49 protein-coding genes are annotated in these 52100 nt (G+C 58.4%); 24 read left to right on the top strand and 25 right to left on the bottom strand.

What is annotated here, in order from left to right; genetic code table 11:
• Nucleotides 1–236: 236 nt before the first annotated feature.
• From fabG to VNZ60_RS06905, 6 genes are all read right to left on the bottom strand, one after another.
• On the bottom strand, nucleotides 237–1007 hold the full coding sequence (gene fabG / locus VNZ60_RS06930; RefSeq protein ID WP_325657692.1) for a 3-oxoacyl-ACP reductase FabG: 771 nt from the start codon (nucleotides 1005–1007) through the stop codon (nucleotides 237–239).
• Nucleotides 1004–1936 (bottom strand): ACP S-malonyltransferase, encoded by a 933-nt coding sequence (gene fabD / locus VNZ60_RS06925; RefSeq protein ID WP_325657691.1) that lies wholly within the window; start codon nucleotides 1934–1936, stop codon nucleotides 1004–1006. Before fabD ends, fabG begins: the two co-directional genes overlap by 4 nt.
• Before the next feature lie 192 nt (nucleotides 1937–2128).
• Entirely contained in the window at nucleotides 2129–3115 is a 987-nt protein-coding gene (locus VNZ60_RS06920; RefSeq protein ID WP_325657690.1) for a beta-ketoacyl-ACP synthase III, read from the bottom strand.
• On the bottom strand, nucleotides 3112–4227 hold the full coding sequence (gene plsX, locus VNZ60_RS06915) for a phosphate acyltransferase PlsX (RefSeq protein ID WP_325657689.1): 1116 nt from the start codon (nucleotides 4225–4227) through the stop codon (nucleotides 3112–3114). The genes VNZ60_RS06920 and plsX overlap by 4 nt, the downstream gene beginning before the upstream one ends.
• A 152-nt stretch (nucleotides 4228–4379) precedes the next feature.
• On the bottom strand, nucleotides 4380–4562 hold the full coding sequence (gene rpmF / locus VNZ60_RS06910) for a 50S ribosomal protein L32 (protein ID WP_014006864.1): 183 nt from the start codon (nucleotides 4560–4562) through the stop codon (nucleotides 4380–4382).
• 244 nt (nucleotides 4563–4806) lie between these two features.
• On the bottom strand, nucleotides 4807–5307 hold the full coding sequence (locus VNZ60_RS06905; protein WP_325657688.1) for a YceD family protein: 501 nt from the start codon (nucleotides 5305–5307) through the stop codon (nucleotides 4807–4809).
• 125 nt (nucleotides 5308–5432) lie between these two features.
• Between VNZ60_RS06905 and VNZ60_RS06900 the strand changes: the two genes are divergently transcribed.
• Both VNZ60_RS06900 and VNZ60_RS06895 read left to right on the top strand, forming a co-directional pair.
• Nucleotides 5433–6074, top strand: a complete 642-nt coding sequence (locus VNZ60_RS06900; protein WP_325657687.1) for a Maf-like protein — start codon at nucleotides 5433–5435, stop codon at nucleotides 6072–6074.
• A gap of 6 nt (nucleotides 6075–6080) precedes the next feature.
• Nucleotides 6081–6833 (top strand): SAM-dependent methyltransferase, encoded by a 753-nt coding sequence (locus tag VNZ60_RS06895; RefSeq protein WP_325657686.1) that lies wholly within the window; start codon nucleotides 6081–6083, stop codon nucleotides 6831–6833.
• 419 nt (nucleotides 6834–7252) lie between these two features.
• On the opposite strand, the gene VNZ60_RS06890 is transcribed toward VNZ60_RS06895, so the two are convergent.
• The 5 genes from VNZ60_RS06890 to VNZ60_RS06870 form a co-directional block, all read right to left on the bottom strand.
• Nucleotides 7253–8236 (bottom strand): S49 family peptidase, encoded by a 984-nt coding sequence (locus VNZ60_RS06890; protein ID WP_414648788.1) that lies wholly within the window; start codon nucleotides 8234–8236, stop codon nucleotides 7253–7255.
• A gap of 57 nt (nucleotides 8237–8293) precedes the next feature.
• Nucleotides 8294–8665 carry a Rieske (2Fe-2S) protein gene (locus tag VNZ60_RS06885; protein WP_325657694.1) on the bottom strand — a complete coding sequence of 124 codons (372 nt, stop codon included), beginning with the start codon at nucleotides 8663–8665 and terminating at the stop codon, nucleotides 8294–8296.
• A gap of 29 nt (nucleotides 8666–8694) precedes the next feature.
• On the bottom strand, nucleotides 8695–9354 hold the full coding sequence (locus tag VNZ60_RS06880) for an HAD-IIIA family hydrolase (RefSeq protein ID WP_325657684.1): 660 nt from the start codon (nucleotides 9352–9354) through the stop codon (nucleotides 8695–8697).
• Between the two features lie 92 nt (nucleotides 9355–9446).
• Complete coding sequence (locus tag VNZ60_RS06875) at nucleotides 9447–10547, bottom strand: RluA family pseudouridine synthase (RefSeq protein WP_325657683.1); 1101 nt, start codon at nucleotides 10545–10547, stop codon at nucleotides 9447–9449.
• A 66-nt stretch (nucleotides 10548–10613) separates the two neighbouring features.
• Complete coding sequence (locus VNZ60_RS06870) at nucleotides 10614–10967, bottom strand: hypothetical protein (RefSeq protein WP_325657682.1); 354 nt, start codon at nucleotides 10965–10967, stop codon at nucleotides 10614–10616.
• 181 nt (nucleotides 10968–11148) lie between these two features.
• Between VNZ60_RS06870 and VNZ60_RS06865 the strand changes: the two genes are divergently transcribed.
• The 5 genes from VNZ60_RS06865 to VNZ60_RS06845 all read left to right on the top strand — a co-directional run bounded on the left by VNZ60_RS06865 (nucleotide 11149) and on the right by VNZ60_RS06845 (nucleotide 18053).
• The gene (locus VNZ60_RS06865) at nucleotides 11149–14259 is read left to right on the top strand and encodes an Rne/Rng family ribonuclease (RefSeq protein WP_325657681.1); all 3111 of its coding nucleotides are present in this window, start codon (nucleotides 11149–11151) and stop codon (nucleotides 14257–14259) included.
• Between the two features lie 235 nt (nucleotides 14260–14494).
• A complete protein-coding gene (moaA, locus tag VNZ60_RS06860; RefSeq protein WP_325657680.1) occupies nucleotides 14495–15619 on the top strand; it encodes a GTP 3',8-cyclase MoaA in 1125 nt (374 codons plus the stop codon).
• A 23-nt stretch (nucleotides 15620–15642) separates the two neighbouring features.
• Entirely contained in the window at nucleotides 15643–16251 is a 609-nt protein-coding gene (gene mobA / locus VNZ60_RS06855) for a molybdenum cofactor guanylyltransferase MobA (protein WP_325657679.1), read from the top strand.
• Nucleotides 16252–16255: 4 nt separating this feature from the next.
• On the top strand, nucleotides 16256–17572 hold the full coding sequence (gene moeA, locus VNZ60_RS06850; RefSeq protein ID WP_325657678.1) for a molybdopterin molybdotransferase MoeA: 1317 nt from the start codon (nucleotides 16256–16258) through the stop codon (nucleotides 17570–17572).
• Nucleotides 17573–17651: 79 nt separating this feature from the next.
• Complete coding sequence (locus tag VNZ60_RS06845) at nucleotides 17652–18053, top strand: GNAT family N-acetyltransferase (RefSeq protein WP_325657677.1); 402 nt, start codon at nucleotides 17652–17654, stop codon at nucleotides 18051–18053.
• A gap of 19 nt (nucleotides 18054–18072) precedes the next feature.
• Here VNZ60_RS06845 and VNZ60_RS06840 read toward each other — a convergent pair whose 3' ends face one another.
• Nucleotides 18073–18492, bottom strand: coding sequence for a DUF1810 domain-containing protein (locus tag VNZ60_RS06840; RefSeq protein WP_325657676.1), 420 nt, complete (start codon nucleotides 18490–18492; stop codon nucleotides 18073–18075).
• Nucleotides 18493–18521: 29 nt separating this feature from the next.
• On the opposite strand from VNZ60_RS06840, the gene VNZ60_RS06835 reads away from it, so the two are divergent.
• A complete protein-coding gene (locus VNZ60_RS06835; RefSeq protein WP_325657675.1) occupies nucleotides 18522–18917 on the top strand; it encodes a VOC family protein in 396 nt (131 codons plus the stop codon).
• A gap of 46 nt (nucleotides 18918–18963) precedes the next feature.
• Here the strand turns inward: VNZ60_RS06835 and VNZ60_RS06830 are convergent, their stop codons facing one another.
• A complete protein-coding gene (locus VNZ60_RS06830; RefSeq protein WP_325657674.1) occupies nucleotides 18964–19227 on the bottom strand; it encodes a hypothetical protein in 264 nt (87 codons plus the stop codon).
• 467 nt (nucleotides 19228–19694) lie between these two features.
• On the opposite strand from VNZ60_RS06830, the gene VNZ60_RS06825 reads away from it, so the two are divergent.
• The 6 genes from VNZ60_RS06825 (at nucleotide 19695) to VNZ60_RS06800 (ending at nucleotide 27541) form a co-directional block, all read left to right on the top strand.
• Entirely contained in the window at nucleotides 19695–21941 is a 2247-nt protein-coding gene (locus VNZ60_RS06825; RefSeq protein WP_414648789.1) for a TonB-dependent hemoglobin/transferrin/lactoferrin family receptor, read from the top strand.
• A gap of 51 nt (nucleotides 21942–21992) precedes the next feature.
• Nucleotides 21993–23087 (top strand): hemin-degrading factor, encoded by a 1095-nt coding sequence (locus tag VNZ60_RS06820; protein WP_325657672.1) that lies wholly within the window; start codon nucleotides 21993–21995, stop codon nucleotides 23085–23087.
• Entirely contained in the window at nucleotides 23084–23998 is a 915-nt protein-coding gene (locus tag VNZ60_RS06815) for a heme/hemin ABC transporter substrate-binding protein (protein WP_325657671.1), read from the top strand. The genes VNZ60_RS06820 and VNZ60_RS06815 overlap by 4 nt, the downstream gene beginning before the upstream one ends.
• Nucleotides 23999–24016: 18 nt before the next feature.
• On the top strand, nucleotides 24017–25135 hold the full coding sequence (locus VNZ60_RS06810) for a FecCD family ABC transporter permease (protein ID WP_325657670.1): 1119 nt from the start codon (nucleotides 24017–24019) through the stop codon (nucleotides 25133–25135).
• A gap of 24 nt (nucleotides 25136–25159) precedes the next feature.
• Nucleotides 25160–25981, top strand: coding sequence for an ATP-binding cassette domain-containing protein (locus VNZ60_RS06805; protein ID WP_325657669.1), 822 nt, complete (start codon nucleotides 25160–25162; stop codon nucleotides 25979–25981).
• 153 nt (nucleotides 25982–26134) lie between these two features.
• A complete protein-coding gene (locus tag VNZ60_RS06800; protein ID WP_325657668.1) occupies nucleotides 26135–27541 on the top strand; it encodes an MFS transporter in 1407 nt (468 codons plus the stop codon).
• 19 nt (nucleotides 27542–27560) lie between these two features.
• Here the strand turns inward: VNZ60_RS06800 and VNZ60_RS06795 are convergent, their stop codons facing one another.
• The 8 genes from VNZ60_RS06795 to VNZ60_RS06760 form a co-directional block, all read right to left on the bottom strand.
• Nucleotides 27561–29033: a DNA recombination protein RmuC gene (locus VNZ60_RS06795; RefSeq protein WP_325657667.1), complete on the bottom strand. Its 1473-nt coding sequence runs from the start codon at nucleotides 29031–29033 to the stop codon at nucleotides 27561–27563.
• Nucleotides 29034–29063: 30 nt separating this feature from the next.
• Nucleotides 29064–29501 carry a group II truncated hemoglobin gene (locus tag VNZ60_RS06790; protein ID WP_325657666.1) on the bottom strand — a complete coding sequence of 146 codons (438 nt, stop codon included), beginning with the start codon at nucleotides 29499–29501 and terminating at the stop codon, nucleotides 29064–29066.
• Between the two features lie 59 nt (nucleotides 29502–29560).
• Entirely contained in the window at nucleotides 29561–32062 is a 2502-nt protein-coding gene (locus tag VNZ60_RS06785; RefSeq protein ID WP_325657693.1) for an ABC transporter permease, read from the bottom strand.
• Nucleotides 32062–32646: a DUF4126 domain-containing protein gene (locus tag VNZ60_RS06780; RefSeq protein WP_325657665.1), complete on the bottom strand. Its 585-nt coding sequence runs from the start codon at nucleotides 32644–32646 to the stop codon at nucleotides 32062–32064. The genes VNZ60_RS06785 and VNZ60_RS06780 overlap by 1 nt, the downstream gene beginning before the upstream one ends.
• 192 nt (nucleotides 32647–32838) lie before the next feature.
• Entirely contained in the window at nucleotides 32839–33930 is a 1092-nt protein-coding gene (aroC, locus tag VNZ60_RS06775; protein WP_325657664.1) for a chorismate synthase, read from the bottom strand.
• A 149-nt stretch (nucleotides 33931–34079) separates the two neighbouring features.
• Nucleotides 34080–35150, bottom strand: coding sequence for a nucleoside hydrolase (locus VNZ60_RS06770; protein WP_325657663.1), 1071 nt, complete (start codon nucleotides 35148–35150; stop codon nucleotides 34080–34082).
• Nucleotides 35151–35220: 70 nt separating this feature from the next.
• A complete protein-coding gene (locus tag VNZ60_RS06765; protein WP_325657662.1) occupies nucleotides 35221–37107 on the bottom strand; it encodes an MFS transporter in 1887 nt (628 codons plus the stop codon).
• 157 nt (nucleotides 37108–37264) lie between these two features.
• On the bottom strand, nucleotides 37265–37711 hold the full coding sequence (locus VNZ60_RS06760) for a CBS domain-containing protein (protein WP_211468187.1): 447 nt from the start codon (nucleotides 37709–37711) through the stop codon (nucleotides 37265–37267).
• 139 nt (nucleotides 37712–37850) lie between these two features.
• On the opposite strand from VNZ60_RS06760, the gene VNZ60_RS06755 reads away from it, so the two are divergent.
• The 3 genes from VNZ60_RS06755 to VNZ60_RS06745 are packed head-to-tail and all read left to right on the top strand — an operon-like array spanning nucleotide 37851 to nucleotide 40417.
• Nucleotides 37851–39173 carry an O-acetylhomoserine aminocarboxypropyltransferase gene (locus VNZ60_RS06755; protein WP_325657661.1) on the top strand — a complete coding sequence of 441 codons (1323 nt, stop codon included), beginning with the start codon at nucleotides 37851–37853 and terminating at the stop codon, nucleotides 39171–39173.
• Between the two features lies 1 nt (nucleotide 39174).
• On the top strand, nucleotides 39175–40041 hold the full coding sequence (locus tag VNZ60_RS06750; protein WP_325657660.1) for an alpha/beta fold hydrolase: 867 nt from the start codon (nucleotides 39175–39177) through the stop codon (nucleotides 40039–40041).
• Between the two features lie 58 nt (nucleotides 40042–40099).
• Nucleotides 40100–40417 (top strand): Mpo1-like protein, encoded by a 318-nt coding sequence (locus VNZ60_RS06745; RefSeq protein ID WP_325657659.1) that lies wholly within the window; start codon nucleotides 40100–40102, stop codon nucleotides 40415–40417.
• 289 nt (nucleotides 40418–40706) lie between these two features.
• Here VNZ60_RS06745 and VNZ60_RS06740 read toward each other — a convergent pair whose 3' ends face one another.
• Nucleotides 40707–42017: a YihY family inner membrane protein gene (locus tag VNZ60_RS06740; protein ID WP_325657658.1), complete on the bottom strand. Its 1311-nt coding sequence runs from the start codon at nucleotides 42015–42017 to the stop codon at nucleotides 40707–40709.
• A 99-nt stretch (nucleotides 42018–42116) separates the two neighbouring features.
• Here VNZ60_RS06740 and wrbA point away from each other — a divergent pair, with 99 nt between their 5' ends.
• From wrbA to VNZ60_RS06725, 3 genes are all read left to right on the top strand, one after another.
• Nucleotides 42117–42767, top strand: a complete 651-nt coding sequence (wrbA, locus tag VNZ60_RS06735; RefSeq protein WP_325657657.1) for an NAD(P)H:quinone oxidoreductase — start codon at nucleotides 42117–42119, stop codon at nucleotides 42765–42767.
• A complete protein-coding gene (locus VNZ60_RS06730) occupies nucleotides 42764–43210 on the top strand; it encodes a DUF2069 domain-containing protein (RefSeq protein ID WP_325657656.1) in 447 nt (148 codons plus the stop codon). The genes wrbA and VNZ60_RS06730 overlap by 4 nt, the downstream gene beginning before the upstream one ends.
• Before the next feature lie 422 nt (nucleotides 43211–43632).
• Nucleotides 43633–45045, top strand: a complete 1413-nt coding sequence (locus VNZ60_RS06725; protein ID WP_325657655.1) for an FAD-binding oxidoreductase — start codon at nucleotides 43633–43635, stop codon at nucleotides 45043–45045.
• Between the two features lie 30 nt (nucleotides 45046–45075).
• Here the strand turns inward: VNZ60_RS06725 and VNZ60_RS06720 are convergent, their stop codons facing one another.
• Nucleotides 45076–45693, bottom strand: coding sequence for a LysE family translocator (locus tag VNZ60_RS06720; RefSeq protein ID WP_325657654.1), 618 nt, complete (start codon nucleotides 45691–45693; stop codon nucleotides 45076–45078).
• Nucleotides 45694–45864: 171 nt separating this feature from the next.
• Between VNZ60_RS06720 and VNZ60_RS06715 the strand changes: the two genes are divergently transcribed.
• The 3 genes from VNZ60_RS06715 (at nucleotide 45865) to VNZ60_RS06705 (ending at nucleotide 49365) form a co-directional block, all read left to right on the top strand.
• Entirely contained in the window at nucleotides 45865–46314 is a 450-nt protein-coding gene (locus VNZ60_RS06715) for an Lrp/AsnC family transcriptional regulator (protein ID WP_325657653.1), read from the top strand.
• A 144-nt stretch (nucleotides 46315–46458) separates the two neighbouring features.
• Nucleotides 46459–48009, top strand: coding sequence for a DUF1800 domain-containing protein (locus VNZ60_RS06710; RefSeq protein WP_325657652.1), 1551 nt, complete (start codon nucleotides 46459–46461; stop codon nucleotides 48007–48009).
• A gap of 15 nt (nucleotides 48010–48024) precedes the next feature.
• Nucleotides 48025–49365 carry a DUF1501 domain-containing protein gene (locus VNZ60_RS06705; protein WP_325657651.1) on the top strand — a complete coding sequence of 447 codons (1341 nt, stop codon included), beginning with the start codon at nucleotides 48025–48027 and terminating at the stop codon, nucleotides 49363–49365.
• A gap of 25 nt (nucleotides 49366–49390) precedes the next feature.
• On the opposite strand, the gene VNZ60_RS06700 is transcribed toward VNZ60_RS06705, so the two are convergent.
• Both VNZ60_RS06700 and VNZ60_RS06695 read right to left on the bottom strand, forming a co-directional pair.
• Entirely contained in the window at nucleotides 49391–50197 is an 807-nt protein-coding gene (locus VNZ60_RS06700; protein ID WP_325657650.1) for a LytR/AlgR family response regulator transcription factor, read from the bottom strand.
• Between the two features lie 40 nt (nucleotides 50198–50237).
• The gene (locus VNZ60_RS06695) at nucleotides 50238–51356 is read right to left on the bottom strand and encodes a sensor histidine kinase (RefSeq protein ID WP_325657649.1); all 1119 of its coding nucleotides are present in this window, start codon (nucleotides 51354–51356) and stop codon (nucleotides 50238–50240) included.
• Nucleotides 51357–51461: 105 nt separating this feature from the next.
• Between VNZ60_RS06695 and VNZ60_RS06690 the strand changes: the two genes are divergently transcribed.
• Nucleotides 51462–52100, top strand: a 639-nt coding sequence (locus tag VNZ60_RS06690) for a lyase family protein (protein ID WP_325657648.1), incomplete at its 3' end; no start/stop codon positions are given.

Here is a 52100-nt window from a genome sequence, read left to right as displayed (position 1 = left end):
GCGACGCCCAGTTGCTCAGCGACGATTTTTTTAACGCGTTGTTCGATATCGGACATGTGATGCCTCCATTAGGTTACAGAAAGTGCGCGCATTTTAGCAGGTTTGCGCATTGAAAATTTACTTTCGACATTAGTCTTTAATATTCAATAAAATTATGTCAAAAGCATCTAAATCGGTGTTACTTACATTTAACTCTGAAATAAGCCTAAAACTGCGGACTTGCTTCAGCTCACGGCTCAACTCATATACATGCCGCCATTTACGTGCAAAGTGCTGCCCGTAATATAGCCGGCTTGCGACGACGCCAGGAACACTACCGCCGCCGCCACGTCTTCGGCAGCACCCAGCCGCCCGAGCGGGATCTGCTGCAGCAACGAAGCATGCTGCTGCTCGCTCAGAGCCTTGGTCATATCGGTATCGATAAAACCCGGCGCAACGCAGTTAACCGTAATGTTGCGGCTGCCGATCTCACGCGCCAACGCACGACTCATGCCAGCCACGCCAGCCTTGGCGGCAGCATAATTCATTTGCCCCGGATTGCCGGCCGAACCGACTACCGAAGTGATATTGATGATACGACCATGCTTGGCCTTCATCATGCCACGCAAGACTGCGCGCGACAAACGCGCCACGGCGGTCAGATTGGTCGCGATGACGGCGTCCCATTCCTCATCCTTCATGCGCATGGCCAGTTGATCCTGGGTGATGCCTGCATTATTGACAAGAATCGACAAGCCGCCGAATTCCTTCTGCGCCAGTTCAACCGCCGCCGCGCAGCCGGCAGCATCATTCACATTCAGCACGATACCGCGACCGTTGCCTGGCTGGCTAGCCTCCATGTATTCGGTAATCGCCGCCGCACCTGCCTCGGAGGTCGCGGTGCCGATGACTTTGGCGCCGCGCTGGAGCAATTGCAACGCAATGGCCCGGCCGATGCCGCGCGATGCGCCGGTGACAAGAGCCACCTGGCCGGTTAAATTCTGTACATCTGTATTTTGTAAAGTCACTTGAATGTCTCCAACATTTTATCCAGCGACACCTGATCGACAATCATGTCGCTGATCAAGCTGTCGTTAATACGCTTGGTCAAACCAGCAAGAACCTTGCCCGGACCGCATTCAACCACATGAGTGACACCTTCGACAGCAATTTTCTGCACGGTTTCCACCCAGCGCACCGGACTGGCCGCTTGCCGCACCAATGCATTCTTGATGGCTTCCGGATCATTGACGATGGCAACGTCGACGTTATTGATCAGCGCAATCTGCGGCGCCGCGAAAGTCAGGTCTTGCATGTATTCACGCAAACGGTCCGATGCCGGTTTTAACAACGAAGAATGAAATGGGGCCGATACCGGCAATGGCAAGGCACGTTTCGCACCTTTTTCTTTAGCCGCGATACAAGCGCGCTCGATCGCCGCCTTATGGCCTGCAATCACTACCTGCGCCGGCGCGTTGAAATTTACCGCCTCAACGATTTCGCCCTGAGCCGCTGCCAGACAAACTGCACGCACATCCTCATCCGACAAACCGAGAATGACGGCCATGCCGCCCTGCCCGACCGGCACCGCTTGCTGCATGGCTTGTGCACGGAAACGCACCAAAGGCACTGCGTCCTTGAATGCAATCACGCCTGCGGCGACCAAAGCGGAATATTCGCCCAGACTGTGGCCAGCCACCAAAGCCGGCGCTTTGCCGCCAGCCGCCAGCCAGGCCCGATAACAAGCAACTGCTGCGGTCAACATGACCGGCTGCGTATTGGTAGTCAGATCCAACTCTTCTTTCGGCCCCTCGGCAATCAGCTTGCCCAGATCAAACTGCAACGCTTCTGAAGCTTCTGCAACCGTATCCCTTACCACCGGGTTATCGGCAAAACCGCTCAACATGCCAATGGCTTGCGAGCCCTGGCCTGGAAAAACAAATGCGAATTTATTCATGCCTTACCTACCGCTTATTAATTGAGGATTTGAGATTTATCGAAGGCTCGGAAAACCTCTAAAGACCGTAGCCTCAGCTACGCTGACTTGCGTCAATTGTCTGTTCGAGAAGCCCAGTTGTACGACAGTACAGTGAGCATCGCAGAGCAGAGATTGGCGGGCGCAGTGGTCTTTAGAGGTTTCCGCTTTCCTTTACATGCGCGCTAAAATTGCGCCCCATGTGAAACCGCCGCCGACACCTTCCATCATGACATTCTGGCCGGGCTTGACACGACCGTCGCGCACAGCCTGATCCAGTGCCAGCGGAATCGATGCCGCCGAGGTATTGCCATGCTGATCCACCGTCACCACCATGCGCTCGTTATCCAGGCCTAGCTTACGCGCAGTACTTTGCATGATGCGGATATTGGCCTGATGTGGAATCAGCCAGTCAATTTCGGATGCGCTCATGCCGGCGATCTGCAAGGTTTCGTTGGCGACTTTTTCCAATACCGACACCGCCAGCTTAAACACTGCCTGGCCGTCCATATACAGGAAGGCGCTGCCCTCAACCACTCCGGCATTCATCTTACCTGGAACGCATAGTATGTCTTTATAGCGGCCATCGGCATGCAACTTGGTAGCAAGAATGCCAGGCTCGGCAGAGGCACTCATGACGACTGCACCGGCGCCATCGCCGAACAGCACACAAGTGGTGCGATCTTCAAAATTCAGGATTCGTGAAAAAACTTCGGTGCCGATTACCAGAACGTTTTTGTGCGCGCCGGATTTGATAAAACTATCGGCAATTGACACTGCGTATACAAAACCGCTGCACACTGCCTGCACATCAAAAGCGGCGCCGCCGTTGGCAATACCAAGCTTTTGCTGCACTACGCAGGCTGTGCTCGGAAAACCGCCGAAATAGTCCGGGGTTGAAGTGGCGACGATCACGAGATCGATATCGTCGGCCTGCATGCGCGCCATATCCAGCGCCTGCTTGGCTGCTGCTACGGCGAGATCGCTGGATTGCACATCCGCTTCAGCGTAGTGACGCGCCGCGATGCCGCTACGGGAAAAAATCCATTCATGCGATGTCTCAATGCCCTTTTCGGCGAGTTGCGCAGTGAGCTCTTGATTGCTTACCCGTTTCGGCGGCAAATAGCTGCCGGTACCGACAATTTTGCTAAAAGTAGTCATGCTGTCTTTTGTTGGGTTGATTCAGTAATAACGATTTCGCCAGACGCGCCATCCACACCCGTTTCGGCGGGCTTGGATGCTATCTCCGGGTGCGGCATCAGCTCCGCAATCGTGGTTGCAATACGAGACAATACATCATATTTGGCGGCATCGAACGCCCGCTGTATAGCCCATTCGTAGCCATAAGCGTCGGCCCCGCCATGGCTCTTGAACACCAGTCCGCGTAAGCCCAGCAGGCTGGCGCCGTTATAGCGCGAGGGATTCAGGCGGCGCGAGATGGCCTTGATCGCGCCACGGGCAATGACCGCGCCAAGCATATTCAAAATGCCGCTTTTGAATTCTGTCGTCAATACTGTCTTGACGAAACGCCCCAGGCCCTCGGAAGCCTTGAGCGTGACATTACCGACAAAACCGTCGCAAACGACGATGTCGGTAGTGCCCTCGAAGATATCGTTGCCTTCGACATTGCCGTAGAAATTCAGGATACCCTTTTCGTGATCCGCACGCAGCAATTCCGCTGTCTGCTTGACCACCTCATTGCCTTTGATATCTTCTTCGCCGACATTCAGCAAACCGATCGTCGGCCTCGGCTTGCCTTCCATGGCCGACACCAGCGCCGACCCCATCAAGGCAAACTGATGCAGGTGCAACGGTTCGCAATCGACGTTGGCGCCCAGATCGAGCATATAAGTGGGGCCGTCTTTTTGATTGGGGAGAATGGTGCAGATCGCAGGACGGTCAACGCCATGCAAGGTCTTGAGCAAGTAGCGGGAAACCGCCATCAAGGCGCCGGTATTACCCGCCGAGACGCACGCCTGCACCTGCTGGTCTTTGACCAGACGCAAGGCGACGCGCATTGAGGAATCTTTTTTACGGCGCAATGCAGTTTCGATGGAGTCATCCATCGTCACCACTTCGGATGCATGCTGCACCGATAAGCGCGGGTGGGAGGTTGCCTTGTGCTTTTTCAGTTGCGCTCGAATTTCTTCTTCAAGACCAACCAGTACCAATTCGGCCTCAGGCTCGCGATTAGCAAATGAAATAGCAGCAGGAACGGTAACCGATGGGCCATGATCACCACCCATACAGTCGATAGAAATTTTGATTGTCATTGTTTTGATTCAGTGCCTACTCTAAGCCATATTATGAGGCAGATTGGGCGCGATTCAAAATGACGCGAGGAATTATTCCACATACAAAAACGGCGCTTCTGAGAGAAACTCATCGCGCCGCCTTCAACCTGCATCGCAAGAACAAGTAAGTATTACTCGTCGTTCTTGGTCTTCAACACTTTACGGCCACGGTAAAAGCCATTTGGGCTGATGTGGTGACGCAAATGTGTTTCACCAGTCGTTGGCTCGATAGCCAGCGGAGGTGCAACCAGAAAATCGTGGGCACGGTGCATGCCGCGCTTGGATGGGGTCTTTTTATTTTGTTGAACTGCCATGATAACTCCTGCTTTCTTAAGATCTTAAAGTTTAACATATCCAACCCTCAGAACAGGGAAAGGCTGGATATTCCTGCCGCGTTTGTGCGCGGATTTTACTACCTATTGCCACACCTTAGTCACACGGAATCACATTCATGTGAAAATCAGCGCGACAAATTTACCGCAATTCTGTATCTAATCAGTTGGGGACAGAGTAATTCGCCACGTTTCAGTAACTTCCAAGCTCTTCCCGCAATGAGTTTTATTGTTGCTTCAAATTCTTTAGCATCGCGAATGGCGATTCTTTTTTGCTGCTTTTCAGCCCATCCAATGCAGATTGGTCCGGGCAAACCGGATGCCTGGGCGACAACGGCAAGGCCAGTAAAGCCTCATCCTCAACCAGTTCAAGGATACTCAGTGTTTTAGTGCCAACGATGACATCAATTTCGTCATTATCAAGAAGTGCATCGATTTCATCAGCACTTTCCTCATCTTTTGCCAATACCAGCGCGGATTCCGCGTCAATATCGAAGGCAAACGGCGTCAAACAGCGCTGACACATGATCTTGATCGAGCCGGTTACCGACATCGTCAGCTGGGGATGCCCCAAGTGATCAACGCCACCAACCAGAACCCAATGCAGAGCGCCGGAGCGGTCTGCCGACTCATCGGCCAGGCGACTCAGGTCAGCCACGGCGATTTCGCCTTCACGGCGCTCTTTATGGCGCGCATACTCAAACGCGTCGATTACAAAAGCACTCATAGTCAAGCCGAACCCGGAAAACCTGCGATAATAACAGCCTTTTCCCTTATTCGTCAAAGTGTTAGCGTGTTTTCCGCACTTTCCCCACATTTTATTGTTAGGCAATCGTTCAACTGACGAAAACCATGGCTTCTTTACAACAGACGATTTCCCCCACAGCTCCTTCACCCCTACCGCGCCTGATCCTTGGCTCCAGCTCCAGATACCGCAAAGAATTGCTGTCCCGGCTACAGATCCCATTTGAGGTGATCGTGCCAGATATCGACGAAACTCCGCATCCAGGCGAAAGCCCGCAAACCACTGCATTGCGCCTGGCTTTGGAAAAAGCACGCGCAGTAGCGCTGACTGCGCCAAATGCGCTGGTGATCGGCTCGGATCAGGTGGCCACATTGGATGGCGAGCAGATCGGCAAGCCCGGCAATCATGAAAATGCCCTGGCGCAGCTGCAGAAAATGCGGGGCCGCCGCGTCATTTTCCATACCGCCCTTTGCCTGTGGGATAGCAGGCAGAGCCAGGTCGAACAAGCGGTCCAGATAGAAAACGTCCAGACCTTTGTCACCTTTCGTGACCTGCCCGATGCCGAACTGGATGCCTATTTGCGGATTGAACAGCCTTATGATTGCGCCGGCAGCGCAAAAAATGAAGGGCTGGGCATCGCCATCCTGGAAAAAATCGAGAGTACCGACCCCACCGCCCTGACCGGTTTGCCATTAATCGCGCTGACCGGTATGCTGCGCCGCGCCGCCCTACCATTCTTCATAAAATAAACCGACATGCCAGGCATCCTGTATTTAATCCCCAACACCCTAGGCCAAAGCGAGGCCGGTTCGGCACAGCCGCTGGCGGCCGTCATCCCATTCGAGGTGCAGGCGCTCACCGCCCGGCTGGATTACTTCATTGCAGAAAATGCAAAGACCACGCGCGCCTTTTTAAAATTGATCGCTGCCGCCCAGCCACTAGCCAAACCGTTACAAGAAATTCAAATCGCAGAACTCAATGTCAACACTGCCAGCACCGCCCTGCCAGCCTTGCTGGCGCCGATTCTGGCCGGTCAGGACGCCGGCCTGATCTCTGAGGCGGGCGTGCCGGCGGTTGCAGACCCCGGCGCCAATCTGGTACGGCTGGCCCATGCGCACGGGATTCAAGTGCGGCCACTGGTCGGACCGTCATCACTGCTGCTGGCCGTCATGAGCAGCGGCCTTAACGGCCAAAGTTTTGCTTTTAACGGCTATCTGCCCACCGATGCCGAACAACGCAGCAAACGTATCAAGGCATTGGAATTGCGTTCGCGCCAGGAGCAGCAGACGCAACTATTCATTGAAACACCATATCGCAACGGCACGTTTCTGGAAGCGCTGGCCAGCAGCTGTCAAGCCAATACGCTGATTTGCGTCGCCACCGATCTGACCCTGCCATCCGAGACCATCAGGACCCAGACCGCAGCCAAGTGGAAGACGGCTCTGGCGGCTGGCAAACATCCCGACTTTCACAAAAAGCCAACCGTGTTCCTATTCCTGGCGCAATAACTTTTTTACATCGGACACAAAACGCAAAACGGCGACGGTGTTGCGCCGTCGCCGAATTTGCCTGTCCCGAAAGACATTATGTTGAGAAGTCGAAAACTTCTCGGTGCCGCATCATCGATGCGGGGGGTTGTCCAGTAGCCAATGCACAACTCCAAAACAAGGGGTTGTATTGCAATGGAGTGATTTTTTGCTACTGAAACAATTGCATCTGGGTGATCAACGATTTTGCTATGTCTATAATCGCCTCCTCTGTTCGCTATTCCTCGAGTACCTTTAATATACGACAGGATCGCGAAGATACAAGGCAAATTAAAGTATTACGATATGCCGGTTTCTTGCCGGCTTCTTGCTGGTTTCCACTTTGGCATTTACTTCAGAGCCCGCATGCCGTGTGCTGCGCGCGGACTCATGAATAAAATTCAACGCAAACTTGGCTTCACTTCATTCGCCAGCGATTGCACCACACCAGCCCCCATCGCTACACCGAATTTTTTCAGCACGCGCTCAGGCAAACCTTCGCTCTTGGTGTAATCGACAATGTCTTCCTGCTTCAAGACATCGCGCGCAACGCTGTCTACCGTTCCATAACCATCTGCCAAGCCCATCTCGACCGCCTTGGAACCACTCCAGAACAGGCCTGAGAAAGTTTCCGGTGTTTCCTTCAGGCGTGCGCCGCGACCTTTACGCACAACATCGATAAACTGCTGATGGATTTCCGCCAGCATGGTTTGCGCATAACCTTTCTGGGTAGCGCTCATCGGACTGAACGGATCAAGGAAGCCCTTGTTGTCGCCGGCGGTCAGCAGGCGCCGCTCAACGCCTACCTTATCCATCAAGCCGGTGAAGCCGAAACCATCCATCAGCACACCGATGGAGCCAACGATGCTGGCTCTATTGACATAGATTTTATCGGCCGCGGCAGCGATGTAATAACCGCCCGATGCGCACATCTCGTCGACCACTACGTACAGCGGCTTGTTCGGATATTCCTTGCGCAGGCGCGTGATTTCATCGTTGATGATGCCGGCTTGCACCGGGCTGCCGCCGGGGCTGTTGATGCGCAATATCACGCCGACCGAATCGTCTGCGGCAAAGGCGTTATCAAGCGCCGGCACCACTACGGCGGCCGAACCATTACCTTCCGATTCGATCGCGCCATTGATCTTGACCAACGCAGTATGCGCGCCGACGGTTTGCGTGTCCGAGCCTTCGTAATTCACACCTAACCAAAACGCGAAGCCAATCACAGCAAGGGTCGCCAGCTTAAAGAAAATCCCCCACCGGCGCCGCGCACGCTGTTCGCGCAATGAGGCGAACGCCAGCTTCTCCAGTAACTCACGCTCCCAACCTTCTTTTTTAACGGGCATGGCGGTTTCCACATTATCAAATTCGTTATTGCTCATGGTGCTCACTCACTTCGTTTATCCGAAATCGTTATTGAATACGCCAGCGGCACTATCTCAAGCAACTGCCGGGCGCACGTACTCATCAGGGATCCAGAACACCTGATCATTGCTTTCTTCAACCAAAATCTTGTGCAAGCGCCCACCGCGGCATGGACCACCGGCGCAGTTCCCGGTTTCCGGCTCATACACCGCGCCGTGCGTAGCACACATCAGATACAAACCGCTGGACTCGAAAAACTCGCCTTCATTCCAATCCAGCTCCAGTGAAATATGTGCGCAACGGTTCAGGTAAGCGTGAACAATATTGTGGTGGCGTATGGCGAATGCAACCGCATCCTCACCCCAGGCAGTAACCGCAAAACGCACGCCTTTGCCGCGCTCTGCCAGCGCAGAAGAAGCACAGATGGGAATTCGGATTTTATTCATCGCGTCATTCACGGCGGCGTGGTCCGGGATCAGGCATTTTCGTTAAGCCAGGCATGCAGTTGCACGGTCGAGGTCGCATTGAACAGCGGCTTCAGTGCGTTCAGTTCGTGGGCCGGATGCGCGCCATACTGAACCGCGATACCCGCTGCGCCGGCATTGATCGCCATCTGCAGATCATGCGTGGTGTCGCCGATCATCACCGTGCGCTTCAGGTCCTGTCCCAACTCTCGCGTCAACTCCTGCAGCATGGCCGGATGCGGCTTGGAGAATGTTTCGTCGGCACAGCGGGTAGCGTCAAATGCCGACAGCAACTTGGTCTCGTGCAAGGCGCGATTCAGTCCGACCCGGCTCTTGCCGGTGGCAATCGCCAGGAAATAACCTTGTTGCGACAAGTCTGCCAGCATTTCACGCACGCCGTCGAACAAGGTCAGATCCTGGTCTTGCGCCAGATAGTGATAACGATAGCGCTCCACCACCCGCGGATACTGGCTAGGCTCCAGGCCCGGCATCGCCACCTGCATCGCTTCCGCCAAACCAAGCCCGATCACATGCGAGGCGGCCTTGTTGTCCGGAATCGCCAGCCCCAGATCCCTGGCGGCGGCTTGAATACATTTCACAATGATGGCGGTGCTGTCCATCAAGGTGCCATCCCAATCAAATACGATTAAGTCAAAATTCTTTCGCGCCATATTGCCTGGCAATACCTTGCCAGCTCCTGTTGTTGGGTTTGGCCTGCCGCTCGGGAAATCGGCAAACCGATAAACAAATACTAACTGATATTTTAATCACCCTCAGCTTCAGTCGTTGCTGCGGGGATATTTTTTGGCAGGCTCTTCAGGAATTTTTCACACTCCGGCGGTAACGGCGCCTTAAGGGTCACCGGCTTGCCCGTTTCTGGATGAGCGAAGGTAATTTGATAAGCATGCAAAAACATCCGCTTCAACGCGATACGCTGGCCGTCAGCTTTTTGCAAAGCCCGATTCAAGGCGAAGTCGCCATATTTGTCGTCGCCGGCAATCGCAAATCCGCTGGAAGACAGATGAACCCGGATCTGATGGGTACGGCCGGTTTTCAGCTCAGCTTCGAGCAAAGCGTAATCGCCGTAACGACGGATCAGGTTGAAAATCGTGTGTGACGCCTGGCCGTCAGCCTGCACCCGCACGCGGCGCTCACCGTCGGCCGCCGTATATTTATGTAATGGCAGCTTGACATGCTGACGCTCGTTTTGCCAGTCGCCGTGCACCAGCACCAGGTAACGCTTGTCGGTATCGCCGTCACGCATCTGTTCATGCAGATTGGTCAGCGCAGAGCGCTTCTTCGCCAGCAACAAGATGCCGGAGGTATCGCGATCCAGCCTATGCACCAGTTCCAGGAATTTGGCTTGTGGACGGGCAGCCCGGAGTTGCTCGATAACACCATAGCTGACACCGGAGCCGCCATGCACGGCAACCCCAGCCGGCTTATCGATTACCAGCAGATGATTATCTTCCAACAATATTTTAAATTCCGCCCCCGGCACCACTTGCACTTGCTTTTCAGCAATCCGAATCGGCGGCACCCGGATCACGTCCCCCTCCACCAAACGGTAAGTCTGATCGATACGGCCTTTATTGACCCTGACCTCACCGGAGCGCAGCACGCGATAAATATGGCTTTTGGGCACTCCCTTGCAAATACGCAATAAAAAATTGTCGATGCGTTGACCGGCGTCCTCTTCCGCAATAGTCAACAGTTGGACGGCAAGAGGCGGCGGTGGCGGAGATACCGGCGCCTCTTGCTCCACGGCTACATTGAGTAGGGCCTTATGCTTGGGCGCGGCCTGTGTCCGTGCCTTGGGACGAGTCTCAGCTCGTCCTCCAGAAAATCTCGCTAAGTCCTTCATTTTGAATATATAATTGTTCCGCAATTGTTAAAAAACAGTTGCTGGTGTAAGAATAAAAAGACCATTCTACACAGGGGCGTCCCCATCAGCCTCGCCAATTTGCAAATTTGATGGGAAATGTGTACGCATCACCCCTGCGCGAATCAAGGTCGCACCGTTGTTGTCATCGGATAACGCGCACGGATGCTGAACAAGAATGTCTGGATGATTAGGATAAAGTCCGGTGAGCCCGATGCGATCAAAACGATCGCGACGAGCTTGCTGGTTGATGTAGTGTTTTAAATTTGTCGCATATTTACTGAAACCAATGCTTTCTTTGGCTCTATCAAGCTGCTCACCGCCAGGCGTCGTGCTCGCGTTCCGCGAACCGCAAGACGCTGTACCGGTGCACGCTGATAGTATTCTGTAGAACGACAGCACTATATCCGCGCCTGTGCTCAGCGCCCTACTCTGTAGATTAGGCGCTGACACACCAAGGCACCCCTCCCCCCTGACACTCCGTTCTCGCGTACATCCTTGTACTTTTTGTCGCTGACAGAAATGCTGAAGAACAGCAATCTTTAAGCGCCATTGCATTGACCCAAGGGTCACGGAGCGAAAAATGAAACGCATGTTGTTTAATGCCACGCAGCAAGAAGAACTGCGCGTGGCTATTGTTGACGGGCAAAAGCTCATTGACATCGATATCGAAACCACCGGACGCGAACAACGCAAGTCCAACATTTACAAAGGTGTGATTACCCGTATCGAACCGTCGCTGGAAGCCTGCTTCGTCAACTACGGTGAAGAGCGTCATGGCTTTTTGCCGTTCAAGGAAGTTGCCCGCACTTACTTTAAAGAAGGTGTAGATGTCCGTAGCGCATCGATCAAGGATGCACTGCGCGAAGGCCAGGAAATCATGGTGCAGGTCGAAAAGGAAGAGCGCGGCAATAAAGGCGCGGCCCTGACCTCCTTCGTTTCACTGGCTGGCCGCTATCTGGTCCTGATGCCGAACAACCCACGCGGTGGTGGCGTCTCGCGCCGGGTCGAAGGCGAAGATCGCCAGGAACTGCGCGAAACCATGGACAAGCTGGACCTGCCGAACGGCATGTCAGTAATTGCCCGTACCGCCGGCATCGGCCGCAACGTTGACGAATTGCAATGGGATTTGAACTACCTGATGCAACTCTGGCGCGCTATCGAAGGCGCTGGCCAGACCGGCAACGGCGCTTTCCTGATTTACCAGGAATCATCCCTGGTGATCCGCGCGATCCGCGATTATTTCCAGCCGGATATCGGCGAAATCCTGATCGACACCGACGAAATCCACGACCAGGCCCAGCAGTTCATGGCCCATGTCATGCCCGACATGGTGCATCGCGTAAAACGTTACCGCGACGATGTACCGCTGTTCTCCCGCTTCCAGATCGAACACCAGATCGAAACCGCGTATTCGCGCACCGTGCCGCTGCCATCCGGCGGCGCCATCGTGATCGACCATACCGAAGCGCTGGTCTCGGTTGACGTCAACTCCGCGCGTTCAACCCGCGGCGGCGATATCGAAACCACCGCCTTCAACACCAATCAGGAAGCCGCCGAAGAAGTCGCCCGTCAATTGCGCTTGCGCGATCTGGGTGGCTTGATCGTGATCGACTTCATCGATATGGAGAATTCGAAGAACCAGCGCGAAGTCGAAACCCGCCTGAAAGATGCACTGCGCTATGACCGCGCGCGCGTCCAGATGGGCAAGATCTCGCGCTTCGGCCTGATGGAATTGTCGCGCCAGCGTCTGCGTCCGTCGCTGTCCGAAGGCAGCCATGTGACATGCCCGCGTTGCAACGGCACCGGCCATATCCGCGATACCGAATCGTCCGCCCTGCAAGTCCTGCGCATCATCCAGGAAGAGGCGATGAAAGAAAATTCGGCAGCGATCCACGTCCAGGCGCCAGTCGACGTCGCTGCTTTCCTGCTCAACGAAAAGCGTGGCGAGATCCTGAAGATCGAAACCCGTCACCGGGTCGGCATCATCCTGATCCCGAACAAGCATCTGGAAACTCCGCACTACAAACTGGAACGCCTGAAGCACGACGATCCGCGCCTGGAAGAAACCCAGGCCAGCTATGCCATGGCAGAGCAAGCCGATACCGACATCGGTTACAGCAAAACCCAAAAAGAAGAAGGCAAGCCGCGTCAGGAAGCCGTGGTCAAAGGCATCACACCAGACCAGCCGGCGCCTATCGTCGAGCGCAAACCAGTCGAGGCACGTCCGACAGCAGTTGCTGCCACCGGCCCGGCAGAAGCAGGTTTCCTCAGCAAGATCTTCGGTTTCTTCTTCAGCAAACCAGTTGCTCCAGCGGCCACCCCTGCCGCCACGGCAGAAGCCAAGGGCCCGCAACAACGCGGCGACCGTGGCGATCGCAACAACCGTGGCCAGCGCGGCCGTAATCGCGGTGGCCGCAATCGCGATGGCAGCGCCCAGGAAGGACGCGAAGACAGCGCCAAGAAACCGCTGGTTGAAGCCGTAGAAGCAAAAACCCAGCAAGCGCGTCCGCCACGTCCTCCACGCGAGCCTAAAGAGCAGAGAGAACCACGCGACACCGCCGAAAACAAATCGGAAAACCGCAATGAAGGCCGGCGCGAACGCAGCGAACGCCCGCCACGTCCGCCACGCGAAGAGCGCAAGGAAAATCTGAGCGAAGTCAAAGTTGACGAAACCTTGCTCACGGGTGGCGTAGTAGCTGCTGCCGGTGTTGCTGTAGCCAGCGTGACTGAAACCGCAGAAGCAACGCAAATCGATAGCGGACGGGTTGAAATCAAAGCCGGCGAAGACGAAGAACCGCGTCGCCGTCGTCGTCGCGGTGGCCGTAACCGCAATCGTCGCGACCGTGATAGCGCCGAAGGCACGACCGAAGGCACAAGTGACGAGATCGAAACTGGCGAAGTAGCAGACGTGGCGGCAGTCGGCAGCGATGCAGTTGCTCCTGCAGTAACTCCCGTAGCAACGCCAGTCAGCGCTCCGGTTCAAGTGGAACCAGCTACCCCCGTCAGCAATAGCCTGCCGATGATGGCTTCGACAGTTGCAGTGGAGCAAGAAGCCGCCGCTCCGGCAGTTGAAGCGACGCCAGCGCCGACCGTTCTGTCGAACGCAATCGCAGCACCGTTGGCGCCACAGCAAGTTGCACCGCAACCTGAAGCCGCTCCGGCTGCAGTTGAAGTGACGCCTGCATCAGCTCCAGCGCCAGTTATTGCAGCGCCGGTTGTTACAGCCCCGGTTGTAACCGAGCCTGAACCAGTCGCCATCCCGGCAACAGCCGCACCGGCTCAACTGGTACTGCCTGAAGTGGCCGCAATCGCTAGCAGCCAACCGGTCGCAGAGCCGCAAATCGAAACAGCAACGCCGGTGGCTGTTGTTTCGGTTGCACCTGTAACTACTCCGGTGGTTGAGCAGGCAGCCGCAGTTGTACACGCGCCGGCACCGGCTCCTGCAGCAGAGGCGCCGGCCGTCATCAAGACAGCCGTGCCAAGCGCGTCGCCTAAGGTAGAAGATCTGCAAAGCGTACTCGCTGCAGCAGGTTTGACCCTGGCGGCGACCGACCCAAGCAAACTGCGCGCTGCACAAGAAGCAACGGCAAACATCGTCGCGGCGCCACGTGTACCGCGCGAACGCAAGCCTTTGCCAGCGCAATCCAGCGAACCGCTGGTGCAGGTCGAAACCCAGCACTCGCAATCGTAAGCTGATCGGCTGCCACTACGTGGCGTAGTAATCAGGAGCAATACAACAAAGGGAGTCCCAGACTCCCTTTGTCACGTCTGACGCCGGCGATATGTTCAAAATTGCGAGAACTGCCGCGCTTGCTGGGTAAGCAGCAGACTTCTTGAGCTAAAAAATGACGCTCATGGTATCTTCTAGAAGTCGTTACCTCATACATATAGATGCAAGGCATTGCACATTTTTCCAGACTCACATCATGACTAAAAAAGTCATCCCGCTGATCGATAGCCGCAGTTTTTTGCCGCCATCGTTGCCGCCGACCTTGCCCTCCATCCTCGAAACGCCGACCGGCCTGATCGCCGATGAACTGGGGCGGCCGCTGCACGACTTGCGCATCTCAGTCACAGACCGCTGCAATTTCCGTTGCATCTACTGCATGCCGCGCGCGGTGTTCGACAAGGACTATGCGTTTTTGCCGCACACCGCTTTGCTGTCGTTTGAGGAAATTACCCGCCTGGCCAGTTTATTCGTCGCCCACGGCGTCCATAAAATCCGCCTGACCGGTGGCGAGCCTTTGCTGCGCAAGCACATCGAAAAGCTGATCGCCATGCTGAGCGCGCTGAAGACGCCGGATGGCCAGGAGCTCGACCTGACCCTGACCACCAACGGTTCGCTGCTAGCGAAAAAAGCTCAGGCGCTGAAAGATGCCGGCCTGAAACGCGTCACCGTCTCGCTCGATGCACTCGACGAAAACATTTTCCAACGCATGAACGACGCCGATTTCCCGGTTGCCGATGTCTTGCATGGAATGGAAGTCGCGCATCAGGTCGGACTCGGTCCAATCAAGGTCAACATGGTAGTCAAGCGCGGCGTCAACGATCAGGAAATCCTGCCAATGGCGCGCCATTTCAAGAACACGCCGTATATCCTGCGCTTTATCGAATACATGGATGTCGGCGCCTCCAACGGCTGGAAGATGGATGAAGTGGTGCCCTCCGCCGAAGTCGCACAACGAATTCAAACAGAATTGCCGATGCAGCCGCTGGCGGCCAACTACCTGGGCGAAACCGCGCAGCGCTGGCGCTATGCCGACGGCGTTGGCGAAATCGGCCTGATCTCCAGCGTCACCCAGGCCTTTTGTCATGACTGTTCACGCGCCCGCCTGTCGACCGAAGGCAAGCTATACACCTGCCTGTTCGCCAGCGCCGGCCACGATCTGCGCGCCCTGCTGCGCAGCGAATGCAGCGACCGCGAAATTTCCAGCGTGATTGGCCAGCTATGGCGCGCACGCAATGATCGTTACTCCGAACTGCGTACGCAAAATACCGAAGGTCTGACGCCGACCAGGAAGAAAGTGGAAATGTCCTACATAGGCGGCTGATAAAATTGCAGACAAGCCACGCCATGCAAACCCATCCCGCTCCCACTGCACTAAATATCACCGGTCTGATACTGGCAGGCGGCCGCGGCACACGCATGGGCGGCGTCGACAAAGGTCTGCTCTTGCTCGACGACCGACCGATGGTGGCGCATGTCATCGCGCGCCTGGCGCCGCAGGTCAACAGCTTGATCATCAACGCCAACCGTAATCAGGAGAGCTACGCGGCGTTCGGGCATCCGGTCTGGTCCGATCTGCAGCCAGACTTTGCCGGCCCGCTAGCCGGCTTGCAGGCCGGCCTGCACCACTGCAGCAACCCCTACCTGGTCACGGCACCCTGCGATTCACCCTATCTACCGCACGATCTGGTGCAACACCTGGCGCAAGCCTTGGTCAGCGCAGACACCGACCTGGCGGTGGCCAGCACTAGCGAAGACCACTATCAGACAATCCAGCCGCAACCGGTATTCATGCTACTGAAAATCAGTTTGTTGACTGACCTCAATGACTACCTGCAAGGTGGCGGACGTAAGATGGAGACATGGTATCGCCGCCTGAATTATTGCGAAACCTTGTTTACCGATGCCGGCGCCTTCCGTAACATCAATACCCAAGAACAGCTGCAACAACAATAACGCAATGAGCGCAATGACCAATTCGAATGCCCGTCCAGCCAAGCCATCTTTGTCCGCACTGACCAGTTGCATGTCGGACTACGATCCGCAAGCGATGCCGGTCAAGCAGGCGCAGGCCATCATTCGCGCTTGCATCACGCCAGTCGGCGCCATCGAAAAAGTGGCGTTGCGCAGCGCCCTCGATCGGGTGCTGGCCAGCGACATCATCTCGCCGATCGACGTCCCGGCGCATGACAACTCGGCCATGGATGGTTATGCCTTCAATTCCGCCGACCTGCGCCACGATGCCGACACCGCGCTGACCGTGGTCGGCACTGCCCACGCCGGCCGCGCCTATCAGGGAACACTGAGCAGCGGCCAGGCGATACGGATCATGACCGGCGCCCTGATGCCGGACGGCGCCGACACCGTGATCCCGCAGGAATTCGTGAGCATCCCGCCCGGCAGTCCGGCCATCACCATCCCGGCAGCAGCCGTCAAACCCGGCGCCAATTGCCGCCTGGCCGGCGAAGATTTGCAAGCCGGCACAGCAGCCATCAGCCAAGGCCGCATCCTGCGCCCTGCCGATCTCGGTTTGCTAGCCTCGCTGGGCATCGCTGAGATCCCGGTAAGACGCCGGCTGCGCGTAGCATTTTTCTCGACCGGCGATGAACTGCGTTCGGTCGGCGAAGTGCTGGACCCTGGCTGCGTCTACGACTCCAATCGCTACACCCTATACGGCATGCTGCAACGGCTGGGCTGCGACATCATCGACATGGGCGTGGTTGGCGACGATCCGCAGGCGCTGGAAAGCGCTTTCCGCAGCGCCTGCGAAAATGCCGACGCCATCATCACCTCCGGCGGCGTCTCGGTCGGCGACGCCGATCATACTAAGCAAATGATGGCGCAATTAGGCGACGTCGCCTTCTGGAAGATCGGTATGCGCCCGGGCCGCCCGCTGGCGTTCGGCAGCATCGCGTCGGGCGGCAAGCAAGCCCTGTTCTTCGGCCTGCCCGGCAATCCGGTGGCGGTCATGGTGTCGTTTTATTTTTTTGCGCGCGACGCTCTGCTGCAAATGATGGGCGCACAAGTCGCACCGTTGCCGCTGATGCGCGCCACCGCAGCGGTCGCCATCCGTAAGCGGCCGGGGCGCACCGAATATCAGCGCGGCATTCTCGGCATGAGCGATGGTCAATGGAGCGTACGCCCGACCGCAGCACAAGGCTCGGGCATTTTGCGTTCGATGGCGGAAGCCAATTGCATGATCGTGCTGGCGCATGAGCAGGGCGATGTGGCCAGCGGCGATGCGGTTGAAATTATCCTGTTTGACGGCCTGATCTAAACCTGCGATGCCAGCTACCAGTATCAGCGACTTTGTTTTTCGCCCGGCCAGTCACGACGATAGCGCCGCCATCAGCGCCTTGGTCCGATTGCATGCGCATGCATTCACAGTCAACGCAGATGGCAGCGGCGCCGAGCAATTCTTCGCGTCCGTCTCTGCCGAAGCTGAAGCCGGTTACATCGCGGATTCGCGCTACCGCTACATCGCCGCACTTGCAGGCGATGTGCTGGCAGGCTTCATTGCCATCCGTGATCGCAGCCACATCTTCCATCTGTTCGTAGCGCCCGAGTTCCAGCGTCAAGGTTTGGCTGCCCGCCTATGGCAAGCAGCATTAGCAGCTGCTCCAGATCTCGAATTTTTTACAGTGAATTCTTCCCCATTCGCATTGCCTGTGTACGAACGCTTCGGCTTTGTCAAAACCGGCCCGCGAGTTGAAATGCATGGCATATGCTTTGTGCCTATGCGTCTAGCTCTCACCTAGCGCGTATCGAATTGGATGTTCACAAACGAGAAAGCGTGGACACGTCAAACGCTCCATCAAAATATTTTCGCAAACACTCGTTGAAGATCTGATTGTCGATCCCGGCCTGGGCAAACAAGGTCATCGATGACTGAAATTTCAGATAGTCCGGAAAACCGAAAATCTCTTCTATCGAGCGCCCGTCCACAGCAGCAACCAGCTGGCAGCACTCTCGCAGCCGCGGCCCAAGCAGCGGATGCTGCAGATACGCCCGGGCTTCCGCCAGCGAGGAAATGGCGTACTTGCGCGCCATGGCGCTGTGGCCGAGTCCCTCAATCTGAGGGAAAATGAACCACATCCAATGACTGCGCTTGCGGCCCTTGCTCAGTTCTTCGCGTACGATATCGAAGGCCGATTGCTGAGCGGCCACGAAGCGTTGCAGATTGTATTGATCGTTCACGTCTCCCCCCATATCGAAAAGGAAAACCCATGATTTCGCATGTCTTTGTCGGCGTCACCGACTTTCAGCACGCATTCGGTTTTTATTCCGCTGTCATGGAAAAACTGGGTCTCCAACTCAAATTCTGCGATGCCGGCAAACCGTGGGCGGCATGGATGGCAAGCGGCAAGGCACGCCCTCTGTTCATCATCGGCGCACCCTACAATGGTGAAACTGCTGCCGCCGGCAACGGCCAGATGATCGCTCTGCTCGCCCCTGCCAGGACTGCCGTCGACAATGCCTATGCTACCGCTTTAAGCAACGGCGGGTTGTGCGAAGGGCCGCCTGGCTTGCGCCTGGAATATCATCCCGATTATTACGGCGCCTATTTCCGCGACGCCGACGGCAACAAGATCTGCGTTTGTTGTCACGATGCGGCGGCTTAGAGCCCGGCTCGGCGAAACTGCAAAAAAACAAGGATAGACGCTGGCGTCAGAAGGTCGAGCACTGAAATAAGCCCGGATGGCCAAAACAAGTCGTCGTCATCGGATAACGTTCGGTATTGTCTTTTGTGTCCAGGCGCAGCACGCAATTGCGCCACTGGTCTGAATCACTTTTATACCCGAGCTTCTGACAGGCAGGGCCATAAACCCGCATCATCTGGTCGACATCGCGCTGCGCCTGTGCGGCACGTTCGGCATCCGTCGCGCAACCGGCCAGCATGGCGATCGCAGCCAAAAACATGAGCGTACGCATAATAAGCTCCTTCCTTTCTGTTCCGTTCAGCGAACTTCGGTGAACCCCGGTTTTCTATTTGTTGCAAGCAAATACATAAGCAGTCAACGTCGCTCGCGCACCATTGCTGTACTCCCACAGTATAGGCAAGAGCTTGTTACTTCACTATTTCCCAGCATGCTTAGTTGCTACCAGATGTAACTAGCGAACGGCTGGTTCCGGCTGGCAAGTGCACTCCAGGATCAGCTTGAAAAATCTCACTGCTGCTTTTACATTGAAGAATGCAGATAAAGCTTATTCATTTCACCATTGTAAATAATAATAATTCTCATTTATAATAAGCCCTCGGTGGCACCTCAACATCACCCCGCGATCACAAAGCATCCCACCTTTCCAGCCAGCCGCCTGTTCCGCGTCGCCAGCCAATAAGTAGTTTTTATTGACCTTGGAGTACGCTTTTGTACAACTTATATTCGATCCGCTTTTCGCTGCCGGGATTTCCCGCGGCCGCGAACTTTGCCATTTCCGCCACCTTCGCCACTTTCGCCGCAGCCTCGATGCCAGTCTTTGCGCAGGCCAACGGCAGCCAGACGCAATTGGCCAGCAGCAGCTACACCGCTAACCGCACATTCGATGAAATATCGGTGACCGCCACCCGCAGCGAGACCGCAGTGGCGCAGACGCCAAGCAGCATCTCTGTCATCAATGCCGAGACTATCGAAGAGCAGCAGCCGAGAGACGTCAAGGATTTGCTGCGTTACGAGCCCGGCGTAACCGTGCGGCGCGGCCCCTACCGCCCGTCGTCAGCAGCTACCGCCGGCGGCCGCGGCGGCAACGAGGGCATCAATATCCGCGGGCTGGAAGGCAACCGCATCTTGCTGATGGAAGACGGCATCCGCCTGCCCGGCGCGTTTTCGTTCGGACCGCTGGAGGCGGGCCGCGGCGACTATGTGCAGATGGATATGTACAAGCGGGTGGAAATCCTGCGCGGGCCGGCGTCGGCCATGTATGGCAGCGATGGCCTGACCGGCGCAGTCAACTTCATCACCAAAGATCCCTCCGATTTCCTGAAAATTTTCAACAAGCCGACTTATTTCTCGATCAAGCCAACTTACGACTCCACCGACGGCAGCACCTCGACCACCGCCGTCGCTGCCTTTGGCGGCGAGCGTTTCGAGGGCTTGCTGATTGCCAACAAGCGCGATGGCCATGAGGTCGACACCAAGGGCACGCGGAATATCCTCGGCCCCAACCGCGACACCGCCAATCCGCAAAACGTGCATGGCAATGCACTGCTCGGCAAGCTGCTGTTCAAGGCCAGCACACAAGACACTTTCACCGCCGCCATCGACCATCAGGAACAGAAAACCGACTCCAACGTGCTGTCAGCCGTCACCGCCAGTACGCTGGCGCTGCGCGCTAACGACAAACTGGAACGCAATCGCTACAGCCTGGCCTACAACTTCAAGGACGGCAGTAATCCATACTTCCAGAACGCCCATGCGCAGATCTACTACCAGGACGCCAAAAATCACCAGTTCTCTTTTGAAGACCGGTTCCCGGCAGTCGGCCGCAGCCGCGACAACACTTACCAGGAGCACACCTATGGCGGCTCAGCGCAGGCGGAAAGCGGCTTTGCCACTGGCGGCATGCAACACAAGCTGATCTACGGCTTCGACCTCAGCACGGCGCGCATCAGCGGCCTGCGCAACGGCACCATTCCCGGTACCGGCGAATCGCCGTTCCCTAACAAGGCTTTCCCGAATACCGATTACTCGCTGTTCGGCGCTTTCATCCAGGATGAAATCCGCTTGTCGCAACACGGCGCGCTCAGCATCATGCCTGGCTTACGCTTCGACGGCTATCGCCTGACGCCAGACCAGAACGATCCGTCCTTCACCGGCAAGGCCACCAAATCCAGCGGCAATGCGGTATCGCCACGGCTGGCCTTAATGTACGAAATCAGCCCGGCGCTGCTGCCCTACATCCAGTACGCACGCGGCTTCCGCACACCGACGCCGGACCAGGTCAACAATAGTTTCGGCAATCCGATCTACGGCTACGCCACTATCGGCAATCCGGATCTGAAACCGGAAACCAGCAACACCTTTGAGCTCGGCTTGCGCGGCAAATTGAGCGGCAGTAAAGACACCTTGCGCTATAGCATGGCGGCATTCACCGGTCGCTACAGCAACTTCATTTCGCAAGAAATAGTGAGCGGCAGCGGGCGGCCGTTTGTCGATCCATTCATTTATCAATACGTCAATCGCGCCCGCGCCCGCATCAGCGGCGCCGAAGCGAGAATCGACTGGCAACTGGCCAACGGCCTTGGTTTCAAGGCCGGCATGGCTTATACCAAAGGGCATACCGAAGGTGCGGATGGCAGCAGCAAGCCGCTCGACACCGTCAATCCCTTCATGGCGGTATTCGGCGTGCGCTACGAACCCAGCGAACGCTGGTACGGCCAGACGGATTTCATCTACCAAAGCGCCAAACGCCGCAGCGACATGAGCAAGCAGACCGATTTCGCGCCGCCGGCCGCCTTCGTCATGGATCTGCGCGGCGGCTACAACATCAGCAAGAACGTCGCGCTGTTTGCCGGCATCCGCAACCTGTTCAATCGCCAGTACTGGAACTGGTCGGACGTGCGCGGCCTGGCTGACAGCTCGACAGTCAAGGATGCATATAGCGCCCCTGGCCGCAGCTTTAACGTCGGTTTGAAGTTTCAATATTAATTCCAGTATTAATCCGTGCATCAATCTCATTTCCCGGACCAGGAGAAAATCATGCCTATCACCAGTTACAACAAACAGCGCAGCCAGCAACAATTGCGCTTGGAATTCCTGAACGCCAAACACGAGAAAAAGCTGCGCAATCGCGACGCCGCCGCCGCGGTCGGCGTCTCTGAAGGTGAGGCTCTCGCCGCCTGCGTCGGCGCCGAATCAATTCGCTTGCAGCCGAACTTTGTCGAACTGTTTGAAGAAGTCCCGCTGCTCGGCCCAGTCATGGCGCTGACCCGCAACGACAGCGCGGTGCACGAAAAAGACGGCGTGTATCAAAAAATGAGTCACAACGAACAGGTCGGCCTGGCGTTGGGTGAAGCCATCGATTTGCGGATTTTCTACAAACAATGGCGCTTCGCTTGCGCCGTGATTGAAGAGATCACGCGCGGCACTGAAAAGACGCTGCAAAAAAGCCTGCAGTTCTACGACCTGCACGGCGCGGCGGTACACAAGGTGTTCTTGCGCGAACATAGCAATCACGACGCCTTCGACGCGCTGGTGGCGCGCTGGCGCGATCCGGATCAGCAGCCCGGCATGACGGTTGAGCCGGCGCCGCCAGCGGCCATAGCCACGCCTGATTCCGAGATCGACGGCGACGGCTTCCGCGCTGCCTGGAAAGGCATGAGCGACACCCATCAGTTCTTCGGCCTGCTGCGCGATTTCGGCCTCAGCCGGACCCAGGCGCTGCGACTGGCGCCGCCGCAGTTTGTGCGCCAGGTCGACAACAGCGCTACCCGCACCATACTGGAACAGGCCGCCGCCAGCGCTTTGCCGATCATGGTTTTCGTTGGCAACCGCGGCATGATCCAGATTCACTCCGGCGCGGTGAGCAATGTCAAGGTGATGGGTCCCTGGCTGAACATACTCGATCCGGGCTTCAACCTGCACTTGCGGCAAGACCTGATTGCTTCCAGCTGGGTGGTGAGCAAGCCGACCAGCGACGGCGCAGTCACTTCGCTCGAACTGTTCGACCACGAAGGCAACACTATCGCGATGCTGTTCGGCGTCCGCAACCCGGGCCAGCCCGAGCTGGCCGCATGGCGCGCAGCGGTCCTGGATCTGCCGCTGGCGGCCAGTCTGGCGGAGGCGCAAGCGTGAAATCGCACATCGATACGCACATCAGTAAACAACGGCGCTTACTGTTGGGCGGCAGCGCGGCCGGGTTGCTATTGAGCGCCCTGCCCGCTCTGGCGACAGCGCAAACCGTATCGGTAAAACAGCCGCGCCGGGTGGTGGTGGCCGGCGGCGCGATCACCGAGGTGGTGTATGCGCTGGACGCCGGCGCAGTCCTGATCGGCGCCGACACCACCAGCACCTATCCGGCGGCAGCGCTGGCGCTGCCGAAGATGGGCTACCAGCGCGCCCTGTCAGCCGAAGGTGTGCTGTCACTGCATCCCGATCTGCTGCTGGCCTCGGCCGACGCCGGCCCGCCGGCTACGCTGCAGCAGATTGCCGCCGCCGGGGTGCGCGTGATCCGTCTGGGCGAACGGCATGATGTGAATACCGTGCGTGAAAAAATCAGCGGTGTCGCCTCCGCACTTGCGTTGGCTGCACGTGGCAAGTTGCTGCTGCAACGCTTCGATAGCGACTGGCAAACTGCAGTGGCGGCGGTTCAACAACAGCGGCCAGCCAAACCGCCGCGCGTCCTGTTCATCCTCAGCAATAGCGGCACGCAAGCCATGGTCGCCGGCCAGGAAACCGCGGCCGACGCCATGATCCGTTATGCCGGCGCAATCAACGCTACCTCAGACGGCAAAAGTTTCAAAGGCTACAAGCCCCTGACCGCCGAAAGCGCAGTTGCCAGCGCCCCAGACATCCTGCTGATTGCCAGCGAAAGCCTGGCGGCGATCGGCGGCGTCGACCGCTTGCTGGCCAGCCCCGGCCTGTCGCTGACACCGGCAGCCAAAAACCGCCGCGTGGTAGCTAACATGGACTCGCTGTTGCTGCTGGGTTTCGGGCCGCGCCTGCCGCAAGCGCTGACGCAGCTATCGACCCAGCTATACGCCTGATCATTGAGCACTACAGCGATGTCATCTTCCTCATTTTCCTTTCCTGCCGCCCTCCCCGGCGCTGCGCCAGGCGCCGCTACGCATACGCCCGAGCTGCCACGCAAAGGCCGGCAACGCACGGTGCTGGCCGGCCTGTTGCTGCTGTTGATCGTCACTACACTGTTATGTGCCGCGCTGGGCGCTTATCAAATCGACCCTTGGCGCATTCCGCCGCTGCTATGGCCAGGCACTCAGCTCGACATGGCAGATACGCAAACGCGGGCGGTATTGCTCGATATCCGTTTGCCGCGCGTGCTGCTGGCGATCCTGGTCGGCTGCGGCTTCGGCGCCGCCGGCAGCGCCATGCAAGCCTTGTTCCGTAATCCGCTGGCCGATCCCGGTTTGATCGGCGTCTCCAGCGGCGCCGCTCTCGGTGCTGCACTGACCATCGTGCTCGGCGCCACGCTGTGGCCAAATGCACTACGCGTCGTCGGTATTTATGCGCCTATGCTAGCCGCTTTCATCGGCGCCCTGGCGGTGGCCATGCTGGTGTATCGCATCGGCGCCGCCCGCGGCCGCCTGGCGCTGCCCTTGCTACTGCTGGCCGGGATCGCCATCAACGCCATCGTCGGCGCCGCCATCGGTCTGTTGATCTACATCGCCAGCGACGACCAGTTGCGCACCCTCACCTTCTGGAACCTGGGCAGCCTGGCCGGCGCGCAATGGTCCTTGCTGGCAGCGGCAACTCCGGTGGTGGTGCTGAGCATCGCCGCCCTGGCACGCCACTCGGCGGCGCTGAACGCCATGCTACTGGGCGAAGCGGAAGCCATGCATCTGGGCGTACCGGTGCAAGCCATCAAGCGCCAGGTGCTGATCGCCAGTGCGCTGTGCGTCGGCGCGCTGGTGGCCTGCACCGGCACGATCGGTTTCATCGGCCTGGTGGCGCCGCATTGCATCCGCCTGGCATGCGGCCCGGATCAACGTGTGGTGTTGCCCGGCGCGCTGCTGTTCGGCGCTGTGCTGACCCTGGCCGCAGACCTGATCGCGCGCACCGTTGCCGCTCCGGCAGAAATGCCGCTGGGGATCCTCACCGCATTGTTGGGCGGGCCGTTCTTCTTGGTGCTGTTATGGCGTCGGCGCGGGCAGTTGGGCCTTTGACAATCAACCTACCCGGAAAAAATCATGTTAACGACCTTCGATCTTACCCTGCGACGCGGCAGCAAAACCGTCCTGCGTAATCTCAGCCTGCGTATCCGTCCCGGCGAAATCGTCGCCCTGCTGGGCCGTAACGGTGCGGGTAAAAGCACTCTGCTGAAAGCCATGTCCGGCGAGTTTCACGGCAATCTGCAAAATAACGAAGCGCAGCTGACCGGGCATATCTCGCTTAACGAGACGCCGCTGGCGCAGCTGACGCCGCAGCAACTCGCTACTACCCGCGCAGTGCTGCCGCAAAGCGTGCAGTTTTCCTTTCCGTTCACGGCCATGGAGATCGCCTTGCTGGGCCGCTATCCGCACGGCGGCGGCCGTACTCTTAACGACCGCCTGATCGCGATGGAAGCACTGGCGCTGGCCGGCGCCGCCACCTTGGCTGAACGCGACGTTACGACGCTCTCCGGCGGCGAACTGGCACGCGTGCAATTCGCCCGGGTTCTGGCGCAATTGCGGCCGCCACATGTCAACGGCGGGTCACTGCCTGGCGCACGTTATCTGCTGCTCGACGAACCAACCGCAGCGCTGGATCTGGCACACCAGCATCACTTGCTCAGTACCCTGCGCCAGTTGTCCAAAGAATGGAATATCGGCGTGCTGGCGATCATGCACGATCCCAATCTCGCGGCGCGCTATGCCGATCAACTGGCCTGGCTGGCGGACGGTACTTTGCTGGTGCAGGACACCCCCACGCGGAGCATGACGCCGCATGTGGTCAGGACTTGCCTTGGGATAGATGTCGAGGTGATCCGGCAAGCCGGCAAACCGCCGTTCGCGATACCCAGCATGGTTTGACGACAGACTGCAGACTTCCCGGTCTTGTTTATTTTTTTTATTTTCCAACGCATATACGACGCATATACGCTAGTAAGTGTCGTTCCACGCAGTCCCCCGTCAGCCCGATTGCAACAGAATCCCGGGAGGATATTCTTCATCGGGGGAAACAATATGGACGGAACGGCAACGCCATTCGACACAAAATTTGATGCAGCGCGCGGTTCACAGGCGGCAGCGCGGCTTGAGCGTCTGCCGGTAAGCGGCTATCACAGGATGATTTTTTTCATCATCGCGCTGGCATTTTTCTTTGATTCGATAGACCTGGGCATGATGACCTTTGTGCTGGGTTCGATCAAAACCGAATTCGGCCTGTCTACCCAGGCCGCTGGCGCACTGGCCAGCATGAGTTTCGTCGGCATGGTTCTGGGAGCGGCGATGTCGGGCCTGCTGGCCGACCGCTTCGGCCGCAAATCGGTATTCCAGGTCAGCATGATTATCTGGGGCATATCCAGCTACTTGTGCTCGACCGCGCCGGACGTCACCACGCTCGGCGTGTATCGCTTCCTGCTGGGCGTGGGCATGGGAATGGAATTCCCGGTGGCGCAAACCCTGATGTCGGAATTCATTCCAGCAAAAGCGCGCGGCAGGTATGTGGCGCTGATGGATGGTTTTTGGCCCCTGGGCTTTATCTGCGCCGGGCTGGTTTCTTACTTTGTGCTGTCCTCTTACAACTGGCGCACGGTGTTTGCAGTACTGGCGGTACCGGCGTTGTTCTTGCTGGTAGTACGCCGCTTCATTCCGGAATCGCCGCGCTGGCTGGAACATGCCGGACGCCAGCAGGAAGCGGAAGCGGTATTGCATAAATTCGAAAGCAAGGTGATGCGCAGCCTTAAGCTAAACAGCCTGCCCGAGCCGCTCTGGTCCTCATCCTCATTGCTGACGCCGCTGGCGCCGCGCAGCAACTCCTTCATGGCCCTGTGGTCGCCGCAGCACCGCAGCCGGACCATCATGATCTGGGGTTTGTGGTTCTTTGCTCTGTTGGGATTCTATGGCCTGACCACCTGGCTCGGCACCTTGTTGCAGCAGGCCGGTTTTGCGGTAACCAAATCGGTGCTGTACACGGTTCTGATTTCCCTGGGCGGCATTCCAGGCTTTTTGACTGCTGCCTGGCTGGTCGAAAAATGGGGACGCAAGCCAACTTGCATAGCCGCACTCCTGGGTGGCGCGCTGATGGCTTACCTGTATGGAAAAAGCGCGATGAGCGGCCATGAAAACGCCTTGATCGCGAGCGGCCTGTGCATGCAGTTCTTCCTGTTCGGCATGTGGGCCGTGCTCTACACCTACACGCCGGAACTGTATGCGACCGGCGTCCGCGCCACCGGCTCCGGTTTCGCTTCCGCTGTCGGCCGTATCGGCTCCTTGCTGGGGCCCTATATTGTCGGCGTGGTATTGCCGAGCTGGGGCCAGGGCGGCGTGTTTACGGTCGGCGCCTTATGTTTCGTGATGGCCGCTGCGCTGGTATTTTTCCTGGGGATTGAAACACGCGGCATGGCTTTGGAGGAACTGTCCGCAGACTAGGATCCGGCCGAGCCCGCGCTCAAGCTTCGTCGTCGGGCGCCAGTTCCGGTTCCGGCTCTTTGCCCAGCAAGCGCTGCGCAGCCTCGCTCGGCAAAGCTTCTACCGATTTCAACTTGCGCGCCATCTGGCGGCTGCGCACTTCCGCCTGATCGATATTCTTGGCGGCCCGCTCAAGCGTCAGCTTGGTGGCCGCCAACACATCGCCGAACTTACCGAATTCGGTCTTCACCGCCCCCAGCACTTGCCATACTTCCGACGAACGCTTCTCCAGCGCCAGCGTGCGGAATCCCATTTGCAGGCTGTTCAGCAAGGCCGACAAGGTCGAGGGGCCGGCGATGCTGATGCGATGCACGCGTTGCAATTCATCGGCTAGGCCGGGACGGCGCATGACTTCAGCATACAAACCTTCGGTCGGCAAGAACAGGATGGCGAAATCGGTGGTCAGCGGCGGCGACAGATATTTCTCGGCAATCGTCTTGGCTTCGCCGCGCACCGCACGCTCCAGCTCGCGCGAAGCCAGCGCCACGCCTTCAACATCGGCACGATCTGCAGCATCGGCCAGGCGTTCGTATTGTTCTTTCGGGAACTTGGCGTCGATCGGCATCCATACCGGGGTGCCGCCGTCATCGTTGCCGGGCAGCTTGATGGCGAACTCGACCCGCTCGCCGCTGCCAGGAACGGTTTCCACATTCTTGGCATATTGCTCCGGCGTCAACACTTGCTCCAGCAGCATCTCAAGCTGCACTTCGCCCCAGGTGCCGCGCGTCTTGACGTTGGTCAGCACCCGTTTCAGATCGCCAACGCCGATCGCCAGCTGCTGCATCTCGCCCAAGCCCTGATGGACTTTTTCCAGGCGGTCGGACACGATCTTGAACGATTCGCCCAGACGCTGCTCCAGCGTCGCGTGCAATTTTTCGTCCACGGTCTTGCGCATTTCTTCCAGGCGCAAGCCATTGTCGTTTTGCAGATCCTTGATCTTCGCTTCCAGCGTGGCGCGCACCTCGGCCATCCGTTGCGCATTCGATTCGGTGAGCGCCGCCAGGCTCTGGTTCAGGGTGTCGCCGAAACGCTTTAGCGATTGCGCCTGTTCTTCGCGATTGGTCTGCGCCTGCTGGTTCATCGCCAGCCGCATGCTGTCGAGTTGCTGGGCGTTGGTTTGGTTGAGCTTGACCAGTTGCTGGGCGAAGGCGTCGATCTGGTTGTTTTGCAAAGTGGCGACGCTGGTCATCTGCGCCGCCAAAGTTTGCTGCAACTGGCCGAAATTGCTGCCCAGCTCCTGCCGCATGCCTTGTGCGCTGGTCTGCACCTCGCTGCGCAGTTCGCGCTGCTGGCGCTCGCCGATATCCTGTTGATGGCGTTGCAAATCGTTTTGCAATTGCTGCAGCTGCTGCGCCGGATCTGCGCCGCGTGCGCTGCGCACGATGGCGACAATCTGCAGCACGATGATGAGCGCAGCAACGAGAAGTAAAACAAGCAATTCTGATGAAGCCATGTGTTTTGTTTATCTTTTAAAAACTAGTGATTATTGTGGGGCATCGGCTTTATTACGCATCCAGTCTGCGGTCTGGAAGAAAGAAGTCAGCAAACGTTCCTGCAGCCCCTCGTCCATGCCGACATCCTGCATCGCCAGCGCCATGCAGCGCAGCCACTGGTCGCGCTCGGGCGTTGCAATCGCATACGGCAGATGGCGGGCGCGCAGGCGCGGATGGCCAAAGCGTTCTATATACAAATCGGGGCCGCCGCTCCAGCCGGTTAAAAACCAGTAGAACTTGTCGCGTGAACCTTCGAGCGTAGTCGGATGCAAGGCCCGGAGCACGGCAAATTGCGGCTCCAGGTCCATCAGATCGTAAAAGCGGTCAACCAGTTGGCGCAACTTGTCGGCGCCGCCGATCAGTTCGTAGAGGGTGGCTTGTGCCTGTTCTCCGGCCGTATCGGCAGAGGTAGTGTGTTCTGTAGTCATGGGGAAGAATGATAGCGTAAGCCGGCATTATCCCCGAAATGGCGCAAGAGAGCGCGGCGTCAGGCCTCGCGTAGGGTCTGCAACGGTGGCTGGTTCAGCACATGGCGCAAGCCGACCCAGCCGCCGACAAACGTGCAGATCGCGCCAATCGCCATCCCGGCCAGCCATACCAGCGGGCTGAAGGTCCAGGTAAAACTGAAAACATAATGCGCCAGCGCCCAGCCGGTTGCCGCAGCGCCAGTGGCCGCCAGGAAACCGGCGAGGCTGCCAATCAAACCGAACTCTATCCATTGCGATTGCGACAACTGCTTACGGGTGGCGCCCAGCGCCCGCAGCAGGCCGGCTTCGCGGGTGCGCTCATCTTGCGAGCCGACCAGGGCCGCATATAGCACCAGTGCGCCGGATAACAGGGTGAACAGGAAAAGGAATTCGACCGCCGCCACCACCTGATCGATCACGCCCTGGATCTGCTTGATGACGCTGCCGATATCGACCACCGTCAAATTAGGAAAATCGCGTGTCAATGCATTGCCGAAATTGGCGCGGGCGTCCGGCAGATTGAAAGCGGTGATCCAGGTTTGCGGCATGTTGGCCATCAACTTGGGATTGAGGATCACGAAGAAATTCACGCGCATCGAGCCCCACTCGAGCTTGCGCAAGCTGGTGATCGGCGCACTCACCAATTGGCCGGCGATGTCGAATTGCAGCTGGTCGCCAAGCTTCAGGTTCAAGGTCTTGGCCAGGCCCTCCTCGACCGAGGCGGCGGCCTGGCTATCGTCAAGCCAGCGGCCGGCAGTCAGCGTATTCTGCGGCGGCAGCTGGTGCATGGTGGACAGGTTGAACTCGCGGTCGACCAACCGCTTGGCTCGGTCGTCGGGATAGGTGTCGGCGGTGATCGGCTTACCGTTGACCTGGGTCAGGCGGCCGCGAATCATGGGAAATAATTGTGGCTGGGCGATCCCGATTGCCTGCAAACGATGCGCGATCTCGGCCCGCTGATCGTCCTGGATATTGATCACGAAGCGATTAGGTGCGTCAGCCGGCGTCGCCTGGCGCCAGGCGCCGACCAGATCGCCACGGATCACCGTCAGCAACAGCAAGGCCATCAAACCCAGCGACAAGGCGACAATCTGCACAATGGTTGCCACCGGCCGCCGCTGCAGCGCGGTCAGCGCAAAGCGCCAGCTCGGATGGCGCGACAAACTCCGCACATGACGCGAGCCTTTCAGCGCCAGCCAGCCCAGCAAGGCGAACAGACCGAAGCCGCCCAAAAAGCCGAGCGCCGTCAGCAAACCCAGTTTCACATCGCCCGCCTGCCATAACAGCAAGCCGACAAATGTCAGCGTACCGAGCAGGTAGGTCAGCAGCACCAACGCTTGCGGCGCATCCTGTTCGCGCCGGATCACGCGGTTATGCGGCACGTTGCGCAGTTGCAGGATAGGCGGCAAGGCAAAGCCGATCAGCAATAGCAGGCCGGTAATCAAGCCTTGCAGGGCTGGCATCACACTGGCGCTGGGTAAATCGCTGGCGACAAATTTACCCAGCAGATCGAGCAACATGAAATGGGCGCCGAAACCCAGCCCTACGCCAATCAAGCTGCCAGCCAGACCGACCAGCAGGAATTCCAGTAAATACAATTGCGTCACCTGATTCTGCGTCAAACCCAGGCAGCGCAACATGGCGCAAGCATCCAGGTGACGCAGCATGAAACGGCGCGCCGCCATCGCCACCGCAACCGCCGCCAGCAGCGCCGACAACAGGCCCACCAGCGACAGGAATTGCTGGCCGCGATCCAGCGTCGCACGCATTTCAGGGCGACCGTTTTCCAGACCTTCGATGCGCACGCCTCTGAGATTTTCGCGGCTGATATCGCTCTCTACCCATTTCTGGAAATCCTGCACTTGCTGCGGCGCGCCGGCCAGCAGCAAACGATAGGTAACCCGTGAGCCGTCCTGGATCAGGTTGGTGGAGGCCAGATCGGCCATGGACAACATCACGCGTGGCGCAAAGTTGATGAAACCGCTGCCGCGATCGGGTTCGACCACCAGCACTTTGGCGATCTTGAAAGTGCGGTCGCCGAGCTTGAGCGGATCGCCCACCGCCAGGTTCAACGCGGTCAGCATATTGGGGTCCAACCATACCGTTCCTGCTACGGGGATTTGCCGGGTGCTTTCGTCAGTTCCGCCCAGCCGGTCGGCGACTACCAGGCTGCCGCGCAAGGGATAGCCGGCGCTGACAGCTTTCAGGGAAGCCAGCTGCGATCTGGCGCCGTCGCCATCGCCGGCGATGGCCATGCTGGGGAACACTACCGTATCGGCCAGAGTCAGCTGGCGGCGTTCGGCCTCGCTGCGCCACGCCGGGGTGATGCGCTGGTCGGCGGAAATCAGCAAATCGGCGCCCAGCAACTGATGTGCATCGCGGTTCAGGCCGGCGCGCATCCGGTCCACGAAAAAGCCGACTGCCGACAAGGAGGCAACGGCTACGATCAAAGCGATCAGCAAGAAACGTAATTCGCCTGCGCGCCAATCGCGCCGGGTCATGCGTAGGGACTGCAAAAATATCATGTGGCGAGCCTATGAAATACCCAGCGTAGGCCGCGCCATAGTTTAGGCAGCAGCCAGATCGCGAACAGGAAAAACAGGAATAAAAACGCAAACAATAACCAGGGATGGAAAAACGCCGCCCACAAAGCACCCAGCACGGTTGCATCTTCGGAGAACGAGGCAGTCCAGTTGCTCAACGGTTCCGGCGTGGTGTTGATCATGGCCCGGCTGCCGGCCTTGGTGGCGTGCGCGCCCAAAGCGAAAGTGCCGCCTATCAGCGCCGCCACCGTAGTCCAGGCTGGATCCATGTGGCCCATGGCGGCAACCGCCAGGATCGCGCCGGCGGGAATCCGGATAAAGGTATGGAGCGCGTCCCAGACCGAATCGAGCCCGGGAATCTTATCCACCAGAAACTCGATGGCCGCCAGCAAGCCGGTAACGCCGATCACCCATGGTGATTCAAGTACTTGCAACGCCTGCGGCAGATCGATCCAGCCGGCGCGGCCGAACCAGCCGGCGATGAACAGCGCCATGTACAGGCGGATGCCGCTGGCCCACGATAAGCCACCGGCAAGCGCGGCGCTAGATAGTGTATCGATCATGATGTCCCCTCTCGGCGGATGCGGTCTGTTTTTCAGATTTCAGCACACTGTTGCTAGCGTAACGTAAACCTGCATCAGCCGCGCAAGATTAGTCGTCCCGCCGCCAAAATCGGCAGCGGAATCCAACAGTCCAAGGAGAAGGAAAAAGGGCGCCGCCGAAAAACGGCGGCGTGGTGTGGATTTACTTCGGGATTACTTGGATTCGACCAGCGGCGCAACCCGCACATCGCCGCATTGGGCGCGATGCCGCAGGGCATGGTCCATCAGCACCAAAGCCAGCATCGCCTCGGCAATCGGCGTCGCCCGGATGCCGACGCAAGGATCGTGGCGGCCGAAAGTTTCCACCGTGGCTGGATTGCCCTGCTTGTCGATCGACTGGCGCGGCGTGCGGATGCTGGAAGTCGGCTTGATGGCAATCGATACGGTGATGTCCTGGCCGCTCGAAATGCCGCCCAGGATGCCGCCGGCGTTGTTGGTCAGGAAACCGTGGCGGGTGATTTCATCGCCATGCTGCGAGCCCTTTTGCGCCACCGAGGCAAAACCGGCGCCGATTTCCACGCCTTTGACGGCGTTGATACCCATCATGGCGTAGCCGATCTCGGCGTCCAGCTTGTCGTACAAAGGCTCGCCCAGGCCGACCGGCACCTTGGAGGCGACGATATCGATGCGCGCGCCGCAGGAATCGCCATCCTTGCGCAAGGCGTCCATATACGCCTCAAGCTCGGCGATCTGGCTGCTGTTGGCGGCAAAAAACGGATTGTTTGGCACGTGCTCCCAGGATTCGAAAGCGATAGGGATTTCCCCCAACTGGCTCATGCAGCCCTTGAACGTGGTGCCGTATTGTTGCAGCAGCCACTTCTTGGCGATGGCGGCAGCGCCGACGATGGGCGCGGTCAGCCGCGCCGAAGAACGGCCGCCGCCGCGTGGATCGCGGATGCCGTATTTTTGCCAGTAGGTAAAATCAGCGTGGCCGGGGCGGAAGGTATCGACGATATTGCCGTAATCCTTGCTGCGCTGGTCCTGGTTGCGGATCAGCAGCGCAATCGGGGTGCCGGTGGTCTTGCCTTCATAGACGCCGGACAGGATTTCCACCGTGTCCGGCTCCTGCCGTTGGGTCACATGGCGCGAAGTGCCGGGCTTGCGGCGATCCAGGTCGGGCTGGATATCGGCTTCGGACAACTCCAGGCCCGGCGGGCAGCCATCCACTACGCAGCCGATGGCCGGACCGTGGGATTCGCCGAAATTGGTGACGCTAAACAGACTGCCGAAGGTATTGCCGGGCATGATGATGATCCAGGTAAAGAGGCTGAAAAGTGTGATTTTACCAGCGCCACAGCCTTGATAGTAAGTCGACCAGTAAGTCGGGCGCTGCAATCATTGCTTTTTTGCCATTCCGGGATTCAACCCGGCCCGCGACCGGACTCAAACCGGACTCAAGGCAGTTTTGCCAGTTGCACCGTCAGCAAGTCGAAAAAGCCCTGGGTATCACCTTCCGTGATCCAGCGTGCATTCTCCGGACGTTTAGCCGCATGATAATAATCTGCCATGGTTTGGCCGAAAGTCAGCCCTTCCCGGGTATCGACCTCGACGTTGACCATGCGCCCCTTGAACAGCTCCGGCCGCAGCAGATAGCCGATGGTGGTGGCGTCATGCACCGGGCCGCCGGGCAGGCCGTATTGCTTGATGTCATGCTCGACATAGGCGTCGAGGATGTCGGCGGCGATCTTGCCGGCCTGGTTGCCGATCTTGCGCAAGCGCTCTATGCGCTCGGGACTGGTCAGCATCTTGTGCGTCACGTCCAGCGGAATCACGGTGATCGGCAAGCCGCTCTTGAACACGACGTCGCTGGCGTGCGGATCGGCGAACACATTGAATTCCGCCGCCGGCGTGATATTGCCGCCGTTGAAATGCGCGCCGCCCATCATCACGATTTCCTTGACGCCCTGCCTGATCCCGGGATTTTCGATCAGCGCCATAGCCAGGTTGGTTTGCGGCCCCAGCGTCACGATCGTCATGCTTTGCGGTTTTGCCGCCAACAAGGTGTCGATCAGGTATTGCACCGCATCGCCTTTGGCCAGCGCCTGCTTCGGCTCGAATATCTTGACGCCGGTAACGCCTTCAGCGCCATGCACTTCAGCGGCATAAATCGGCGTCCTCAGCATTGGCCGGTCGCAGCCGGCATACACCGGCACATCGGGACGATTGGCCCATTCCCGCACCATGCGCGCGTTGCGCGAGGTGTAGCGCAGCTGGACATTGCCGGCTACCGTGGTCAGCGCTCGCACGTCCAGTTGGTCGCGCGCGGACAGTGCCAGCAGCAAGGCGATCACATCGTCAGCACCGGGATCGGTATCGATAATCAAAGGTGTCGGCAAGGCTGACGCCGCCAGCGCCGAACTCATCGGCATAGCGCTTAACAACAGGCCGCCGGTCAACAGCCGGCTTCCTTGGGTCAGGAAATTACGGCGCGCCATGCTGCCCTCCTCCAGTAGGTTTTTCGTCATTCTTGGTTCTTTCATCAAGCGCCTGTGATTGATTCGTTCAGGCACAGGCGGTGATCGCAGGCGGTCTGCTTTATTGCCAGGCACCGCGCAAAGTCTGTACTTGCTGCTGTAAATATTCCGGCGTCGCCTGAGCCGGCGCTACGGCATCGCCCACCGCCAATTGCAAGGCCGATAGCGGACCGCGTTTAAACGAGCGCTGGAAGGGATTGCCGGCGCTGCGGGTCCACATGCTGCCCCACAAGCCGCTCAAGGCCATCGGGATCACCGGCACCGGCGTCCGTTCGACGATTTTCCTGATGCCGCCGCGGAATTCGTTCATTTCGCCGGTGCTGGTCAATTTACCCTCCGGGAAAATACAGACCAGGTCGCCATCCTCCAAGGCAGCGGCGATTTGCGCAAAGGCGCGCTCCATCAACTCCGGGTTTTCCTTGGCCGGCGCAATCGGAATCGCCTTGGCGGTTTTGAACAACCAGGCCAATACCGGGATTTTGAAAATCCGGTGGTCCATCACAAACCGGATAGGCCGCGGACTGACTGCCATGATCACGATCGCATCGACATAACTGACGTGATTGCAAACCAGCACCGCAGCGCCCTCGTCAGGAATCCGGTCGCGGTTGACGGTATGCACCCGATGGATGGTGTGAATCAGTATCCAGGCCACGAAACGCACCAGGTATTCCGGCACCACCGTGAAAATATACAGCGCAACCAGCGCGTTCAGAATCGCCGTGACCAGGAAAATCTGCGGAATGGTGAAACCGGATTGCAACAGGACCATCGCCACCAGCGCCGCCACCACCATGAACAGCGCATTCATGATATTCATGCCGGCAATCGTGCGCGACAGATGGCGGCGGTCGCAGCGGGTCTGGATCACGGCGAACAAGGGCACGATATATAAACCGCCGAACAGGCCGATCATCACGCAGTCGAACAGGATGCGCCAGCTGCCGTGCTGCTGTACAAAACCGGCCATGTCGACCGCTGCGGTATTGGTATAAGCCAGGCTGGCCAGAAACAGATCGAGGCCGAATATCGAGAGGCCGATCGCGCCAAACGGCACCAGCCCGATTTCCACCTTGTGGCCCGACAAGCGTTCGCACAACAGAGAACCAGCACCGACGCCAAGCGAGAATACCGTCAGCAGCAGCACAAAAACACTATGGTCGCCATGCAGATAATTTTTTGCGTACAGGGGAAACTGCGCCAGCACGATAGCGCCATAAAACCAGAACCAGGAGTTGGCCAGCATGGCCAGAAACACCGGCCGGTTCTTGCGCGAGAAACCCAGGTTGCGTACGGTTTCGGTGATCGGATTCCAGTTGATTTTCAATCCGGGCTCAGCTGCCGGCGTCAGCGGAATGCCACGGCTGAACAGCCAGCCGATAACCGCTATCGCCAGCGTGCCGCCGGCCACCAGCTCGGTGCCCCACGGCTTGTGCACCACCAGCACCGCCCCCAGCACTTCGCCCAGCAGGATGCCGACGAAGGTTCCCATTTCGATAATGCCGTTGCCGCCGACCAGTTCGTCCTGGCGCAACTGCTGCGGCAGATAGGCGTATTTGACCGGCCCGAAGATGGTCGAATGGACGCCCATGCCGACTATGGCCAGGATCAGCAGCCACAGCGTGTGCGTCATCCAGCCAGCGGCGGCGACCGCCATGATGATGATTTCCAGAACCTTGACATAGCGCGCCAGGCGCGATTTCTCGAACTTGTCGGCGAGTTGGCCGGCGGTCGCCGAAAACACCACGAACGGCAAGATGAACAAGCCTGGAATCAGGTTATTCAGCAGACTGACGTTCATGCTGGTCCAGCTCAAGGCTTCGTAGGTCAGGATCGTCAGCAGCGCCGTCTTGAATACATTGTCGTTGAAGGCGCCAAAAAACTGGGTCCAGAAGAAAGGCGCGAAACGTCGCTGGCGCAACAGAGAAAATTGACTGGATTTGGACATGAGTAAGCGAATGGGAAAGTTGCGCGCTATGACAGCAACGACAGAATTACAATTTTAATATTTATAGTTTTAATATTCTTTAAAACTAATACTTATACAAAAAAACCGTTTGCGGCATCTTATGCCACAAACGGTTTTTCACAAAACAGAAACAGTCCTACTCTTCGCTGGTTGACGGCCAGTCGCGGATATAGGCTTTCAGCATCTTGTTTTCAAAACCCTGGGCGTCCAGGACCGCCTTGGCGACGTCATAAAACGACATCACGCCGAGCAAGGTGCGGGCATCCATGATCGGCACATAACGTGCATGGCGCTCCAGCATGATGCGGCGTACTTCGTTGACTTCGGTATCCGGGGTGACGGTAATCGGGCTGTCGTCCATGTGCTTGCGTACCGTGTTGCTGCCGACCGCACCGCCGTTCTGGTGAATCGCATTCATCACTTCGCGGAAAGTCAGCATCCCCACCAGCGTACCAAACTCCATCACCACCAGCGAACCGATATCTTTTTCCGCCATCGTATTGACCGCTTCGATCAACGGCGTTTCCGGCGTCACGGTGTAAAGAATATTGCCTTTGACTTTGAGGATCTCAGAAACTTTCATGGGGCCATCCTGCCTTTGCTTGGGTTATGCTTGCTGGTATCCAGAATGTAGCCTAAGCGGCGCTAAAAATCTACCGCGCAGCGCAGCATGGGTAGAGTGCATTCTCATATTTCAAGAATTAAAGGAGACAGCCAACACCATGAGCACCCCTCACTATCCCGGTTTCGACACCCTGTCGCTGCACGCCGGCAGCGCCCCCGATCCGGCCACCGGCGCCCGCGCCACGCCGATTTACCTGACTTCGGCCTTTGTCTTCAAGGATTCCGACCACGCCGCCTCGCTGTTCAATATGGAACGCGCCGGCCACGTCTATTCACGCATTTCGAATCCCACCAACGCCGTGCTGGAAGAACGTATCGCGGCGCTGGAAGGCGGCGTCGCCGGGATTGCGGTCGCCAGCGGCCAGGCCGCCATGCATCTGGGGCTGGCCACCATCGCCGGCGCCGGTTCCCACATTGTGGCGTCGCGCGCCTTGTACGGCGGTTCGCACAATCTGCTGTCCTACACCATGAAACGCTTCGGCATCGAGACCACCTTTGTCGATCCAAGCGACCTGGACGCCTGGCGCGCAGCGATCCGGCCGAATACCAAAGCGCTGTTCGGTGAAACCCTGGGCAATCCGGGACTGGATGTGCTGGACATCCCGCGCATCGCCGCCCTGGCGCATGAAAACTATCTGCCGCTGATGGTCGACGCCACGTTTACCACGCCCTACTTGCTAAAACCCTTCGAACATGGCGCCGACCTGGTGTTTCACTCCGCCACCAAATTCCTGTGCGGCCACGGCACTGCGGTCGGCGGCTTGCTGGTGGATGGCGGCACTTTCGATTGGCAGCAAGCCTACGACAAAACCGGCCGTTTCAGCGAGTTGTGCGAACCGTACGACGGCTTCCACGGCATGGTGTTTTCCGAGGAATCGACGGTGGCGCCGTTTGCCTTGCGCGCGCGGCGCGAAGGATTGCGCGATTTCGGCGCGGTGATGAGTCCGCACAATGCTTTCGCCATCCTGCAAGGGATAGAGACGCTGGCGCTGCGCATGGAAAAACATGTCGCCAACACCCGCAAGGTGGTCGAGTTCCTGGCGGCGCACGCTGCGGTTGAAGCGGTCGCCTATCCCGAGTTGCCTTCGCATCCCGGCTATGCGCTGAGCAAGACGCTGCTGCCCAAAGGCTGCGGCGCCGTATTTTCTTTCAACCTCAAGGGTGACCGCGCCGCCGGCCGCCGCATGGTGGAATCGCTCAAGATATTTTCTCACCTGGCCAATGTCGGCGACGCCAAATCGCTGGTCATCCACCCCGCCTCGACCACCCATTTCCGCGTCCCCAGCGAACAGTTGGCGGCCTCCGGCATCACCGAGGGCACCTTACGCCTATCGATCGGGCTGGAGAACGTCGAAGATCTGATCGAAGACCTGGCCTACGGCCTCAAGATGTCGCAACGCGCAGAGCGGAAGGAGAAATAGGATGTTATTGAAAACCCAGGTGCGCGGCGTCGAATGTGACACTTATTGCTATACCGGCGGCAAAACCTTCAATGCCGAATTGCCGACCGCGGTATTTATACACGGCGGCCAAAACGATCACTCAGTCTGGATCTTGCAAACCCGCTATTTTGCGCATCACGGTTTCGGTGTGCTGGCGGTGGATTTGCCGGGACACGGGCGCAGCCAGGGTCCGGCCCTGGCCACCATTGAAGAATTATCTGACTGGCTGTCTTGCTTGCTCGACGCCGCCGGCGTCAGCAAGGCCATCCTGATTGGCCACAGCATGGGCTCGCTGATCGCACTGGAGAGCGCCGGCCGGACCGCGAGTTCGGCTGGTTCTGCGGGTTCGACGCGTATCGCCGGCATTGCCCTGGTCGGCACCGCCTATCCGATGAAAGTCGCCGATGCGCTGCTCGACGCCGCCAATAATGCCCAGCAAAGCGCGATCGACATGGTGAATATCTGGTCGCACTCAACCATTTCGCCCAAACCCTCGGCGCCCGGCCCTGGATTTTACGTGCAAGGCGCGAGCCAGCGTCTGATGCAGCGCATTGCGCGGCAGTCGGACGACAAACCAACCGTGTTCTATACCGATTTTTCCGCCTGCAACAGCTACGCAAACGGCGAACAGGCGTCGCAAGCAGTGACTTGCCCCACCTTGTTCCTGCTCGGCCAACGCGACATCATGACACCCGCCAAGGCGGCAGCCGGCCTGATCGCCGCCATCAAACATGCCAAGGTAGTGCAAATCGAAGCCAGCGGCCACGCATTGATGGCGGAGCAACCGGATGCGGTGCTCGATCATCTGTTTGCATTTGCCGCCAAGGCAATCCGCGCGGCGTCATAAGTTGCACCTGCCGCCAGCGAGGACTAAGCTGAAAGAACAGCAACAGCGAGGAGACGTCATGCCTACCGTGCTTGAAAAGAAATACCAGTCGTTTGCCGAGTTCTATCCGGATTATCTGAGCCAGCACAGCAACCGCACTTGCCGCCAGTTGCATTTCGTCGGCTCGACGCTGGCTTTGCTGGCGCTGGTCGCGCTGGTATTGACCGGCTCCCTGTACTGGCTGCCGGTAGCGCTGGTGTGCGGCTACGGCTTTGCCTGGGTCGGCCATTACGTATTCGAGAAAAATCGCCCCGCCACATTTAAACAACCGCTCTATTCGTTCATCGGCGACTGGGTCATGTACTGGCAGATGTTGACCGGCCAGGTTTCTTTTTAATTAAGCAAATGGAAACGGTTCACAGCAATGTGAACCGTTTCTCCCTTAGAATAGCGTTTGCTTTATATTTAGACATCACGACAAGCGGTAATCGGATGCTGAGGCGCTAAGCCGCCAGCTAGAAAACGGGAGATTCATGCAAACCACTGATATTGCGCCAGCGCAACAGGATTCAAAGCAGCCGACAGGCCGGAAATCGACTGCCGCCGCGGTAAAAAACCCATTGTTTTTAATGAACTATTCGCGGCCGGCTTACAAGGATACTGTGAAAATCAGCTATTTCTGGAACTCAAGATTGCCGAGTGGTAGAACTATCAAAGTGCGGATGTTCTAATCCCTGCTCAAAATACGCCGCCAGCGTCTGCTCCAGCCCCTGTTCAATGGCCGCTTCAACCTGCCACGCCAGCGCCGACTCGGTGACCTTGTGCGCCACCAGATTGCAGACGAACAAACGGTAGATGTCGGCCAGTTTCAACACTTCAGGATTGACCAGCAAAATCCAGCCATCGATGCTGACCAGCTTTTTACGCCCCCACTGAGTCCTGGTCGGCATCTCGGTCTGTACGCAACCGACCCAGCCGATTTCCAGCATCTGTTGCAACAAGTTTTCCGATTCGTCGAAACCGAGCCTGGTCGCGCGGCGTATCTGGGCCGCGTCCACCGCGGCTGAATTGCCCTCGGTGCGAGCCTGATACAACACGCCTAATACTGCCATCGCGTCGACAAAAGCGCTGCCCGGGGTCGGCACATGCCACCAACGCTCGTACTTCACCACTGGCAACGCCGCCACCAGCAAGGCGCCAAACAGCGTGATCATCCACAGCATGTAGATCCACAACAAGAAAATCGGCAAGGCCGCCAGGGCGCCGTAGATCATCGTATAGGTCGGGAACTTGATCACATAGGCGGCGAACACCCGCTTGGCGATTTCGAAAGCGATACCCGCCAGCAAGCCGCCCCAGACGGCGTCGCGCCAGTCCACCCGTTGGTTCGGCACCGCCACGTATAGCAGAGTGAAGGCGCCGGTAGTCAACGATATCGATACCAAGGTATAGAACCAGGCGCCAACCCAGCTTATGACCAAGCCATTGGCAGCGGCAGACAGATTGGAAGTGACCGTGATCGAAATGCCGATCAGCAACGGCCCCAGCGTCATGATCGCCCAATACACAAACACCCGCTGGATCCATGGCCGCTGGGTCTTGACGCGCCAGATGCGGTTAAACACATGGTCGACGGTCGACATCGTCAACACCGCAGTGGCAATCAGCGCCACCCCGCCAACCGCCGACAAACGCGCCGATTTGGCGGCAAACTGACTGAGATAATTGAGGATGGTGTCGGCCACCCCCCGGGGCATCAGGGAATGCACGAAATATGCTTCAAGCGAAGTGCGGAAGGTGCTGAACAGCGGGAAAACAGTAAAGATCGCCAGCGCGATGGTCAGCATCGGCACCAGCGCCAGGATGGTGGTGAAGGTCAGGCTGCCAGCCACCTGCGGCAGGCGTTCTTCATCCAGGCGGCGCGCGGCGAAACGAAACAGATCACGCAATTCCGACCAGGACAAGCCGCGTAATCCGGAAAATTTTATTGACTTCATGCTTTACCTAATTTTGCCAGCTGGCGCTACTGCTGAAGTTAGCGATTCAACCCGCATTTTGCTCCATGAGCCCGCGCCAAAGCGCCCTATAATACCAAAATGAACTCATCCAAAATCACCAAAAAAATTGCCGGTAACATGCCGCTTCTGGTTTTGTACTATTCGCGCCATGGCTCGACCCGTAAACTGGCCGAATTGATCGGCCAGGGGATCGACTCGGTCAGCGGTTGCGAAGCACGTTTGCGCACGGTGCCGGCAGTATCCACCGTAGTCGAAGCCAGCGCCCCGGATATCCCGGCGGAAGGCGCGCCCTATGTCGAACTGGCCGATCTGCACGAATGCGCCGGCCTGGCGCTGGGCTCGCCCACCCGCTTCGGCAATATGGCCGCCGCCATGAAATATTTCTGGGACGGCACCAGCACCGAATGGCTGGCCGGCACCCTGGCCGGCAAACCGGCTTGCGTATTCACCTCCACCGGCAGCCTGCACGGTGGCCAGGAATCGACCCTGATGTCGATGATGACACCCTTATTGCACCACGGCATGCTGGTAATGGGCCTACCCTACACGCTGCCAGAATTAATGACAACCGCCAGCGGCGGCACCCCGTACGGCGCCAGCCACTGGTCCGGCATGAACGGCACGCATCCGATTTCCACCGACAGCCGCACCCTGGCGATTGCCCAAGGCCGGCGTCTGGCAGAAACCGCCTTGAAGTTGAATGCCAAACTCAGCACAGCGGGGACATGATGACCACCAAACTGAAACCAGGCAGCACGTCGACCCACCCGCTGCCACACGCCGCACGCCAGCCACGCTTCTTCTATTTCGGCGCCGTCGGCAGCCTGCTAGCCCTGATCGCACTCGGCCTGGCCTGGGAACTGGCACTGGCGCCGCTACGCCCCGGCGGTTCCTGGATGGTATTAAAAGTACTGCCGCTATTATTCCCGCTACGCGGCGTCCTCAAGCGCGACGTCTACACCATGCAATGGGCCTCGATGCTGATCCTGATCTACTTCGCCGAAGGCATAGTCCGCGCCACCAGCGACAGCAACCTGCTGTCAGCCAGACTCGGCTGGCTGGAAGTCGCCCTCAGCACCATCTTTTTCCTATGCACCATCCTTTACCTGCGGCCTTACAAGAAGGCGGCCAAGGAAGTAGCCAAGCAGGCGATCAAGAAGGCGTCGCAATAGTAGGAATTGGTAGTTGAAGTTGCTGTTGCGGTTGCAGTTGACGTGAATTCCGCATTGGGACGTTGCCAAATGTAGCGGGTGTCAGTCGGGAATTGTGGGGAGACATGTCTGAGCGCAGCGAGTTGGTCTCCCCACCCGACTGGCAGCCGCTACATTTGGGGACCTGACCGAAGGGAAGGCAACGGCTTTGCGGTCGCCTTTCTTTGCTTACTTTCTTTGGCGAAGCAAAGAAAGTGAGTAGCCGCCGGGCTACCCCGGCATGTATCTACGGAGTAGTAGACGTTTTAAGTAGCTACGACGGATCGTTCATTGAATGCCACGGCACGTACTCCGTGGCCCGTTAAATGGGGTCAGAGTAATTTTCGCAAAGAACGCGAAAAAAAACTCTGACCCCATTTAACTACCTTTGTTGAAACCGGGACATGAAAAACACTGAATTTCTGGATGCTTGCCGCGGCGCTATTGGCGCTGCCCACGTTCTCACCGACGCAGCCGACACGGCCGCATATCTGACTGACCAACGCCAACGCTACACCGGCCAGGCAATGGCCGTAATCAAACCCGCCGACACCACCGAAGTCGCAGCCATCGTCAAACTCTGCGCCAAATTCCAGATCCCCATCGTCCCCCAAGGCGGCAACACCGGCCTGGTACTAGGCAGCGTCCCAGACCAAAGCGGCCAGGCAATCGTACTCTCCCTCAAACGCCTGAACCGCATCCGCGCCATCGACCCACTCAACCACACCATCACCGTAGAAGCCGGCTGCATCCTGCAACACATCCAGGAAGCCACCGCAGCAGCACAACGCCTGCTACCCCTGTCACTGGCAGCCGAAGGCAGTTGCACCATAGGCGGCAACCTGTCGACCAACGCCGGCGGCACCGCCGTCCTTCGCTACGGCAACACCCGCGAACTCTGCCTGGGTCTGGAAGTAGTCACAGCCCAAGGCGAAATCCTGCACGGACTGCGCGGACTACGCAAAGACAACACCGGCTACGACCTGCGCGACCTGTTCATCGGCGCCGAAGGCACGCTAGGCATCATCACCGCCGCCGTGCTGAAAATATTCCCACAACCAAAAGCCCAGCTGACCGCACTGGCCGCAGTACAAACGCCAGCCGCTGCGCTAGACCTGCTAAGCCTGGCGCAAGAGCGCTGCGGCGCCACCCTGACCGGCTTCGAACTGATGTCAGACCTGTGCCTGCAACTGGTCGCCAAACATTTCCCGCAACTGCAGTTCCCGTTTGACCAGCGCCATCCGCACTATGTATTGCTGGAACTGTCCGACCACGAATCCGCAGAGCACGCCAACAGCTTGCTGGAAGCCGTGATCGGCGCCGCACTCGAACAAGACATCTGCCAGGACGCCGTACTCGCCACTTCCACCGCACAATCGCGCGCCCTGTGGCAACTGCGCGAAAGCATCTCCTCGGCGCAAGCCAAGGAAGGCAAGAACATCAAGCACGACATCTCGCTGCCGATTTCCCGTATCGCCGAATTCATCAGCGTCACCGACACCCTGCTGCAACAACATTTCCCCGGCTGCCGCAATGTCACCTTCGGCCACCTGGGAGACGGCAACCTGCACTACAACGTCTCGCCGCCCACCGGTTCTTGCGCCGAGCAATTCATAGAAAAGCAGGCCGACATCAATCGCCTGGTGCACGACAGCGTCGACCGCATGCACGGCTCGATCTCGGCCGAACACGGGCTGGGCGCGCTCAAGCGCGAGGAAATCCTGCGCTACAAATCACCGGTGGAAATTGCGCTGATGAAAACCATCAAACAGGCGCTCGATCCTTTGAACCTGATGAATCCAGGCAAAGTGATTTAAGCCGCCGGATAAGGTCCAGGTTCTATTCGATCAGCGAACAATACCAAGCACCTGCCACACGGCAAAGCCGAGCAGGAACAGCCCCGCGACCCGATTAATCATGCGCATGATGCGCTGATCGATCTTGTGGCGCACGAACGCAACTCCTAGCGCCAGCAGCAGCCACCAAAGTGCCGAACCGGACAATATGCCCAACAGCATGACAGCGGCAGCGCCGGGCGCGCTAGCCGCCGCGCCGCCGATGGAAGCGAATACCGCGACGAAAGAAAGAATGGTCATCGGATTGGTCAATGTCAACCCGAACACTGTCACGAAGGCGCGGCCGGGCGGCAAAATCACCGCTGCCGCCGGCGCATTGCCGGCCGGGCTGGAACGCAGCATTTGCAGCCCCATCCAGCTGAGAAACAAGGCGCCGCAAATGGCTAGCGGCGTCGCCAGCATCACAAACATTCGGCTAACCGCGACTAGTCCGAAAGCGCCGATGGCGCCATACACGCCGTCGGCCGCCGCCGCCCCGAGACCGCTCACAAACCCGATACGCGCTCCGTGCGCCAGTGTGCGCTGGATGCATAACATGCCGATCGGCCCAACCGGCGCGGCAATCGACAGACCGATCAGAATTGCTTTTAAAAATAACATCTTGTCCATTTTTATCCCGCGCATTTATCCGCGCATCTATGCATCTTCTATGCCATTGGTGATTGCTTCAACCTGAGAGGTATTATGCCGAGACGTGGCAAACGCTTGAATGGGAAAAATCAGGTAAAACTGCTAAATTCCATTTACTATTTTTGAAATTTCCTGTTTCACCTAATCCTGATGAATATAGATGCCAAAGCCTGCAAGATTCTTGCCGCGATCCAGCGCGACGGCCGTATTTCCTTGAAAGCCCTGGCTGACGAATGCGGCTTGTCGCTGCCGGCCACCTCGGAACGCCTCAAACGGCTCGAAGAATCCGGGGTCGTCACCGGCTACCGCGCTGAATTGAATGCGCAGGCGGTAGGTTACGGTGTCATGGCTATCATCGGCATGACCACGGTGCAAACCTACAAAGCCAAACTCATTACGCTGCTGCAATCCATGCCGGAAGTTCTTGAATGCTTGCACGTCACCGGCCAGGATTCGTTTCTGCTGCGGGTACGAACCACCGACATCAGCCACCTCGAACGCCTGGTTGCCAGCATTAACCATCTCGGTGAAACGCGCACCTCCATCGTCATGTCCGAACCGATTCCATTGCGGCCGATTTCACTGCCGGCGCAGGAATAAGCCGGCTTCCCAAGCCACCAATATTGCCGCCTTACAATCTGTTACACCGGCCTTGTAAGCGCATGCCGCCAACCAAGCGTTAATCCGCCAGGTGTTAATCCGATTAATCAGCGGTGTAAGCAAACCAATTGCATAAGGCGGAACATGTCAACCAGACCTCGTTTACTATCGATCGCGTTGCTGCTCACTTGCGTGGCTGCGCTCGACGCCAATGCGCAAACCGAGCAAGCACCGCTGAACGATGCCGAAAAAGCGCTGCATGTCCTCAACCGGCTAGCCTATGGCCCGCGTCCCGGCGACGTCGATGCGGTCAGGCACATTGGCGTCAAGCGCTATATAGAACAGCAATTGAATCCCGACAGCCTGCCAATGCCGCCCGAGCTGACAGACAAGCTATCCGCCTTATCGACTTATCAACTGACATCGACCCAGCTCTACCAGCAATACGGCCCGCCCTCCTTCCCCCCTAATACCGCCACCCCCGAAGAAAAGAACATGGCGCGCCAACGCGCCAACAAGGACATCACGCCGCAGGTGCATGCTGCGCGGCTATGGCTAGCCACCGAAAGCCCGCGCCAATTGCAGGAAGTAATGACCGAATTCTGGTTCAACCATTTCAACGTCTTCGAAGGCAAGGAATGGGTGCGCTACTGGGACGGCGAATATGAAAAGGACGTGCTGCGGCCCAACGCGCTCGGCAACTTCCGCCAGTTGCTGGGCGCGGTCGCCCATCATCCGGCGATGCTGTACTACCTCGATAACTGGCTCAGCAGCGGCGTCAACACACCGGAAGCCAAGGGCCGCTTCAAAGGGCTCAACGAAAACTACGGCCGTGAATTGCTGGAGCTGCATACCATGGGCGTCGACAGCGGCTACACCCAGGCCGATGTGATTTCCCTGGCGCGCATCCTGAGCGGCTGGACCATCGATGAAAAAGGTATGAAAGACGGCGCTCAGCAGCCATTCATTTTCAACCCGCGCCGCCACGATGCCGGCGACAAGCTATTCCTCGGCCAGACCATCAAGGGCAGCGGCTACCAGGAAGGCGAACAAGCGCTTGATATCCTGGCGCGCCATCCGGCCACCGCACACTTCATTGCCGCCAAACTGGTCCAGTATTTCGTTTCCGACCAACCCCAACCGGCCCTGAGCGAGAAACTGGCGCGCCGCTTCATGAGCAGCAATGGCGATATCAAGGCGGTCCTGCATACGCTGTTCGACAGTCCTGAATTCTGGGCTCGCAGCAATTACCAGACCAAGTTCAAGACGCCGTATCAATACGTCGTCTCCTCGCTGCGCGCGACTGCGACGCCGGTGCTCAATGTCAAACCGATCGACGGCGTCCTGAATCAGCTCGGGCAACCGCTATATGGCTGGCTGACACCGGAAGGTTATAAATTTTCCGAAGAAGCCTGGCTCAATCCGGACGCCCTGCTGCGCCGCATCAATTTCGTCAACGGCCTGAGCAACGGCAAATCGCCGATAGCGCGCGCTGAAACGCCGCCGCCGGCGCCAGGATCAGCGCCAGCCACTCCCTTACCTAATAGCGCCGCCACCGTCGCAGTCGATCCGCAACAATTGATACAAACCCTGACCCCGACGCTGGCGCCGCACAGCCTCAGCACCGTCAGCGCCGCACCCGCCAATCTGCAGGTCGGCCTGATACTCGGCGGCCCGGATTTCATGAAGAGATAGTTTAGGAGCCATGCCATGAACCGTCGTGATTTCATCCGCCATCTGGGCCTGAGCACCACTGGCGCGATCCTGATTCCGGTCGGCTTGTCCGGCTGCGTGGTAGCTCCTGCCAGCAAGCCGCAGGCAAAAGCCAAAGCTGCTCCGATCGCCGCGGCCGTCGTCAGCGACAGCCCGTTATCGTATGGCAGCCCGCTGCAGCGGGCCCATGCCGCAGGCGACGGCACACCGCGCATGATCGTGGTGTTTCTGCGCGGCGCGGTGGATGGCTTGAACGTGGTGGTGCCGCATGGCGATCACAATTATTACAAGGCGCGGCCGGGAATTGCCGTATCCCGCCCCGGCACCCAGAACGGCGCGATCGACCTGACCGGCTACTTCGGCCTGCATCCGGCGTTGCAAGCATTGCAACCGTATTGGGATGGCGGCCAGCTGGCCTTTATCCACGCCTCCGGATCGCCCGACATGTCGCGCTCGCATTTCGAAGCGCAGGACTACATGGAAACCGGCACCCCGGGTCAGCACAACACACGTGACGGCTGGATGAACCGGATGCTAAGCGTCATGGCGCCATCCTCATCGCCGATGCAAGCCCTGACCCTGGGCGAATCGGTGCCGCGCATCCTGACCGGCAGAGCGGTGGTCGCCAACATGCCGACCGGCCGCGACGCCACCCGGCCGACCCTGATCGACCGCCCCGAAGTCAACCAGACTTACGCTGCGCTGTATGCACAAGATGCGGCCCTCGGCAAAAGCTATCGCGACGGCATTTCGGCGCGCAAGGAATTGATGGCCGACGCCAGCAGCAGCGAGCAAAAGGCGGCCAACAACGGCGCGCCTCTGCCGAACGGCTTATCGATCGATACCTCTCGCCTGGGCCGTCTGATGCGCAGCAACCCTGACATCCGGCTCGGCTTCATCGCGGTCGGCGGCTGGGATACCCATACCAACCAGGGCAACGGCAACGGCCAGCTGGCCAACCGCCTGCGACCGCTGGCCGACGGCCTGACCACCCTGGCGCGCGAACTGGGGCCGGCCTTTAACGATACGGTGATTGTGGTCATGTCGGAATTCGGCCGCACCTTCCGCGAAAACGGCAACGGCGGCACTGACCACGGCCACGGCAACGCCATGTGGCTGTTAGGCGGCAATGTGCGCGGCCGCAGCATCTACGGCCAATGGCCGGGCATCGATGACAATGCCCTCAACGAAGGGCGCGACCTGGCGATCACTACCGATTTCCGCGCGGTGTTGGCGACACTGGCCGAAAAACATATGCGGATCGGCGATCCGGCCATGCAGAAACTGTTTCCGCAATATGGCGCGGGCAATGCGCACGCCTTGAATTTTCTGGTGTAGTTTGGTGTAGTTGTAACTGCAGGCGTCAGCGCACCAGCCCCTTGATCTCCGCCAGCTGGCGCCGCGAAATCGGCAGCCGGTGATCGATATCGCGCAAGATGACTTGCCAGATTTCCTGCGGTTTTTCGCCATCGCCGTCGCTAGCCGGCACTTGCATCACGCGTTCGACGCCGCTGATGGCGTGGCGCGCCACCAGCGCATTGCGATGCACCCGCACAAAGTACGCCGCCAGCTCTTCCTCAATCGAGACCAGCGAATCCTCGATCAGGTATTCCTTGGTCTTGGTGCGCAGCGTGACGTATTTCAGTTCCGCCTTCAGATACAGCACTTCGTTCATCGGCACCAGCGACATGCGACCACGCTCCTGCACCGCGAAATGCTGGCGCGGCAAGCCTGTCGCCGCAGCTGGCGCCGCTGCGGCTGGCGACGCCGCTTGCGCAAGTTGCCGCACGCGGCTGGCGCGGGCGATGGCTTGCGCCAGCCGCGTGGCGCGCACCGGCTTGACCAGGTAATCGAAAGCCTGGACGTCGAATGCGTTCAAAGCATAGTCGTCATAGGCGGTCACGAAAATGATCAGCGGCGGCTCGGTCGAACCTACACCTGCATTGTTCAACAGTTGCTCAGCCAGTTGCAAACCGCTCATGCCAGGCATTTGCACATCCAGCAAAACCAGGTCCGGCGCGGTAGCCGCGATACCTTCCAGCGCCGCCTGCGCATGGCCGGCTTCGCCCACCAGGTAATGCGGGCACTCGGCCACGATATCGGACAGCAGCGTGCTCAGTCTGGCGCGTGCCGGCGCTTCATCATCGACGATATAGATACGGGGGATCATGGAAATAAGTTGTTGTTGTTAGTTTTTTATCTGCTGCTCTTTATCTGCTGCTCTGCGGCTTGGCCAGGGCCGCTTTGACATACGGAAAAACGGCGCGCACTTCAAACTGGCCGAGCCTGGTGGTGGTGGTCAGTTGGGCTTCGACATCGTACAGCAGCGCCAGCCGCTCGCGAATATTCTCCAGCGCCATCTGGTTCCCTTCCGGCAGCGCGGCCACGCCCTTGCCACTATACGGATTGTAAGGATTGGTGATGACGATTTCAATCCGCTCCAGCGAATGGCTGAGCTGAATCCGGATCAAAGCCGGCTCGGTGCTGGGTTCGACGCCATAGTGCACGGCGTTTTCTATCAGCGGCTGCAGCAGCAGGGTTGGAATCTGCGCCCGGAAAATCACCTCGTCGCTAATCCCGGCGCGCTCCCATTGCACTTTCAAACGCTCGCCCAGACGTATTTTTTCTATCGACAGATATTGCCGGCACAAACGGATTTCCTTTTCCAGCGTGGTCATGGCGCGGCCATCGCGCATCAGGACCCGGATCAGGTCCGCCAGATCCTCCAGCGCCGCCTCGGCCCGGCGCGGCTCGGTGCGGATCAGCGACAGCACGGCGTTCAGGCTGTTAAACAGGAAGTGCGGCCGGATCCGCGCCTGCAAGGCTTGCAGCCTGGCTTCCACCAGCACCGGCGAAAAAGCCCTGGCGCGCAATTCGAAATAGTGTTGCAGCGCGCTGCCGAACAGCGCCGCCACCAAGGCCGCAAGCGAGGCGCCGCCAACTGCGCTCAGATGAGAAAAGCCGTTGAGAAACCAGTCGAAGCCGGACAACAACTGGATGACCGCAATCGTCACCAGCGCAGGCACCAACGCACAAAGCACACGCTGAACAAAAAACGACAGCAGGCGGGCATACCGATGCAGGCCGCACAAGATTGCCAGAGACAGGAAACAAGCAGGTTCGATCAGCATGGCCGACTCGACAAAACCGTTGACGGCCGCCATCAAACTGTCGCTGCGTAGAAAAATCGCCGCCAACACTGCCAGATTCACCGCAATCAGGGTCCGGAACACCACGCCCAGGTTGCAGCCGTCGGGAATCACAACCGCACTGGGCTGCTGCACCAGGGCGCTGTCGGTGATCTGATCGGATGGAGTGGGAGTTGGCATCAGTTGGCGTAATTACAATTAAGAGTGGTAACAGTGGATCAGGGTGGGTTTCAAGAGGCGGTGATTTATAATCGCATAATTCATTGCTCTCCCCAAAGCCCAATTATGACAGCACAACTCTCCAAAAAAGGCGAAGCCTGGTCGGCTCGTTTTTCCGAACCGGTCTCCGATCTGGTCAAACGCTACACCGCTTCGGTATTTTTCGACAAACGCCTGGCCGCCGTCGATATCCAAGGCTCGCTGGCGCATGCCGAGATGCTGGCGTATCAAAAAATCATCAGCGCCGACGACTATGCAGCGATCCAGAAAGGCATGAGCCAGATCCAAAGCGAAATCGCCGGCGGCAAGTTCGAATGGCTGCTGGATCTGGAAGACGTTCACCTGAATATTGAAAAGCGCCTGACCGAGCTGGTCGGCGACGCCGGCAAACGGCTGCATACCGGCCGTTCCCGCAACGACCAGGTCGCCACCGATATCCGCCTCTACCTGCGCGGCGCCATCGACGACATCAGCGGCTTGCTACGCGAGCTGCGCCTGGCCCTGCTGGATCTGGCCGAACAGCACGCCGACACCATCCTGCCCGGCTTCACCCACATGCAGGTGGCGCAGCCGATCACCTTCGGCCATCACGTACTCGCCTATGTCGAAATGTTCGGCCGCGACGCCGAACGCATGCAGGATTGCCGCAAGCGCGTCAACCGCCTGCCGCTGGGCGCCGCCGCCCTGGCCGGCACCACTTTCCCG

Origin of the sequence: Collimonas sp. (assembly GCF_035566375.1) — a bacterium.
Taxonomy (GTDB): Bacteria; Pseudomonadota; Gammaproteobacteria; order Burkholderiales; family Burkholderiaceae_D; genus Collimonas.
This window is presented reverse-complemented; position numbering and strand designations above follow the sequence as displayed.

Excerpts from the sequence above, each read along its gene's own strand:
- wrbA (WP_325657657.1), top strand. The coding sequence starts at position 42,117 with ATGAACTCATCCAAAATCACCAAAAAAATTGCCGGTAACATGCCGCTT.
- VNZ60_RS06700 (WP_325657650.1), bottom strand. The coding sequence starts at position 50,197 with ATGATCCCCCGTATCTATATCGTCGATGATGAAGCGCCGGCACGCGCC.
- VNZ60_RS06745 (WP_325657659.1), top strand. The coding sequence starts at position 40,100 with ATGCCTACCGTGCTTGAAAAGAAATACCAGTCGTTTGCCGAGTTCTAT.
- VNZ60_RS06750 (WP_325657660.1), top strand. The coding sequence starts at position 39,175 with ATGTTATTGAAAACCCAGGTGCGCGGCGTCGAATGTGACACTTATTGC.
- VNZ60_RS06830 (WP_325657674.1), bottom strand. The coding sequence starts at position 19,227 with ATGCGTACGCTCATGTTTTTGGCTGCGATCGCCATGCTGGCCGGTTGC.
- VNZ60_RS06770 (WP_325657663.1), bottom strand. The coding sequence starts at position 35,150 with ATGACGAAAAACCTACTGGAGGAGGGCAGCATGGCGCGCCGTAATTTC.
- VNZ60_RS06920 (WP_325657690.1), bottom strand. The coding sequence starts at position 3,115 with ATGACTACTTTTAGCAAAATTGTCGGTACCGGCAGCTATTTGCCGCCG.
- VNZ60_RS06885 (WP_325657694.1), bottom strand. The coding sequence starts at position 8,665 with ATGAATAAAATCCGAATTCCCATCTGTGCTTCTTCTGCGCTGGCAGAG.
- plsX (WP_325657689.1), bottom strand. The coding sequence starts at position 4,227 with ATGACAATCAAAATTTCTATCGACTGTATGGGTGGTGATCATGGCCCA.
- VNZ60_RS06760 (WP_211468187.1), bottom strand. The coding sequence starts at position 37,711 with ATGAAAGTTTCTGAGATCCTCAAAGTCAAAGGCAATATTCTTTACACC.
- VNZ60_RS06805 (WP_325657669.1), top strand. The coding sequence starts at position 25,160 with ATGTTAACGACCTTCGATCTTACCCTGCGACGCGGCAGCAAAACCGTC.
- VNZ60_RS06800 (WP_325657668.1), top strand. The coding sequence starts at position 26,135 with ATGGACGGAACGGCAACGCCATTCGACACAAAATTTGATGCAGCGCGC.
- rpmF (WP_014006864.1), bottom strand. The coding sequence starts at position 4,562 with ATGGCAGTTCAACAAAATAAAAAGACCCCATCCAAGCGCGGCATGCAC.
- VNZ60_RS06780 (WP_325657665.1), bottom strand. The coding sequence starts at position 32,646 with ATGATCGATACACTATCTAGCGCCGCGCTTGCCGGTGGCTTATCGTGG.
- fabD (WP_325657691.1), bottom strand. The coding sequence starts at position 1,936 with ATGAATAAATTCGCATTTGTTTTTCCAGGCCAGGGCTCGCAAGCCATT.
- VNZ60_RS06795 (WP_325657667.1), bottom strand. The coding sequence starts at position 29,033 with ATGGCTTCATCAGAATTGCTTGTTTTACTTCTCGTTGCTGCGCTCATC.
- moaA (WP_325657680.1), top strand. The coding sequence starts at position 14,495 with ATGACTAAAAAAGTCATCCCGCTGATCGATAGCCGCAGTTTTTTGCCG.
- VNZ60_RS06890 (WP_414648788.1), bottom strand. The coding sequence starts at position 8,236 with ATGAGCAATAACGAATTTGATAATGTGGAAACCGCCATGCCCGTTAAA.
- VNZ60_RS06725 (WP_325657655.1), top strand. The coding sequence starts at position 43,633 with ATGAAAAACACTGAATTTCTGGATGCTTGCCGCGGCGCTATTGGCGCT.
- VNZ60_RS06755 (WP_325657661.1), top strand. The coding sequence starts at position 37,851 with ATGAGCACCCCTCACTATCCCGGTTTCGACACCCTGTCGCTGCACGCC.
- VNZ60_RS06895 (WP_325657686.1), top strand. The coding sequence starts at position 6,081 with ATGCCAGGCATCCTGTATTTAATCCCCAACACCCTAGGCCAAAGCGAG.
- VNZ60_RS06790 (WP_325657666.1), bottom strand. The coding sequence starts at position 29,501 with ATGACTACAGAACACACTACCTCTGCCGATACGGCCGGAGAACAGGCA.
- aroC (WP_325657664.1), bottom strand. The coding sequence starts at position 33,930 with ATGCCCGGCAATACCTTCGGCAGTCTGTTTAGCGTCACCAATTTCGGC.
- VNZ60_RS06695 (WP_325657649.1), bottom strand. The coding sequence starts at position 51,356 with ATGCCAACTCCCACTCCATCCGATCAGATCACCGACAGCGCCCTGGTG.
- VNZ60_RS06900 (WP_325657687.1), top strand. The coding sequence starts at position 5,433 with ATGGCTTCTTTACAACAGACGATTTCCCCCACAGCTCCTTCACCCCTA.
- VNZ60_RS06875 (WP_325657683.1), bottom strand. The coding sequence starts at position 10,547 with ATGAAGGACTTAGCGAGATTTTCTGGAGGACGAGCTGAGACTCGTCCC.
- VNZ60_RS06880 (WP_325657684.1), bottom strand. The coding sequence starts at position 9,354 with ATGGCGCGAAAGAATTTTGACTTAATCGTATTTGATTGGGATGGCACC.
- VNZ60_RS06835 (WP_325657675.1), top strand. The coding sequence starts at position 18,522 with ATGATTTCGCATGTCTTTGTCGGCGTCACCGACTTTCAGCACGCATTC.
- VNZ60_RS06865 (WP_325657681.1), top strand. The coding sequence starts at position 11,149 with ATGAAACGCATGTTGTTTAATGCCACGCAGCAAGAAGAACTGCGCGTG.
- VNZ60_RS06715 (WP_325657653.1), top strand. The coding sequence starts at position 45,865 with ATGAATATAGATGCCAAAGCCTGCAAGATTCTTGCCGCGATCCAGCGC.
- VNZ60_RS06710 (WP_325657652.1), top strand. The coding sequence starts at position 46,459 with ATGTCAACCAGACCTCGTTTACTATCGATCGCGTTGCTGCTCACTTGC.
- moeA (WP_325657678.1), top strand. The coding sequence starts at position 16,256 with ATGAGCGCAATGACCAATTCGAATGCCCGTCCAGCCAAGCCATCTTTG.
- VNZ60_RS06820 (WP_325657672.1), top strand. The coding sequence starts at position 21,993 with ATGCCTATCACCAGTTACAACAAACAGCGCAGCCAGCAACAATTGCGC.
- VNZ60_RS06905 (WP_325657688.1), bottom strand. The coding sequence starts at position 5,307 with ATGAGTGCTTTTGTAATCGACGCGTTTGAGTATGCGCGCCATAAAGAG.
- VNZ60_RS06705 (WP_325657651.1), top strand. The coding sequence starts at position 48,025 with ATGAACCGTCGTGATTTCATCCGCCATCTGGGCCTGAGCACCACTGGC.
- VNZ60_RS06720 (WP_325657654.1), bottom strand. The coding sequence starts at position 45,693 with ATGGACAAGATGTTATTTTTAAAAGCAATTCTGATCGGTCTGTCGATT.
- VNZ60_RS06765 (WP_325657662.1), bottom strand. The coding sequence starts at position 37,107 with ATGTCCAAATCCAGTCAATTTTCTCTGTTGCGCCAGCGACGTTTCGCG.
- VNZ60_RS06730 (WP_325657656.1), top strand. The coding sequence starts at position 42,764 with ATGATGACCACCAAACTGAAACCAGGCAGCACGTCGACCCACCCGCTG.
- mobA (WP_325657679.1), top strand. The coding sequence starts at position 15,643 with ATGCAAACCCATCCCGCTCCCACTGCACTAAATATCACCGGTCTGATA.
- VNZ60_RS06810 (WP_325657670.1), top strand. The coding sequence starts at position 24,017 with ATGTCATCTTCCTCATTTTCCTTTCCTGCCGCCCTCCCCGGCGCTGCG.
- VNZ60_RS06740 (WP_325657658.1), bottom strand. The coding sequence starts at position 42,017 with ATGAAGTCAATAAAATTTTCCGGATTACGCGGCTTGTCCTGGTCGGAA.